The following is a 56,751-nucleotide window of genomic DNA, read 5'->3' as shown; positions in this document are numbered from 1 at the left end:
TGGCGCCAGAGCAGATTGGAAACATGCCAGTCGTTGTGCGCCCACAGGCGCGGCTCGGCCTGCAGGCGCGCGGCCAGGCCGGCGTGCCACGGCGCAACGGCCCGCCGCAGATCACCCTGCCAGTCCTGCCGCGCGAGATAGGCAGCCAACCCGGGACGACCCGGAAGATCGGCCTGGATGGCGGCGATGGGGTCGGCGGCACGGATCAGATCATCCCGTGCGACCAGCAGATGGGTGCTGCGCTGGGGCGCGTGATAGCAGGCCGACGCGCTGTGCAGCTCGGCCAGCATGCGCCCGGCTTCGCGCGCCTGCGCGGTATCGGTCAGCGGCGTCCAGGAAGGTGCGTCGCGGTACAGATCCTGGCCCTGGCCGACGCTATGCAGCTCGTAGGTCCAACCCTCGTGCTCCACTGCCGTGGCGCCATCGTGGTCACCCAACACCTCGACCACCGGCACGCCGTGATCGGCCAGATGCTGGATGAAGCGATGCTCCTCGGCCAGGCTGGCTGCCGTGCGGACGCTGCCATGGTGGCGCTTGACGAACACCCGCTTCCCGTCGGCCTCGACGATGGCGGCGGCGGACATCGGCCGCGGGCTGTGCCACACCAACCGGCCAGCGCCGGCCAGCGGTGCGAAGCGCTCGCGCAGCCAGCTGACCTCGCGTTCGGTGATGGCGGGCCAGTCGGCGGCCACCTCATCGTTGTTGAGGCCTTGGACGCGGTGGGTGCTGTTGCTCATGGAATGACGGGTCGATGACGGGCAAAGTGCGCGCTGTCGCCAGACAGTGGGCGCGGCGAGGATAGCAAGCCGGGCCCGGCAAGGGGGAGGCAGATGCCTGCCCTCAGCGCTTGCTGTCGCTCGCCTTTGCTGCGGCCGGCGTGGCCGGCAGCAGACGAGGCTGCTCGGCATACCAGTCACGCGCACCGGCGAGGTGCCACTTGCGCTGCTCGCCCTGCAGCTCGATGCCGGCGCCCAGCACGCCCCAGCGCAGATACAGGTCGCCCCGGCGCTTGCCATGACTCAGATCCAGCCGCGCCTGCAGGGACAGCCGCTCATTCTCGGCCTGCAGGTCCTCCACGATCAGCTCGCCACTGCGCCAGCGCAGCTGCCCACTGGCCTGCACCTCGCCGGAATCCAGCATCCCCAGCACCCAGCGCGGGTACTCGCTGCGCTGGGCGAATACCCCGAGCAACGGCCCGGCATCGCGCAGGCGCAGGTCGGCCAGCCCATCCACCTGGAATGGCGCCGCCGCATCGATGTGGCCGCTGCGGATCGCCACCTTGCCCCACCAGCGCCCGTCACTCTTTTCATCGCCTACATGGATGTTGCGCAGCTCCACCGTGGTGCCGCCCAGATCGAACTGGCGGCTGTCGAAATCCGCACGCTGCAGGCGCGCCTGGAGTTGCGCATCGCCGCGCATCGCAATACCGGCGACGCTCAGCCGGGCACCGGTGCCGCGCAGATCGGCACTGCCCTTGCCGACCCGCCCGGAGGCATCCAGTGAGACATCCCCACTGAGCAGGCCGGTCCCGCCGAGCAGGCGCACGTTGTCGTTGCCCAGGTAACGGTTGTAGGCGGTCAAATCCGGTACCCGCGCATCGGTGAAGCGGAGCTGGGCGCGCATGCCGTCGCTCAGCTGCTTCAGGCGCGCATCACCGCGCAGGTTCAGCGCAAGTTGCCGCCCATCGAACAACAGTGCCTTGGGTGCATTGGTCGGCGCGGCCTGGAAGCGCGGGATCTGTACCTTCAGTTCGGCCTGCGCAGGCGTGCCCTCGACAATCCGGCCCTGCGCCTGGGCATCGCCCCGCATGCGGACGCCGGCGACTTCGGCCACCGCCGCCACCTGCGGAATATCCACTGTGCTGCCCGGTGCGAGCTCGCCGTCGGCAAGAATGATGTCAGCCTTGAGCAGACCGCCACCGTCGAGATGGAACCACGGCTTTTTCACGAACAGATCGCTGATCCAGTTCAGCGACTGGAACTGCCATGCGCCCTGGACCTTGCCGGACAACCGCGGCAGCAGCTCGGCAGGCGCCTGGAACGGAATCTTCCGGCCGGTCACGCGGAGATCGGCGTTGAGCTCACTGCCCGTCTCCGGGTCACGCGGCAGCCGCGCCTGCACCCGCATGTCCTGCGCCACGTCCAGCTGCAGCGACAGCAGGCCGCGGTCATCTGCGTGTACGCCGGCGTGCAATGGCAGCCGCCAGACCAGACGGCTGCCGGGACGCAGCGCCCCCTGCTCCAACGTCACATCGGCAGTGAGGCGCGCATTGGAGACCGCGCTGCCGACCTTGACGTGCGGGCCGCCGGTGTCGATGCGCAGCCCCTGGCTGCGCGCGTCGATCTGCAGCTGCGCCCAGGTGATCCCGAGCTTCTGCAGGCCCGGCGCGTCGTCACGGTAATGCCGCGGGAAGTGGAACCGTGCGGCGATATGGGCATCGTCCAGCACGTTCACGCCATCGAAGCTGACCTGGGCGTCATCGAAGCCGGCGGTGGAGTCGAACAGCTCCGAAGGCCCACCTTTGAGCTGCTTGAGGAACCCGACATTCCCGTGCCCCTGGCCGACGATCAGGAGCTTGCCGAAGCGCCCACTGCGGATCGTGTCGCTGTGGATCGCATCGAAACGCAGGGTCCAGCCACGGTCGCCGCGCGGCGGCGGCGGAATGGCGTTCTCGACCCGTTCGACCTCCGCTTCCACGCCCGTCGCGTCGATCCGCGGAATACGCACTTCCTTGCGCAACAGCGCCGGCAGGTCGATCCACGCACTGGCCCGATCGGCACGGAACACGTACTGGGTACGATTGGCCTGGCCGCGCATGCGGATGTTCCAGACCACGGCCTGCCCCGGCATCAAGGTCACCGCCGGGCCGGTCTGCATCGTGAATTTTTCAGGTTTGCGGTTGGTCACCGCATCGAACAGCGGCGTGTTGAGGAATACGTTGCCCGCCAGCAGGTACAGCGCATACAGCGCCAGCAGCGAGAGCAACGCCACGCGCCACGGCCGGGGCCAGCGCTGGACGCGCTCGGGAATCAGGGGCATGTGGATCCGCGACAGGAAGCAGGATGACGGCCCACTATCGGCAACGCGCAGCCGTCACCGCGTGAAGGCGTGCTACGGCAGCTTCGCGATCACCTTGATCTCCACGTCGAATCCGTAAAGCCAGGTCACCCCGATGCCGGTCAGCGTCGGGTACGGCGCCTCGCCCCAGTAATCGGGCACGATCGCCCAGACCCGTTCGAAGATCTTTTCGGGATTGACCAGGAACACGGTGACGTCGACCACGTCCTCGAATGTGCAGCCTGCGGCGCCGAGCACGGCGTTGAGGTTCTCGAACGCGCGCCGCACCTGGGCCTCGAGGTCGGGTTCGGGCGAGCCATCCTCGCGGCTGCCGACCTGGCCGGACACGAACAGGAAGCCATTGGAGCGGACCGCCGGCGAATAGCGGTTGCGCTCGTACAGCGCCTGGCGACCCGGCGGGAAAACGACGTCACGAGTTGCCATGAACCACCTCTGCCTTGGGCCGATACCGGCCCATCAAGAATGAAAGGCCACGGTAGACCGACAGGGGGCACCGGATAAACGCGGTCTGCTGCCCAACATTGTTTGTAGAATCCAAACAATCATCCTCCCCGTGGAAAGCAGATGGACCGGTTCGATGCGATGCAGGCCTTTGCCCGGGTCGTGGAAACGGGCAGCTTCACCAAGGCGGCCGAGACACTGCACATGAGCCGCACCACGGTCACGCAACTGGTGCAGCAACTGGAAGCGCGGCTGCGGGTGCGCCTGCTGAACCGCACCACCCGGCAGGTGAATGTCACCGCCGATGGCGCAGCCTACTACGCGCGGGTGATCCGCCTGCTGGCCGACATCGACGACGCTGAAACCAGCCTGTCGACCGCGGCGGCGGCGCCTCGCGGGCGCCTGCGGGTGGACGTGCCCGCCCCATTCGCGCGGCTGGTGCTGGTGCCGGCCCTGCCCGACTTCCTTGCCCGCTATCCAGAGATCCAGCTCGATCTGGGCGTCAGCGATCGCCACGTGGACCTGATCGATGAGAACGTGGACTGCGTGATCCGGGGTGGACGGATCACGGATCAATCGCTGGTCGCGCGCCATATCGGCGATCTGCCAGCCGGCATCTACGCCTCGCCCGCCTACCTGCAGCAAGCGGGCATCCCCGCGCATCCGCGGGACCTGGAGCGGACCCCGCATCGCGTAATCGGCTACCTGCGCTCGCGCAGTGGCACGGTTCTGCCTTACACCCTCCAGCGCGGCGAAGAACAGGTCATCGTGAAGGGACACCACCTGCTCGCGCTCGATGATGGCAATGCGTATCTCGCTGCGGGCGTGGCGGGCCTGGGCGCGCTGTGGCTCCCCGACTACATGGCCGCCCGCCATGTGGCCGCGGGCGAGCTGGTACGGCTGTTCCCGGAGTGGCGCATCGAGGTGATGCCGCTGCACCTGGCGTTCCCCCCGAACCGGCATGTCAGTGCCAAGCTGCGGGTGTTCATCGACTGGGTCGCGACGCTGGTGGAGCAGCACATGCCGCGCATGCGTCCGTAAGCGCGGGTGGCTGATGGCACTCGCCGTGCCCCCTGCTATCGGCCACGCGTTGGCGTCCGTGGTTCCTGCGCGACCGCACGATCACCCGGTGTCTTCTTCAGCGGTGCGATGACCAGTGTGTCGCCCCTGCAGACATCCACATCGCGGTAGACCACCCGTCGACGGTTGCGGAACGCGACACGAAGATCGAACCGGCAGCCTTCGTCGGCGAGGCGGACCGTAGTGCCGGCGCCCCCACCCGGCAGGGCGTCGATCGACCGCGGAACGAAGGCCTCGGTCCCGGCAGGCGCGACGTCCAGGGCCACGACACTGTCATGGGCCCGGTTGAGCAGGCCGAGGTAGCGTACCTCCGCGCCGTGCGCGGTACCGGCGAGCATCAGCGAAACGGTCAGGAAGGGGCGGATCAACGTCATGGCAGCGTCTCCAGTCGGGTGATGGACCCTTGCATCACACGCTCGCGCGCTCTGGCCGCCAACCGATCCGGGACGAATCGTCGCCACGACCAGGCCAATCGTAATGGGCCGTCATGGCGCTTCCCGCGCTCCCGCCGCCTGCCTAAGATGAGCGTCGCCAGAAACGCCTGGCCCGGAATCGACCATGTACATTCGCCTCGGCAGCACCCGGATCCGCTTGTCCCGCTACCTCGCCCTGTGGACGGTGGTGGCCGTGGTGTTCGCCCTGCAGACCTCGATCAACGCCGGCCTGCCGAACAGCCAACGACCTCTCTGGGATCTCCTGCGCTGGTCGCTGATCCAGTGGTACACCTGGGCTGCCCTGTCGCCCACGGTCTTCCGCCTCGCCGAGCGCTTTCCGGTACGCGGCAGCGGGCGCCTGCACGGGCTCGGCGCACAGGGGGTGGCCAGCGTCGGCATGACCTTCATCGCAATGATCGTGGGCGCGCTGGTCTCTACCCTGTTCGAGCCCAGCGGTTTCTTCGAGCAGCTTGGCTACTTCCTGGAGCAGCACTTCGCCATCGGGCTGCTGACCTACTGGACCCTGTTCGCGATCCAGCAGGCCCTTCACTTCCACGCCGAGAAAGCGCGCCGTGAACTGGAAGCCAGCCAGTTGGCCACCGAACTGGCGCAGTCGCGGTTGCGCTCGCTGAAATCCCAGCTGCAGCCGCACTTCCTGTTCAACACGCTGCACGCGATCATTACCCTGCTGGACGAGGACAAGGTTTCGGCCGAGGACATGCTGCTGCGCCTGAGCGAGCTGCTGCGCGCGTTCCTGGAGGACTACGACGGCCAGGAAATCAGCCTGCGCCAGGAGCTGGACCTGATCGAGCTGTACCTGGGCATCCAGCGCACCCGATTCAAGGACCGGCTGACCACCCGCACCTACATCGGCCCGGAGACGCTGGACTGCGCGGTGCCCAGCCTGATCCTGCAGCCGTTGGTGGAGAATGCCCTGCGCCATGGCATCGGCCAGCGCGTGGGTAACGACACCATCGAGATCGAGGCCCGGCGCGACGGCGATGCGCTGTGCATCGAGGTGCGCAACCGCAACAGCACTCTGTCGGTCGAGCCGGCCGCATCGGCCGGGCATGGCATCGGCATGTCCAACACACGCCTGCGTCTGATGGAACTGTACGGCGATGCCGCCGAGGTGAGGCTGGACATGATGTGGCCGGAAGGTGTGGTGTGCCGCATCCGGGTTCCGTTCCGGGAACTGGAGAGCGCCGACGATGCACCGGAATTCTTCCCGGGCACTGCGCCGGCATGAGCCTCACCGTTCTCGTGGTCGATGATGAGCCGATCGCGCGGCATGCGGTCATCCGGTTGCTGCGCGATGATCCTGAGCTTGAGATCGTCGGTGAATGCGGCGATGGCGTATCGGCGGTCAACGCCATCCGCAACCAGTCCCCGGACCTGGTCTTCCTGGACATCCAGATGCCGGCGATCACCGGCCTGGACGTGGTTGCCACCATCGGTGCCGAGCGGATGCCGGCCACCGTGTTCGTCACCGCCTACGAGCAGTACGCCGTGAAGGCCTTCGAAGCCAATGCCGTGGACTATCTGGTCAAACCGTTCAGCCGGGAGCGCTTCGCCGCCACCCTGCAGCGGGCCAAGGCGCGGCTGTCGGCGGCACGCGGGGTGGGCGCGCAGGCCTCGACGCAGATCCTGCAGGCGCTGGACGCATTGCGGCAACGTGACGCGTATCTGCAGCGCATCCCGGTGCGCGTGGAGGAGCATGTGGTGCTGGTGGCAGTGGACGACATCGTCTGGATCAAGGCCGCGCGCAACACGGTCGAGATCCACCTGGTCGACGGCGTGCATGAGCTGCGCGAGACCATGGCCACCCTCGCTGCCCGGTTGGACCCGCGGCACTTCGCCCGCGTGCACCGCTCGGCGATCGTCAATGTGCGCCGGGTCAAGGCGATCCATCCGTGGTTCAACGGCCACCACGTCGTGACCATGGACACCGGCCAGCAGCTGCGCATGAGCCGCTATCAGAACGAGGCGTTTCTCAAGCTGGTGTCCACACGCAGCGAATGAAGCTGCCGGGCATGGCCCGGCGGCCCGCCTCAGTCGGGCATCCGCTCGCCCGTGCGCAAGGTCAGCACCTCCACCCCGTCGGCGGTCACCAGCACGGTGTGCTCGGCCTGCGCCGAGAGCTTGCCGTCACGGGTGGTCACGGTCCAGCCGTCGTCGCTCATGTCGATGGCGGCACGGCCCTGGTTGATCATCGGCTCGATGGTGAAGGTCATGCCCTCCTCCAGTTCCAGCCCATCGCCGCGACGGCCGTAGTGCAGCACCTGCGGCTCTTCGTGCATCTGCTGGCCGATGCCATGGCCGCAGAATTCGCGCACCACGCTGTAGCCGTGGGCCTTGGCATGCTGCTGGATCGCGAAACCGATGTCGCCCAGCGTCGCGCCCGGGCGCACCACCCCGATCCCCTTCCACATCGCCTCGCGGGTCACCCGCACCAGCCGCTTGGCCGCGTAATCGACCTCACCGATCAGATAGGTCTTGCTGGAATCGGCGATGTACCCCCCCTTTTCCAGCGTGATGTCGAGATTGACGATGCTCCCGCTGCGCAGGATGGCATCGGCCGAGGGCACTCCATGGCAGACCACGTTGTCGATGGACGAATTGAGCACGTAGCCGAAGCCATACTGGCCCTTGCTCGCCGGGCGCGCCTGCAGCTCATCGACGATGAAGCGCTCGACCCAGTCGTTCACCTGCAGCGTGCTCATGCCTTCCAGCGGCAGCGTGTCCAGCGCTTCGAACACCTGGGCCAGCAGGCGCCCCGATACCCGCATCAGCGCCTGTTCTTCAGCGGTCTTGATCATGCTTCGGCCACCCGCAGTGCGCCGGGTTCAACCCCTGCGGCTCGCAGTTCACGGTTGACGATCTCCTGATAGGTCGAGCCGGGATTCATTTCGCACAGCATGCCGATCTTGATCCAGAAACCGGCCTGGGCATTGATCGAGCGGCCCGAGACGCCGCTGGCGCGGCGCAGGTTGTCGTGCAGTTCGTCGTCGATGTTCACGATGCCCATGGGCAACCCCTCTCATACGGTATATACACATCATATACGTTTCGTATAGCACTGTGCAGGCCCGCCCAGGGGTCGTCACCTGCCGTCTTCGCGCCACTGCGATGCTGGACGGTCGTGATCGCGCGGTCAGGGATCGATCAGGTCCAGGCCGGATCGGCGGTGAAATCGATGGTCAGCCAGAACTCACTGCCGCGCGCATCCAGGCGCTCGGCGATCTCATCACGCAGCCGGTCCACATTGCCGATGTTGCCGATCACCGTCTCCGGGTGGGTGAGGATGTGGATCTCCACGAATCGCATGCGGCCCATCTTGGCCACGTGGCTGGTGAAATCCAGATAGCCGTGCTCGGCGACGAAGTCCTTCATCACCGCCTGCACGCGCGCATCCAGCGTATCAGGCGCCACCTGCAGCACTTCGCGCATGGCCTTCCATGCACTGCGCAACGGTACGGGTAGTACCGCCACGCTGATCGCGGCCAGCACCAGCGGATCCAGATAGGGTATCCAGTGCGCATGCTCGCCATCGCGCAGCAACAGCGCGATCGCAAACGCCAGCACCACCGCCAGGCTCATCATGCCGCTGAGCAGCCAGGCCCGCACGTCCAGCCACAGCAGCGCCGAGTGCAGCTGCATCGCGCGGGTGCGCACGAAGGCCGCCATCGCCAGGTTGCTCACGCACAGCAGGGCCGCCCACAGCAGCGCAGGCCCGGCCTTGACCTCATGCCCGCCCGTGGTCAGCCCGATCACCGAGTTGGCCAGCGCATAGATGCAGGCCAGCGACAGGATCGCCCCGCCAAGCGCCTCCACCATCGGCTCCAGGTGCCAGTAGCCATACTGGAAGCGCGGGCTTTCTTCCCGCGCCACCAGCCGCAGTACCGACAGCGCCACCAGGGTCAGCGCCACGTCCACCAGGCTGTAGACGCCATCGAACAGGATGGCCTGCGATCCCACCAGCAGGCCACCGATGAAGCCGATGGCGCTGACCGCCATCGTCACCCCGATGGAGAATTTGAGGACCCGCTGCTCGCGTGCTGTATCCATCGCTGGCCGAGGGTCCTGCGCGCAGGCGTCAGACCTTCAGCACCTCCACCTTGTAGCTCGGCGCATCGCCGTCGGTGTCGATGATAAGCCCGTGCACATCCGACTCGAAGCCCGGGAAGCGCGCGTTCTGCTCACGGGCGATCCGCAGCGACTGGATGATCGGCTCATCGCTGGCGCCGAATCGCTCGCCCGGCATGATGGTCGGGATGCCCGGCGGGTACGGCACCAGCATGGTGCCGGCGATGCGGCCGCTGATCTGTTCGATGTCGACCCGTTCGATCTGGCCGCGGACCAGATGGTCATAGGCTTCGGCGGGCGTCATCACCGGCTCGGGCAGATCCACGTACATGGCGCGCATCACTTCGGCCACGCCGAACTCGCCGTTGAAGGCATGCAGCGCATCGCAGAGGTCACGCAGGCCCCACCCGGCGTAGGCGATCGGGAACTCGGCCGCCAGCTGCGGCAGTGCGCGGGTCAGCGGCGCATTGCTGTCGTAGAGCTCCTTGAAGGCCATCAGCTCGGTGACCAGGGTGCTCCACTTGCCCTTGGTGATGCCCATCGAGAACAGGAACAGCACCGAGTACAGGTTGGTCTTCTCCACCGTGATGCCGCGGGTCCACAGGAACTTGCTCAGCACTGCGGCCGGAATGCCGCGCTGGCCCATCTCGCCGTCCATCGAGAGCCCCGGCGTGAGCAGGGTCACCTTGATCGGGTCGATCAGCACGTAGTCGTCCACCAGGCCATCGAAGCCATGCCAGTGCGCGTCCGGCTGCAGGTACCACTCGCTGCGCTTGGCCACCATCGGGGCCGGCGCATCGCCCTTGGCCAGCGAACGTTCCAGCTTGTCCGGCTGCCACACGCTGAACCACCAGTCGTCGCGGCCCAGATCCTCACGCACATGCAGCATCGCGCGGCGGAAGGCAATCGCCTCGTCGTGCATCTCCTGCACGAGCGACTCGCCAGCGGCGCCTTCCATCATCTTGGAGGCCACATCGCACGCGGCGATCACGCCGTAATGCGGGCTGGTGGTGGTGTGCATCATGAAGGCTTCGTTGAAGCGTTCGGCATCCAGCGCCTGGGTCGCGGCGTTGCGCACGTGGATCATCGAGGCCTGCGAGAACGCGGCCAGCAGCTTGTGCGTGGAGTGCGTGGTGAAGATGATCGCATCCTGCTCGCGCGGCTTGCCCTTGGCCATGCCGTAATGGTTCTCATAGAACGGATGGAACGCGGCATAGGCATACCAGGCTTCGTCGAAATGCAGGAAATCGACCGCGCTGCCGATTTCCTCGGCGATCTTTTCGGCGTTGTAGCACAGCCCGTCATAGGTCGAATTGGTGACCACCGCGATGCGCGGCTTGGAGCCGGCCTTGTAGGCCTTGCTGGCCAGCGGGTTGGCGGCGATGGCCTGCTGCAGCGACTCGGGCGTGAACTGGTCCAGGCTGATCGGGCCAATGATGCCGTGCGCGTTGCGGCTGGGGGTGAAGTACACCGGGACGCCGCCGGTCATGATCAGCGCGTGCAGCAGCGACTTGTGGCAGTTGCGGTCGACGAAGACCACGTCGCCCCGCCCCACGGTCCCGTGCCAGACGATCTTGTTGGCGGTCGAGGTGCCATTGGTGACGAAGAAGGTGTGGTCGGCGCCGAAGTTGCGCGCCGCCTCGTTCTCGGCCTCCTTGATCGGGCCGGTGTGGTCGAGCAGCGAGCCCAGCTCCGGCACCGAGATCGACAGGTCGCTGCGCAGCGTGTTCTCGCCGTAGAACTGGTGGAACGCACGGCCTACCGGTGATTTGGTAAACGCCACGCCGCCGGCATGGCCAGGCGTGTGCCAGGAGTAATTGGACTCGGCGGTGTGGTGGATCAGGGCCTTGAAGAACGGTGGCAGCAGATTGGCCATGTAGTCTTCGGCCGCCCGCATCACCTGCCGCGAGATGAAGCTCTTGGTGTCTTCGAACAGGAAGATGTAGCCGTGCACGAACTTGAGCAGCTTGCTCGGCACCTTCTCGATGGTGCGGCGCTCGCCGTACAGGAACACCGGCAGGTTCGCGCGGCGCGCGGTCTGCTCGCGCAGGAAGCCCAGCAGGCGCTGGAACTGCTCCGGGTTCTCCTCGGTGCCGTCGATGGAGATCAGCACCGCCGAGGCGGCCACGTAGGTGCGCGCGCCGGCCTGGGCATCGGCCAGGGTCAGGCCGCACAGCACGCGCTGGTCATTCTTGCGCAGCTCGTCCACCAGCGCACGGATCAGGATGCCGCCGATGCGCGGGGATTCGTAGTCGTCGTCGATGACGATGATCGGGTAATCAAGGGACTTGAAGTACACAGGGATTCTCCTGGGGCAATATCACGAAAGCGTCGTGCGGACGGCGGCGTCGAGCGCGGGCAGCTGGCCGCGCTGGCGGCGGCGCTCCTCGCTGAAGAACGGGTAGAACACCGTGATGAACAGCACGAACAGGAAGGCGTACTGCACGATGTTGCCGGCCGACCCGAAGATCGCCCACAGGCAGTACACAACGGTGACGCTGGTCAGCAGCCAGAACGCGCCGGTGTGCACCAGCGTGTGCGAGCGCTCGACCACGAAGTAGCAGGCCACGCAGGAGTAGATGTACGGCAGCAGGGTCAGCACCACCGCCGCCGAGGTGATCACATCGAACTGGGCCGAGGCGGTCTTGGAGGTGGAGGTGACCAGCACCGCCAGGGTCATCAGCACCGCCACGATCAGCACGCCCTTGACCGGTACGTCGTCCTTGTTGGTCTTGCTGAAGATGCTCGGGAACAGGCCGTCATCGGAGGCCGCCTTGGCACTCTGCGCGGTCAGCAGGATCCAGCCACCAAGCGAGCCGGCCGCGCCCACGAAGGCGCACAGGCTCACCAGCGCCCCGCCCCAGCCACCGACCGCATTGGCCGCGGCCAGCGCGAACGGCGCATCGGAGACCTGCAGGTCGCCATTGGGCACCATGCCCATGATCACCGAGGAGCTGGCGATGTAGGCGATCGCAGCCAGGAACACGCCGCCCAGCGTCGCGCGCGCCACGTTCTTCTCCGGGTTCTCGACCACGCCGGCAGTCACCGAGGCCGATTCCACGCCGATGAAGGCCCACAGGGTTAACGCGGCGGCACTGGAGATCGCGCCGAAGTTGGACTCCCCGGAAACGTTGTACGCCCCCTTGAAGATGGTCGGGTCGAAGAAGAACCAGCCGAAGATCGCGATGCCCAGGATCGGCACCAGCGCAAAGCTGGTGGTCACCGTCTGCAGCTTGCTCACGAACGAGGGGCCGATCACGTTGGCGAAGCTCAACGCCCAGACCAGCGCCAGCACCGCGATGCAGCGCGGCAACGGCTCGGACAGGATCGGGAAGAAGTAGCTGAAGTAGCCGACTGCCGCGATCGGGATGGCGACGTTGCCGATCCAGTTGGCGAACCAGTAGATGGTGTTGGTCTGGAAACCCATGTAGGGGCCGAACCAGTCCCTGGCGTAGGCATAGGGACCACCGGCCTTGGGCGCCAGCTTGCCGAGCTTGGCAAACACGAAGGCCAGCAGCAGCGCGCCGGCGGTGGTGATCAGCCAACCCCAGATCGAGGCCGTGCCGATCTTGGCCAGGCTGGAGGGCAACAGGAACACCCCCGACCCCATCATGTTGCCGGCCACCAGGAAGGTGGCACCGACCACCCCGATCTTCTTCGCTTTTGCCATGACGCTTGCTCCTTTGCCAGGCAGGGACCCGGTCATGCCGGGCGTTGGGAGTTACTTGATAAAGTTGTATTGCAGGCTGCCCTGCAGCCGCATCGTGTCGCCGCGTTGTCCACTCTGCTGTTCCAGCTGCCCGTAGAGCAGCTCCATGCCCATCGTCCAGGACGGGGCCGGGCTCCAGAGCAGGTTGAAGACGCCGTAGCGGCTCTGGCGGAACGCATCGGCGGCCAGCGCATCGTTGCGTCCACTGGTGAGCTGGCCGTAGATCAGGTTCGAGCGCCACAGCGGCGACCAGTAATGGGTGTAACCAACGAAGCCGCCATACAGCGACAACGCCTGCAGCCGCCCGTCTGTGGTCACCACCGCGTCCATGCCCGAACCGGTCAGGTCGGCCGTATAACGGGCCAGGCCCTTGCCGCCGAGCATGCCGAACAACAGCAGGTCCTGTTCGCCCACCGCGGCCGAGCCGCTGAGCTGCAGGCCACCCGCAAAGCGCCGGCCATCGCCGGCATTGCCGTCGTACCCCAGGCTGCGTGCGACCGCACCCAGCTGCAGATGGCCCCAGTCACGCTCCATGCGCGCGGTTACGGTGACGTCCGGCAGCTGGTCCACCGGCATGATCCCCTCGGCGGGGTTGCTCAACTGGGTATCCGGATCCTCGGCCGCCACGGTCAGGGTGTTCCCCTTGCCCATTGCGAAGCTGTGGTGGATGCCGGCCACGAGCAGGTACCCCGCCCCACCCGGCCCGGCGAAATCCAGGGTGTCGGGCAGGCTGTCGGCATCCATGAACGTGGAATAGCCATAACCGGCGTAGGTATTGCCCAGTTGCCCGTAGGCATGGCGCAGACGGAACTGATAACTGTCGCTGCTGCCGAAGAAGTCGTTTTCCAGATAGAAGCGCAGGTTGCCATGCGTGGTCGGGCGCCGCGCTTCGAAGCTGAAGCGGGTCTGCTTGGCATGCAGCGTGAAGTTGGAGACATCCCCGTGCGCACTGCCGACCGGAATCGACGAGGTGACGAACTGTTCCTGGTCACCGGCTGCGCGCGAATCGGCGATCGCGTCGAGCTTGGCGTAGCCGCCGATGCGGATCAGCGTATCGGTATTGGGGATCGCGAAGAAGCCTTTCAGTTCGGGATCGGTCGGCCCGGCGGCGCTGTCCGGGCGGGAGGCGGCGCTGGAGGGATCGGCAACGGAATCGCGTTGCGGCAGAATCGCCTGGCCCATGCCCGGCACCTGGGCCTGGGCCGTCAGGGGCGCTGGCAAGGGGGCGGGCGTGACGCCCGTACCGGAGGCAGTCGCCGTCGTGATGGCCGGCGAGGCAGGTGGAGGCTGCCCGGATTCAATCGCCTGCAGTCGTTTCTCCATCTGCTCCAGCGTCTGCCGCAGCGTCTGGATATCCTGCCGCAACGCGGCGGCCGAATCCTGCGCGTACACCGGCGCCGCAGCGAGTGCTGCCGCGCATGCGACCGTCAATACAGACAAACGCATCACGTCCTCCTTGAACCGTACACAGTTCCACGTGTCGATTCCGGCAGGCGTCCATGACGCTGCAGGCAACCGGCACGCAGCCCGGCACTGCAATGCGCGCGACCTCCGCCTGCGCGTGGTCCGGTGGCGGTCAAGCCGGCGGACGCATCGCGTGCGTGGGTACGCTCGCACGGGATCCCCTCATCCCTGATGACAGCCACGCATGTGCGTGTCAGCCAGCGCCCTGAGTAACAATCGCAAAGTGAGAATGCCGTGAATGTTGTCAGGCAGTTTTCTGACTGGGCAGTCGCACGTCCGCTGCGTGTGGGGCAATCCATGAAATAGCGCATCGGGGCAGCTTAGCGACCGCCCCGTTTTCAGCCTTGATCCAAATCAAGCCGAATGCGTCAACGCATCCGAGCCAGGCCGCACGACGCCCAAACCAAGCGCGCCGGGCAGAGCCCGGCGCGGTGTGCAGTGATACCCGGTTCGCCTCAGCGCGGGCCGAGCACCACGGTCATGTCATCGCCCTGGGGCATGCCGGAACGGCGCTGTACCATGCCTTGGGCATCCTTGAACAGAATACCCGGCGTACCCTGGAAGCCCAGTTCGATCATCAGTACCTGATTGGCATCGAGCTTGTTGGCGACCTCCGCGGTCAGCGAAGCCGCCGGCTTGATCCCGCCGCGATCAAACAGCCGTTCGTTCTCCAGCAGCGCGGCGCTGGGGTTGGGCGCGGTGAGGATCGCGGCCGCCTTGGCCGGACTGTCCTCACGGATCACGCCGACCATCACGTGGCGCAACTGCACCTTGCCGGCGTCAACCCACGGCCGCGCCGCTTCCCAGAAACGATGGCAATACGGGCAGTTCGCATCGCTGAAGGTGTAGACCACGCGCGGCGCATCGGCGCGGCCATCACGGACCCACGCGCTTTCATCCAGCTTCTTCCAGCTGCGCTCGGACATCGGCTTGGCCACCAGCTTTTCCAATGGTGCCGCCCCCACATCCTCGCCGTTGGCATCGAACAGGCTGCCGACCACGACGTGCTTTCCGTCCGCCGTGACGTAGGCCGCCGCGGGCTGCTGCCCACCGACCACGCCGGCAAAGCCGCGCAGGCCACCGGGCGCGTCGAACTCGCCGATCACCTCGAAGCCGTGCTTCTCGATGCCTTTCAGCACCGCCGGGCGATCGGCACCGCCCTTGGCCGGCGCGGCATCAGCGGCGCTGGGCGTCTGCGCCTGGCTGCACCCGGCCAGGGCCATCAACAGCGAGACCGCCAGCACGGTGCCCAATGGGCGCGAGGACTTCAACTTCATGGTGACTCCTGGATTCAAGGAACATGACAACGTGACCACCCTTACAGGCTGTCGAGCTTGGATTGCAGGCCGGCGGCACTGAGTTCGCCCAGATGGATCTGCTGCAGCCGGCCCTGGCCGTCGAAGAACAGGGTAGTCGGATAGGCGTGTACCTGCAGCCGCTCGGCGGTGAGCGCAGCCTCGTCAAGCAGCACGTTGTCCAGCGTCAGCTGCTCGGCGGCGATGAAACCCTCGACCTCTTCGCGGGTCTCACCCTGGTTGACGAACAGGAAGCGGATGTCCGGGTGGCGCTGCTGCGCGCGAGCCAGCACCGGCATCTCGCGCCGGCAGGGGCCACACCAGCTCGCCCAGAGATTGACCACCACAGGGGTGCCCTGCGTGTCGGCCAATGCGATCGTCTCACCCTGCAGCGAAGTCAGGCTGATCGCCGGCAGCGTTACCCGCGATTGCTGCAGCCAGCCAGCACCCGCCGACAGTACCGCCCAGCTCAGCACGCCGGCCAGAGCGGCGGCCACGACCGGCCGCCGCAGCGACGGCCAGCGGCGCAGGCGCCAGGCGCCCCATCCCAGCCCCGCCACCATCGCCGGCCACACCAGGAAGCCGCCATCGCCAATGCGCAGTACGCCCCAGGGATCCTGCGCATAGTCGCCCAGGTGCCAGATCACGAACGCCGCACGTCCGGCCAGCAGCCCCAGCAGCAGCATGTCCACCACCAGCGACCGCGGACGCGGCACGCCTTCGATGGCCGGAGCACGCACCACACTGGCCACCAGCATCGCGATGGCCAGACCCACCAACACCCACACGACCGCAAGCGGTACCGGGCCTACACTGCTGATCATTGTTTTTCTCCGCCGCCGCCCGTGATCTGCCACGTGGCGACGGCTGTTGCATCGGGCCCGCTGGCATGGTCCCAGCAAGCCGACAGGGGATCAAGCACGCGACAGTCGTGCGATTCAGGCAGCCGGACGAATCGACTCAAGCACCCGGGCGACCGGGCGTGAGTGCGCCCGCTCACGCTGCTGGGCAGCAAGCTGGCGGCGATAACGTGCGGGAGTCAGCCCGACAATACGCAGGAACAGCCGGCGGAACGCGCTCTGGTCCGAGTACCCCACTGCCCATGCAACCTGGTCCACGACGCCGCCGGCCTGCAGCAGCAGCTGCGCCTTGGCGATGCGCAGGCGCTGGCAATACTCGATCGGGCGCATCCCGGTGGCTTTCAGGAACCGACGCTGCAGCGTGCGCGGTTCCAGCCCGGCCTGCACGCAGATGTCGTCGAGCCCCACACCCCGGGCAGCGATGCCATGCAGCCAGCGCTGTGCTTTGAGGATGCTGCGATCGCCGTGGGCGAAGTTGGGGCTGAAGCGTTCCAGATCATCCAGTTCCGTGCGCGGAATCATCAGCTGCAACTGCTGGATGACGGTGTTCATCACACTCTGTCCATAGACCCGTGCGATCAGGCGCAGGCTCAGATACTTCCATGCGTCCGGTCCGGCGGCGGTGAGCAGATCGCCATCGTCGACCAGGGTCCGTTCGCACGGCTGCCAGCTGGGCACCATCGTGCGCAGCGCCTGGCAACGGGCCGGATCGGGCACGCTGACCGGGCGGCCGGCCAGGACGCCCGCCGCGGCCAGCAGCAGGCCACCCTCGTCGCAGGCCGCCAGCAGGCTGCAGCCATCGTGGCATTCGCGCAGCCACGCCAGCAGGCGTTCATCCGGCGGTGCCATGGACCAGCTCGATTCGCTGCCGGGGATGACGATGATCGCCGGCAGTGCATCGCCGAACAGTTCGGCGCCAGCAACGCGCTGCATGCCCCGGCTGGACATCGTCCATCGCGTCACCAGCATCCGTGCGCCGGTGCGGCGCCCCGCGGCCACTGTGCGGTTGCAGCGCTGGGCAAGTTCGGACAGCACCGGTGCGGCGGCGCGCAGGCTGCCGGGGAATTCAACGACCGCCACTTCCATCAGGGTCGGCGCGTCCGGCCGGCGGTCCTGCTGCAGCGTGTTGCGGGGTGCGTCCATGGCCATTCTCCTTGAACAATGCCTGCCGACACGGGGCCGGGCAGAACAGGTCTGTACATAAGATGGCCTGAGGCTACGGGCGTCCCGCGAGGACGACCATGCAACTAATTGCAAATTTCACGCGCGATGAATCTTCAGTTGGGTTCCAGCAAGGCTTGACCCTTGACCAGACTCCAGGGTCCACAATGACCGGGTCATCCACGAGGTGCTCATGAACATTGGACAGCTCGCGCGCCAGGCAGGCGTGCCCATCGATACGGTGCGCTACTACGAGCGGCAGCAGCTGCTGCCCACCGCTCGCCGCAGCGCCGGCGGCTACCGCGTCTTCAGCGAGGCCGACCTGACCCGGCTGCAGTTCATCCGCCGCGCCAAGGCGTTGGGTTTCAGTCTGGATGAAGTCGCCGACCTGCTCGGCTTCAGCGATCAGCGCGGCCAGGACATGGCACAGATCCGCGACAGCGCAGTGAACAAACTCGCCGATATCGAACAGCGCATCAACGAGCTGCAGCGCATGCACCGGGCGCTCAAGCACCTGGTCGAGGCCTGCCCCGGGCACGGCGACAACGCGCAGTGCCCGATCCTGTCGGCGTTGACGGACATCCGCCAATGACGCACGCCCACGATCACCCCGGCGCCACGGCGACCGATGCCGGCACCGTCAGGGATCCTGTCTGCGGGATGATGGTCGACCCGGCCACCACGCCCCACCTTGCCCGCCATGATGGCAACGACTACGTCTTCTGCAGCGATGGCTGCCGACGCAGGTTCATTGCCGACCCGCAGCGCTATCTGGCCGCACCTGCTGGCGTCGTCAAACCAGCCCCCGCCGGCACGCGGTACACCTGCCCGATGCACCCGGAGATCGTGCAGGACGGTCCCGGCAGCTGTCCTCTGTGCGGCATGGCGCTGGAACCGGCGATGCCCAGCCTTGAGGATGACGAAAACCCCGAGCTGACCGATTTCCGGCGGCGCTTCTGGTGGAGCCTGCCGCTGAGCGTGGCAACGATGGCCCTGGCGATGCTGGCGATGACGCCGGTACTGCACGGGCTCTCACCGGATCTGCGGGTGTGGATCGAGCTGGCACTGGCCACGCCGGTCGTGCTGTGGGCCGGCTTGCCCTTCCTGCAGCGCTGGGCGCAGTCGATCCGCAACCGCAGCCCGAACATGTGGACCCTGATCGGCACCGGCGTGCTGGCCGCCTTTGGCTACAGCGTGGTGGCCACCGTTGCGCCCGGGCTGTTCCCGCCGTCGTTCCAGCAGCACGGACATGTCGGCGTCTATTTCGAAGCGGCTGCGATGATCATCTCGCTTACGCTGCTCGGCCAGTTGATGGAGTTGCGTGCACGGGCGAAGACGTCGGCCGCGATCAAGTCCCTGCTCGGCCTGGCGCCGAAAACCGCGCGCGTGCTGCGCGAGGATGGCCACGAAGAGGACGTCGAGATCGCAGCGCTCCAGCCCGGCGACCGCGTGCGCGTGCGCCCGGGTGAGAAAGTGCCCGTGGATGGCACCGTGATGGAGGGCCGCTCCTCGATCGACGAATCGATGCTCACCGGCGAGCCCGTTCCGGTGGGCAAGACCGTCGGCGACAGCGTGATCGGCGCGACGCTCAACGGCACCGGCAGCCTGGTGGTGCGCGCCGACCGGCTCGGCGATGACAGCATGCTGGCGCAGATCGTGCAGCTGGTCGCGCAGGCGCAGCGCTCGCGGGCACCGATGCAACGCATGGCCGACACCGTGGCGTACTGGTTCGTGCTGGCGGTGTTGTCGGTCGCGGTACTGACATTCTTCGGCTGGGGCCTGTTCGGCCCGGCGCCTTCATGGACGCACGCAGTGCTGAGCGCGGTGGCGGTGCTGATCATCGCCTGCCCGTGTGCGCTGGGCCTGGCCACGCCGATGACGATCATGGTCGCCACCGGCCGTGCCGCGCAGCATGGTGTCCTGTTCCGTGATGCCGAAGCGATCGAAGCCCTGCGCAAGATCGATACGCTGGTAGTGGACAAGACCGGCACACTGACCGAAGGCCGTCCCGCATTCCGCGATGTGCAGGCCGTGCCCCCCTTCCATGTTGACCAGATCCTGCAGTGGGCGGCCAGCCTGGACCAGGGCAGCGAGCATCCGCTTGCCGCCGCGATCGTTGCCGAGGCGAAGGCGCGCAGGATGACGTTGACCGCCGTGGCGGACTTCGACTCACTGACCGGCATGGGTGTGCAGGGCGTGGTCGATGGCAAGGCGCTGCTTCTCGGCAATACCGCATTGATGGACGAACACGGCATCGCCCTGGAGGCGTTGCGCGAAGGTGCAGCGCAGCTGCGCAGTACCGCGGCAAGCGTGATGTACCTGGCCGTGGATGGACAGCTCGGCGGACTGCTCGCCGTCGCCGATCCGATCAAGGCCTCCACCGCCGAAGCGATCACGCACCTGCACCGCGATGGCCTGCGCATCGTGATGGCCACCGGCGATGGCACCGCCACCGCTGAAGCGGTCGCGCGGGAACTCGGCCTGGATGAGGTGCATGGCGAAATGCGCCCCGCCGACAAAGCCGCGCTGATCCGCACGCTGCAGGCGCAGGGTCGAACGGTCGCGATGGCCGGCGACGGCATCAACGATGCGCCTGCGCTGGCAAGCGCCGATGTCGGGATCGCGATGGGCAATGGCACCGACGTGGCGATGTCCAGTGCGCAGGTCACCCTCGTCAAAGGCGACCTGCGCGGCATCCTGCGTGCGCGCCAGCTCTCCACCGCCAGCGTGCGCAACATGCGGCAGAACCTGGGGTTTGCGTTTCTCTACAACGCACTTGGCATTCCGGTTGCGGCCGGTGTGCTGTATCCCCTGGGCATCGTGATGTCGCCCATGTTGGCGGCGCTGGCGATGAGTCTGAGTTCGGTGTCGGTGATCAGCAACGCGTTGCGCCTGCGCCATCAGCGGCTGCCAGGCGGATGAGTGGCAACGCATAGCGATATTTCTTCACTTTTCCCTTGCCAATCCAAAACGTCGTCGCTATGATTTCGCTCCTCACGACGTGGGGCCATAGCTCAGCTGGGAGAGCGCCTGCATGGCATGCAGGAGGTCGGCGGTTCGATCCCGCCTGGCTCCACCAATCCGATCATTAGGCCGATCAGATTGCAGTGACAAAATTTGAAGTTTTCGTGCGTCCCCATCGTCTAGAGGCCTAGGACATCACCCTTTCACGGTGGCGACCGGGGTTCGAATCCCCGTGGGGACGCCAGTTTCAAACAGACAGCCCTGACTTCGGTCGGGGCTTTTTGTTTTCAGTGGTGGATTTTTTCCGCATGCATTCTTTCTTCGGTATTTCAGAAAAAAGACTTGGCGAACGCTTCACGGCCGCGTAGAATTCCGCCTCCAGCATCGTGGGGCCATAGCTCAGCTGGGAGAGCGCCTGCATGGCATGCAGGAGGTCGGCGGTTCGATCCCGCCTGGCTCCACCACTCCGGACATTAGGCCGTTCGGGTGTGCTGAACAATTTGATGAGTTTCATGCGTCCCCATCGTCTAGAGGCCTAGGACATCACCCTTTCACGGTGGCGACCGGGGTTCGAATCCCCGTGGGGACGCCACTCATCAGAAGAACACCGAGGCCCGGCATGCCGGGTCTTTTTGTTCACCGCCATCTGCGGTTGCGTTGTCCGGAAGTGCTCAAAAAGACTTCCACAAACGTGAACAGGCAGATATACTAGGCGGCTTGCGGTACAACGTGGGGCCATAGCTCAGCTGGGAGAGCGCCTGCATGGCATGCAGGAGGTCGGCGGTTCGATCCCGCCTGGCTCCACCACTTCCCCGGACACAGGCCGTCCGATGGAAGCCAAAATTCGGTTTAACGCGTCCCCATCGTCTAGAGGCCTAGGACATCACCCTTTCACGGTGGCGACCGGGGTTCGAATCCCCGTGGGGACGCCAGCTTCAAACAGACAGCCCTGACTTCGGTCGGGGCTTTTTGTTTCATGAGCCTCTTCCCATCCGGCACATCCGCCGCTATGATAGGCGGCTCGCAGCACAACTGTGGGGCCATAGCTCAGCTGGGAGAGCGCCTGCATGGCATGCAGGAGGTCGGCGGTTCGATCCCGCCTGGCTCCACCACTTCTCCGGACACAGGCCGTCCGATGGAAGCCAAAATTCGGTTTAACGCGTCCCCATCGTCTAGAGGCCTAGGACATCACCCTTTCACGGTGGCGACCGGGGTTCGAATCCCCGTGGGGACGCCAGCTTCAAGCAAACAGCCCTGACTTCGGTCGGGGCTGTTTGTTTATGGGCCCTACGCTACGACCTTCGCCATCCCCACCGAGCGCGGCGCGGTCAAGGTAAAACCGAACTGCGCATACAGCCGATGCGCCTGCCCATCGGCGATCAGGCTCACATAGGCGCCGATGGCATTCGTGCGCAGCCAGGCATCGAGCTGGGCCATCACGGCCTTGCCCAGGCCCTGCCCCTGGCGATCCGGGACCACGGCGATATCCACCACCTGCAGGAAGCAGCCGCCATCACCGATGATCCGGCCCATCGCCAACAGGCGGTCTCCTTCGCGCAGGCTCACACCGAAGACGGTATTGGGCAGGCCACGCGCCGCCGCCTCGGCGGTTTTCGGGCTCAGCCCGGCCAGCACGCGCAGGGCACGGTATTCCTCCACGCTGGGTGGCAGGGGGATGCAATGAACACCAGCAGGCAGCGACATGACGCGGATCCGGCAATGAATGGACGCTCAGCATGCCCGAACGGATTCGCAGTATCTGCGACCCATCGGCCTATCCTGTCCCCTCCGCCCTCCCTGCGCGCTGCCGTCCCCGCCATGTGCTATTCCGCCCAGATCCGCGCCGACTACACCAAGCTGGTCCGTGAGTACGGCGCCATGATGTCGCTGGACGAGTTCGCCCAGCTTTACGCGCACGACGCCGGCAAGCAGCGCCCCAAAACGCCCAAGGCAATGGACGATGGCTTTGCCGGCGCCCGCACCGCGCAGGGCCAGGAGATCGTGGCCCGGATCCAGCAATGGCATGCCGAGGAAGTGCAGGCACTGGATGAGGAGGTGCGCGTACAGGGCGCGCGCCTGCGCGTGGCCGAGGAGCAGTTGGCCGCACGCCCCACGCAGAAGGCACGCAACGAGGTGCGCGTGGCCGGCAACCGGATCGACCGCGCGCAGACGCGCCTGGCCGATCTGCAGCGCGCCGGCCTGGTGCCGCGCGACAGCCGCATTTTCCCGGGGGTCTACGCCCCGGTGATCGTGTCCGAACAGGGCCAGCGCGTGATCAAACCGATGCGCTACCAGTGCCGGCTGCCGGACAAACCCGCGCGCAACGACGTGCTCTATCCCGGCACCTACAACGCTCGCCGTGACAGCCTGGAGGCCTACTGGAAATCCGCGTTCGGCCATCGGCATGGCGTGGTGGTGGTGCAGTCGTTCTACGAACACGTGCCGCGTCACGCACTGGAGCAGCGCCCGCTGTCGCCGGGCGAGAAAGCCGAGAACGTCGTGCTCCAATTCAGCCCGCAGCCGCCGCGCGATCTGCTGATCGCCTGCCTGTGGTCGGAATGGGAAGGCCCGGAAGGCCGGCTGTTGTCGTTCGCCGCGATCACCGACGAGCCGCCCATGGAGGTGGCGCGCACCGGCCATGACCGCTGTATCGTGCCGATCCGGCGCGAACATCTCGATGCCTGGTTGAACCCCGACCCGGCAGACCTGGCCGCGCTGTACCGGATCCTGGACGACCGCGAACCGGTATCACTGGCGCACGCCGAAGCGGCGTGACGCCCACTCAGCCGGTAACCGAGTCCCCTGCCCGTGCGCGCCCCAGCGCGGCGTTCAATTCGGCCGTCAGGTAGGGCTTGGTCAGGATGATGCCCGAGCGGAAGGCCTCGGGCAGATGCTCGGTGGCCATGCCGGTGGCCAGCACGAAGGGGATCTGGCGGACCGCCAGGGCCGCAGCCACCGCCTCACTGGTCTCGTTGTTGGCCAGCCGGTAATCCAGCAGCACCACCTGGGGCCGGGTCTCGCCGAGCAGGCGCAGTGCCTCCGGCACCGACGCGGCCAACCCCACCACCACGGCGCCGGACTGTGCCAGCTGCATCTGCAGCAGCGCCGCACTCATTTCGTCGTTCTCGACCACCAGCACCCGAAGATCCTGCAGCGCGCTCATGACGACTCCCTGTATGGTTCAGCGCGATGAGTATAGCGTCCTGTGTAGGTGAAACCCTGACGCCGACTTAAGCATTCAGGTCTGCACAAACCTCCACATCTTGTATACACTACGCGGCCAGCCAGCCGAAGTGGCGGAATCGGTAGACGCAGCGGACTCAAAATCCGCCGCCCTTAAAAGCGTGTGGGTTCGAGTCCCACCTTCGGCACCATGGCAATGTTTCAAGGCGTCCAAGGATGTCCAGAAACCTCAATCAAACCCGCAACTTAGCGGGTTTTTTTGTGCCCGTTTGTCCGGTTGTGTCCAATGTAATGCATTGCAATCCAGGGCCATTTGGGGGCAAATATGGGGGCAACAGCACCCACCTACCCCATGTTGCCCAGTGAGTTGCCCCCAATGCCGCTAACCGATCTCGCCATCCGCAACGCAAAACAGAATGGTCGAACCCAGCGACTGTATGCTGGCGACGGCCTTTATCTGGAAATCTCCCCCACCGGCGGCAAATGGTGGCGACTCAAGTACCGGCTAGCGGGAAAAGAGAAGCGGCTGTCCCTTGGCACCTATGAGGATGTAAAGCTGAAGGCTGCCCGCGCTTTGTGCGCGGAACTACGCAAATTGATCGCCGCTGGGATCGATCCAAGCGAACAGCGCAAGAAGGAGAAGCACGCGCAGGCAATTGTGAAGGCTGCCGCTGGGGAGTCGTTCGAGGCGATGGCCCGCGAGTGGATGGCCCGCCAGACCGTCGCGCCGGTCACCTCCAACAAGAACCGCTGGCTGTTGGAAACTTTCCTGTTCCCCGAGATCGGCCACCGCCCCATCGGTGAGATCACGCCCCGCGAACTGCTGGGCGCCCTGCGCAAGATCGAAGCCACTGGCAAGCTGGAAACCGCCAATCGCGCCAAGATCAAGGCAGGTCAGGTGTTCCGCTACGCCATGCTAGAAGGCAAGGCGGAGATTGACCCGACCGCCAGCCTGCGTGGCGCGCTCAAATCCACCAAGGCCCGCCACCATGCCGCCGTGACCGATCCGGCCAAGATCGGCCAGCTAATGCGAGCAATCGAGGGTTTCAACGGGCAGCCGGTCACCCACGCGGCGTTGAAGCTGGCGCCGCTGGTGTTCGTGCGCCCCGGTGAGCTGCGCGCGGCAGAATGGGAGGAAATCGACCTAGACGCCGCTATGTGGCGCATCCGGCCCGAGCGAATGAAGATGAAGGCAGCCCACTTGGTGCCGCTGTCCAGCCAGGCCGTGGCGATCCTGCGTGACCTGCATGCCCTGACCGGTAGTGGCCCGCATGTATTCCCTGGTCTGCGACCGAATCGCCCCATGTCGGAAAACACCATCAATGCCGCCCTGCGCGCGCTGGGCTATTCCGGCGATGAAATGACCGGCCACGGCTTCCGCAGCATGGCAGCCACCCGGCTTAACGAAATGGGCTGGAACGCGGATGCTATCGAACGCCAGCTTGCCCACGCCGAAACCAACAAGGTCCGCGAGGCATACACCCACGCGGCGCAATATCTGGCCGAACGCACCCAAATGATGCAGGCATGGGCAGACTATCTCGATGCCCTGCGAGACAATACCAATGTGCTGCCGTTCAAGGCGCGCGCGGGCTGAAAAATCACCACCAAGCACTACGGGGGAAAGAACACGATGACCACGCCATTGCAGGGACTGCTTGAAACGCTGCGCCAGTCTTCCAGGACCGAGCGCGAGAAAGGAACCTACTTTGAAGAGCTGATCGTGGCGTATCTGCGCCACGAAGCCAGCTACCGCGACCTGTATAGCAACGTCTGGCCTTGGGCGCAGTGGGCTTTGGCGAATGGCTTCACCGGCAAGGATGACGGCATTGACCTGGTGGCCGAAGTAGCTGGCACCGGCGAAATCCACGCCATCCAGTGCAAGTTCTACGCGCCAGACTATAAGCTGCAGAAGAAGGACATCGACAGCTTTTTCACCGCGTCCGGGCGCAAACCATTCGCCCGCCGCATCATCGTGGCCACCACCGACCACTGGAGCGACAACGCCGAAAACGCACTGGTGGACCAGCAGCCCCCGGTCAGCAAGATTACCCTGCACGACCTGGAAGCCAGCCAGATCGACTGGAGCCGGTTCCAACCCAGCGCGCCCGTTCCACTGAAACCCAAAAAATTACTGCGCCCGCACCAGCAGAATGCCTTGAGTGCGGCCGTGGCAGGCTTGGACGAGGCCGAGCGCGGCAAGCTGATCATGGCCTGCGGCACTGGCAAGACCTTTACCAGCCTGAAGATTGCCGAGACAATGGCCGGCAAGGGCAAGCGCGTGCTGTTCCTGGTGCCCAGTCTGTCGCTGCTCTCGCAGACCCTGACCGAATGGACGCAGGAAAGCGCCATCCCGCTGCACAGCTTCGCGGTTTGCTCTGACAGTGACGTGGGTAAAAAGAAGGGCCGCAAGGAGGACGATGCCGTCCAGACCTTTGCCCACGAACTTCGCTACCCCGCCACCACCGATGCCAAGCGGTTGGCGCACGGAATGGCCGCCCGGCATGACGCCGAACACATGACGGTCGTGTTCAGTACCTACCATTCCATCGAAGTACTGCACGACGCCCAGCACGCGCACGGCCTGGCCGATTTTGACCTGATCGTCTGCGACGAGGCCCACCGCACTACCGGTGCCACCTTCGAGGGGGACGATGAAAGCGCGTTCGTGAGTGTCCACGATGCTAACTACCTGCGGGCGGCCAAGCGCCTGTACATGACGGCCACCCCGCGCATCTACGGCAACGAGGCCAAGGCCATCGCCGAGCGCGACAACGCCACCCTGTATTCGATGGACAACGAGGCGTGGTACGGCAAACAGTTGTTTGTCATCACCTTCTCCGAAGCGGTCAAGCGTGGCCTGCTGGTGGACTACAAGGTGATCGTGCTTGCTGTGGAGGAATCGCACGTCAACCGCCGCCTGCAGACGCTGCTGAAGGACGAGAACAACACCCTCAAGGTGGACGATGCGGCCAAGATTGTCGGCTGCTGGAAAGCGCTGGCCAAGCTTGGCCTGCACGAGGACGGCAGCGATAACCCCGAGCCGATGAAGCGGGCTGTGGCGTTCTGCCAGGTCATCGAGCCGGGAAAGGGTGGCAAGGCCCACAAGGTCAGCTCCAAAGAGATCGCCGGCATGTTCCAGGCCGTGGTCGAGGCCTACCAGGATGCCGAGGACATTGAAGACGGTGCACGCTTGACCTGCCAGGCCGAGCATGTGGATGGCGGCATGAATGCCGGGCAGAAAGAAGCCAAACTAGACTGGCTCAAGGCACATCCACCAGAAGACACCTGCCGCATCCTCTCCAATGTGCGCTGCCTGTCCGAAGGCGTGGACGTGCCAGCCTTGGATGCGGTGCTGTTCCTCACTCCCCGCAACTCACAGGTGGATGTGGTGCAGTCGGTAGGCCGGGTGATGCGCAACGCGCCGGGCAAGAAGCGGGGCTATGTTGTGCTGCCGGTAGTCATCCCGGCGGGCGTGGAGCCGCACGAAGCACTGGCCGACAATAAGACCTACGCGGTGGTCTGGCAGGTATTGCAGGCGCTGCGCTCCCACGACGACCGGTTCGATGCGATGGTCAACAAACTGGACTTGGTTGGCCCGGACCACAGCAAGATGGAAGTGGTGGCCATTGCCGACACAGTGCAGCGCAAGACCGCGCGGCTGGTGGACAACAGCGCCAGACAGGCCGGCAAGGCTAAAGGCCACTACGCCATCGGTGAGAAGGCCGAGCGCTATGGTCCTGCCCCCGACCAGATCGGCTTCGAGTTTGAGGTGGGCCAGATCGAGCGCGCGCTGTACGCCAAAGTGGTGGACAAGTGCGGCAACCGTCACCACTGGGAGGACTGGGCCAACGATATCGCCAAGATCGCCCAGACTCATATCGACCGCATCAAGGCCGTGCTGGAAGACGACAGTCAGCCCAAGGCACGCGAAGCCTTCAATGCCTTTGCCCATGAGTTGCGCGACGATCTCAACGATAAGGTCACTGATGCCGACATCATCGAGATGCTGGCCCAGCACCTGATCACAAAGCCGGTGTTCGATGCGCTGTTCGCCGATTACAGCTTTGCCAGTCACAACCCCATGTCCAAGGCCATGCAGGCGGTACTGGATGTTCTGCAAGAACAGAATCTAGGCAAAGAAGCAGCCACGCTGCAGGCGTTCTACGACAGCGTGAAGCTGCGCGCGGAAGGAATAGACAGTGCCCAAGGCAAGCAAAAGATCATAGTCGAGCTGTACGACAAGTTCTTCAGGAACGCCTTCCCCAAGATGACCGAGCGGCTGGGCATCGTCTACACCCCGGTCGAGGTGGTGGACTTCATCCTGCACAGCGTCAACCACCTGCTGCAGAAAGAGTTCGGCCAGACCCTGGGCAGCAAGGGTGTGCATATCCTAGACCCGTTCACCGGCACGGGAACCTTTATCACCCGGCTGCTGCAATCCGGCCTGATCAAGCCGGAAGAGCTTGCACACAAGTACAAGCACGAGATCCACGCCAACGAACTGGTGTTGCTGGCCTACTACATTGCTGCGATCAATATCGAGGCGACGTATCACGGCCTGGTGGGCGGGGACTACGCGCCGTTCGAAGGCATCTGCCTGGCCGACACCTTCCAGATGTATGAGAAGGAGGATCTGGTCGATGCACTGCTGGTGGACAACAGTGAGCGTCGCAAGCGGCAGAAGAAGCTGGATATCCGAGTGATCGTGGGGAATCCGCCGTATTCGGTTGGTCAGGATAGCGAGAACGACGCGAATCAGAATGTTGACTATCCAATTCTAGACGAGAGGATTAGCTCAACTTATGTGACTCGTTCGTCCCAAAAGATTGGAAAAAAATCCGTTTACGACTCCTACATTCGCGCGATTCGATGGGCTAGTGATCGAGTTGGTGCTTCAGGAGTTGTGGGCTATGTGACCAATGCGGGATTCCTGGAGGCAAAGGCCACTGACGGCTTGCGCAAGTGCCTAGCCGAGGAATTCTCTAGCCTGTACGTGCTTCACCTGCGCGGCAACCAGCGCACCAACGGCGAAGTCTCACGTAAGGAGGGGGGTAAGATTTTCGGTAGCGGAAGCCGCGCACCCATCGCGATCTCGATCTTGGTTAAGAACCAGCACGCCAGCCAGAACGGCCAAATCTACTTCCATGACATCGGCGACTATTTGAGCCGCGAGGACAAGCTGAAAAAAATCAGCAGCTACGCCAGTGTGGTTGGTATCGGCGCTTGGCAGACCATTACTCCTGACGAGCACGGCGACTGGCTTAAACAGCGCGATGAAAGCTTTGGCCGTTTCATCGTACTTGGCGACAAAGAGGGAAAAAACGCCATCTCTGGTATGTATTCGTATGGAATAAATACGGCTCGCGATGCATGGTGCTACAACGGATCCGCACGCACTCTGAGTGAAAGTGTCTCCGGGATGATCAACTTTTACAATGGAGAAGTCGCCAGGTTCTTGGAGTTTGGTGGCGATCAGGTGGACGTCGATTCTTTCGTTTCGACGGACCATGGCAAGATCAGTTGGGGCGTTAATCTTAAGGCCGGCGTGAAAGCTGGCAGGCACTTGGCCTTTAGTCAAAAGAATATTGTGCAAAGCATCTATAGGCCATTTACAAAGCAGTGGGTTTATTTTGATAAATCTCTCAACCACTCTCTATATCGCATGCCTGCGATCTTTCCGCGATCGCAAAATGCCAATGTCGCAATTTGTGTCACGGGTAACGGCGAATCAAAGGGATTCAGCGCACTCATAGTAGGTCAGGCGCCTAACTATCACGCCTTAGCTAGCGCTCAGTGCTTCCCGCTATATCTCTATGACCAGGCCGCGCACTGCGCCGATGATGGATTGTTCGCAGGCCAAGCCAGCGACAGTCCGAGCCGCCGAGATGCAATCACCGACGATGGCTTGGCGCATTTCACCAGCGCTTATCCGAGCGAGGCGATCAGCAAGGAAGACCTGTTCTATTACGTCTACGGGATTCTGCATTCACCGGATTACCGCGAACGCTATGCCGACAATCTGAGCAAGGAGCTGCCGCGAATCCCGCGCGTGCGCACCGCCGCCGACTTCTGGCATTTCAGCAAGGCCGGCCGTGATCTGGCCGCACTGCACCTGGACTATGAAGCGGTGGAAAAGTACCCGCTGACCATCGAGGCGAAGGGACCAATGACCGACGCTGATTACCGCGTCGAGAAAATGAAGTTCGCCAAGAGGAGAGACGCGGAAACCGGCAAGTCGGTCAACGACCGCAGCACCGTGGTCTACAACAGCAAGATCACCGTGCGCGGCATCCCCGAAGCCGCGTGGGACTACGTGGTTAACGGCAAGGCTGCCCTGGACTGGGTGATGGAGCGCCAGGCCGTGCGCGTGGATAGGACCAGCGGCATCGTCAACGACGCTAACGACTGGGCCATCGAGACCATGGGCAATGCGAAGTACCCGCTGGAACTGTTCCAGCGCGTCGTCACAGTCAGCCTTGAAACCCAGAAGATCGTCAACGCACTTCCTGCGCTGGATATCCATCCGGAGGGATGACTGAGACACAGGCGTTTCACTGCACATTCCAACGCCATGGTGACGGAATGTGCGATGTCATGACGTGAGACGAGTTGGGTTCTTCGAAGGAATCAATATGACAGGAAGAAAGGATGACGCAGGCGCGCTCAAGATCGATTTCTACGTGACGCCCGAGAAATACGAGGAAATCGCCAAAAAACAAAAGACGCGCGCCAGAGCGATTGCAGACAAGGTTGTGAGTGACAGTCCATTGGATCTTTCTCCCAGTGATCGGCGATGCATTGCTGCGATTCTTAGATCTTGGGCTGATGAGCTACCAACGAAAAGGAAGGCAAAGCAGGGGCATCCCCCTCGCTTTTGCCATGGCAGTGCTGCGCTGGAATACGCCATGGAGCGCTGGGAGGGCCACCGACATGGCGAGGCATTGGCGCGAATGGCTGAACGATACGATGTGTCAACCGTTTCGATTGACAATGCGATAAAGCCCTATCGTGCAGCGGCCTTCGCTATGATTGGAGAAGCTGACCCCGGCAACCAATAAAAATTATTGGCTTTTGTGACGCCCGAGAAAAATGCATAACTTACGTATCGGCCCAGGGCATCCAGCCCGCTACAAAGGAGGCCGATATGACGATTACCAAATCCAGCCCTGTTTCCCTCCCCGCCACAGGCTACCTCCGCCTTCCTGACGTTCTACGCCTTTACCCAGTGTCGCGCTCAACATGGTGGGCAGGTTGCCGGAGCGGCCGTTATCCGCCACCGATCAAGCTGGGTGTGCGTTGCACCGCCTGGCGCGCGGAGGACATTCGCGCACTGATCGAACGCGCCGCCAACGCGGAGGCGATGGCATGATCCAGAAACAACGCGGCCCCGGCGGGAACCGGGGCCATGCACACGCTGGCAGGCTGGGTGCACGGCAAGTTTACGGCAAGATTTCACGGAACGGAGTGCGACTGCCGGATGACTGGCGTAATCGGCTGCCCGACCCCACAAGCTACTATCGGAAGCGAGTGGCCAAGTTGGGCAAGGCCCAAGTCAATGACTGGGCGCAAGGCCAATGCCCTTTCCACGAGGACCGTAATGCCTCACTGAGTGTAAATCTGTCACATGGCGGCTGGACGTGCTTTGCCGGTTGCGATTCGGGCGACCTGGTGAGCTTCCACATGCGCCTGGCCGGCCTGTCGTTCAAGGAAGCAGTGCGCGAACTGCTGGGGCTGCGGTCGTGAGTGCGGCTTCAGTGGAAACGCTCAAGGGAGCAGCCCGGCGATTGGCGGCTGATGCGATCCACAAGGGCATGCAGCCGGTCGGTCTGCACCCCTACACACGCGCCGACGGTGAGCCTATGTTCTGGCGCATCCGCTGCAAGCATCCGGAAACAGGTAAGAAATGGATTCGCCCGATGCATTGGGCTGGCCGTGGCTATGTCATCGGTGAGCCACCTGCACCGGCTGTCGGAAAGCCACTGTATCGCCTGCATGAGCTGGCGGACCCAACCGATGGCAGGATTGTGTCTGTGGTCGAGGGCGAAGCCTGCGCCGACGCCTTGGCTAGGCTTGGCCTGCTGGCCACTACCAGTGGCAGCGTATCGAGCGCCGAAGGTGCAGACTGGTCGCCGCTGATGGGGCGACGTGTACGCCTTTGGCCAGACAACGATGATGCCGGCAGGAAGTACGCCGACGAGGTAGCCGCTCGACTGCACACGCTGGGCTGCGCCGTGGAGCGCATCGACGTGGATGCCCTGGGGCTGCCAGAGAAAGGTGACTGCGTGGACTGGCTCGCCGCCAACCCGGTGGCCGATGCGGTCGCGGTGAACGCCTTACCGCTGGTAGAGGAATATCCGAAGACAGCGCGCGCGGCCTGCCCTGCACAGCCTGTATCGCCAGAGCCCCTACCCGATCCGCTGCCAGCAGTGCCGGCATTCAATCCTGCGCTACTGCCCGATTGCGTGCGCACCTGGTGCACGGACGCAGCCGACAGTTTGCAAGTGCCGCTGGACTTCACGGCGGTGCCAGCAATGGTTGGCTTGGCTGCTGCGCTAGGTGGTCGGCACCTTGCCGTGCGCCTCAAGACGCACGGCCATTGGTACGAGCGGCCGATCCTGTGGGGCTGCGTGGTCGGGCGCCCGAGTAGCGGCAAGAGCCCTGCCCTGTCGCCCGCACGCCGTATGTTGGAGAGCGTGATTGGCCCCGAGCGGGCCGGGTACGAGCATGCCCGGCACGTACACGAGGGTAAGGCGATATTGGCCGATGCACGTAGGGCGCATGCCAAAGATGAAGCCCGCAAGGCGATCAAGAAAGGTATGGCCATTGATCCCGAGGCCCTGGGCGAGTCGGCACGCTTTGATGATGAGGCACCGTCCGAACCCCGCCTGGTGGTCAACGACGCCACGGTGGAGAAGCTGGGCGAGCTGTTGAACGAAAACCCGCGCGGGCTGATCCAGTTCCGTGATGAGCTGGCCGGGTGGCTGGCATCCCTGGACCGGGAAGGCCGAGAGCAGGACCGGGCGTTCTGGCTGGAATGCTGGAACGGCACTGGCCCGTATACGTCCGATCGCATTGGCAGGGGAACTGTTCGCATCGAGGCGTGCGCCGTGTCGATCCTAGGCGGCATGCAGCCCGGCAAGCTGGCCGAGTACGTACGCGGCGCGGTGCGTGGTGGATTCTCCGACGATGGCTTGATGCAGCGCTTCCAGTTGGCCGTCTATCCCGACCTGCCCGCATCGTGGCGCTACACCGACCGACCGATGGACCGGGGAGCTGAAGACTGCGCACGCACTGCATTCATGCGGCTTCGGGCGCTGAACCCCGCCGACGTTGGGGCAGAAAGCGCCGAAGCCTGCGATGTTCCATTCCTGCGTCTATCCGAGGGCGCACAGGACCTATTCATCGAATGGCAAACTGAGCTGATGCAGCGGCTGCGCGGCGGAGGCGAACCGGCTTTCATGGAGTCGCACTTGGCCAAGTACCCAGCTCTGGCGGGCCGGCTAGCGCTGGTGCTGCATCTGGCCGACAACGGCACTGGGCCGGTATCGGCTGACGCAATGCTCAAAGCCTTGGGCTGGTGCGAGCATCTGGAAGGTCACGCGCGCCGCGTTTACGCCCCGGCGACCGACAATGGCCTGACCGCTGCACACCTGCTGCTGCGCAAGCGTGACAGCTTGCCCGATGGCTTCACTACCCGTGACGTGTATCGGAAGTGCTGGGCAGGCCTGGATGATCCAGGCACAGTGGCCGAGGCACTGAATGTGCTGACTGACCACCGCCAAGTGATCGAGGTTTCCGAGATGACAGGGGGACGTCCGTCCGTAGCTTACCGGTGGTCGGCATGAGCGTGTGGCGTGAACGGCTGGCCGAGCTGACCGGCGAAAAAATCCTGAAAGTGCCGTCCGATCAACTGACAAAACCGCCAAAAGCCCCTTTTGTCAGTTTTGGCAGTGAGCAAGAAGGGCATTGGAGAAGACTCACAGGGACAGATTACGTGCGTGCCCATCTGCTGAAGCTGGCCGAGCATGAAGGCGTGGACGGCGGACTGGTTCATGCGCTCCCGGATGAAGAAGTGGCCGCCTGTGCCGGGCACGATGACATGGCCTTGCGGGCTTACCTGCGCGCACTGGAGGCCCGCAGGTTCCTGGACTCCGGCGTTACCCCACCCGTATGGGCCGAGCCGGTGACGGTCACCTGCGAGGGCTGCGGGCCGGTCCTGCTCTGGTTGGGCTGCCCGCCCGTGGTGAAGGCATGCCCGTGGTGCATTCGCCGGAAGGCCGGCAGGCCCATTGCCTGGCCCAAGGAACCCCGGATTGTCCGCTGGGCGCGGAAGGATGCCGGGAATACGAGCGGACCACCCTATTTCCTGCCAAGAGAAAAGACACCATGACCGATGGCTACCTGAGCAAGAACAAGGCACATCTGGCTAAGCTGCAACGACAGCGGCGGTCGGGCCTTTGCCGTATCGACTACATGCCCGGCCTGCAGGCACTGCGCGTGTTCCAGGCGCGGCAGGAGGAAGAACAGCCCGGAAGCGCCGGTGCGACCAATAGCGCGGTGCTGGACGCCATCCTGATCGAGTGGGCAGAGCTGACCGGAATAAAGTACAAGGAAATGGAATTGTCCAGTCCTTCGCCGGCAGGGCAGGAATTTCCTAGAGCGCTGGCGCTCGCGCTTGGCAATGCAGCATCACCACCGGAATTACGTCCCGCCCAGCACGCATGCGCGCGCGCGTATGACTTCGGTACCGTTGACAGTCCTCTGATCACTTCGAAGCAGCGATGCGTGGAAGCCAGATGTGGGGCGACTCGCCACCGTGACGGCCAGCCATGCCAAGCTAGGCCGGAGCCAAGCAAGCGACGCTGTCGTTTTCACGGCGGGCGGTCAACAGGCCCCAGAACCGACGCTGGTAAAGCCAGAGCGGAGGCAAACTTACGCTTACCGAAGAACCTGACTTAGGGGCTAGTGCAGGGCAAGCAATGCCCTTCTGGGGGCAACTTTGGGGGCATTTTTCTTAATGGCTGCGCAAGATGCTCGAAATGGATGGGTTTTCGTTGCCCACCTTCGGCACCATGGAAAACCAGAACGCCCCGGATCGACGGATCCGGGGCGTTTTTCGTTGTGCGTCAGACCAGACGCAGTGCGGGCTGGCCAGCAGTGGGATTGAGGTGCGCCGCGCGAGGCGCACCTGCCCCCGCCACCCGGAACGCCGCCACCGTCTGCAGCAGCCGGGTGGACTGCTCTTCCATGCTGCGGGCGGCCGCCGACGCCTCCTCCACCAGCGCGGCGTTCTGCTGCGTGCTCTCGTCGATGTGCTCGACCACCTGATTGATCTGCTCGATGCCCTCGCTCTGCTGCTGGGCGGCGGCGCTGATATCGGCCATCAGATCGCTCACGCGCTTCACGCTGACCACGATCTCGTCCATGGTGCGTCCCGCGCTCTCGACCTGGCGCGTGCCCGCCCCGACTTTCTCGACCGAGTCGCCGATCAGCTGCTTGATCTCCTTGGCGGCCTCGGCCGAACGCTGCGACAGCGAGCGGATTTCCGAGGCGACCACGGCAAAACCGCGGCCATGTTCACCCGCGCGCGCCGCCTCCACTGCCGCATTGAGCGCCAGGATGTTGGTCTGGAACGCGATGCCGTCGATCACCCCGATGATGTCGACGATACGGCGCGAGGAGTCGTTGATCAGCGACATGGTCGAAACCACCTCGTGCACCACCTGCCCACCCTGCGCCGCCACCTCGACCGCGCCACCGGCCAGCTGATTGGCCTGGCGGGCATTGTCGGCGGTGCGGCGCACGGTGGTGGTCAGGCCCTTCATCGACACGGCGGTTTCCTCCAGCGAGGCCGCCTGTTGTTCAGTGCGCACGGACAGGTCGCTGTTGCCTTCGGCGATCTCGCTGGCGCCCACCGCGATGGTGTCCGCGGCCAGTTTGATCTGGGCGATGATGCCGGCCATCGTCTCGACCAGCGCATTGATGCCCTCGCACAGTTCGGCGATCGGGCCGGTCTTGTCCTGGGTGGCGATATGGCCGGTCAGATCCCCGGCCTGCGCTGCGGCCACCACTTCGCGTGTCTGCGCGACGGCCTGCTGCAGCGCCAGGGTGTCACGCACCTGCGCGGTGATATCGGTGGCGTACTTGACCACTTTGAACGGGCGTCCGTTCATGTCATAGATCGGGTTGTACGAGGCCTGGATCCAGACCTCGCGCCCGCCTTTGCCCAGGCGCTTGTACTGGCCGGCATCGTACTCGCCACGGCCCAGTTTCGCCCAGAACGCGCGATACTCCGCGCTCTGGCGATGCTCGGGTTCGGCGAACATCGAATGATGCTGCCCGCGCACCTCCTCCAATGCGTAGCCCATGGCAGCGAGGAAGTTCTCGTTGGCGGCCAGAATGCGACCTTCAAGGTCGAACTCGATCACCGCCTGTGATTTGTTGATGGCCGCCAGTTGCCCGGCGAAGTCGGCCGCCTGGAATTTCTGCGCGGTGATGTCGGTCGCGAACTTGACCACCTTGTACGGCCGCCCGTTGCTGTCGAACACCGGGTTGTAGGACGCCTGGATCCAGATCTCGCGGCCACCCTTGCCGATCCGCCGGTACTGGCCCGCATCGAACTCGCCGCGACCCAGGTTGGCCCAGAAGTCGCGGTACTCCCGGCTCTGCGCGTACTCGGCATCGACGAACATCGCGTGATGCTTGCCCTGGATCTCCTCCAGGGTGTAGCCCAGCGTCTGCAGGAAGTTGTCGTTGGCATGGACGATGGTGCCATCGAGATGGAACTCGATCACCGCCTGGACCCGATGCAGGGCCTTGACCTGGTCCTCCAGCTCGGCCTGCCGCTGCAGGGCGGCTGATGCCGCAGCGCCTTGGGCGGCGCGTCGGGAAACGAACAATGCCGTGAGCGAACGCCACAACGAGCCGGCGTCGGCGTCGTTGCCACGACCTGGCACATGCGTGTGCAAGCCTGAAGTAATCATCTCTAGACCTCGGTGTCCTGTTAGCGAATAGGTCAGCGCCGGGCGGTGGCCCGGTGGCGGTATTCCGTTGGCTGGGACTCACGAAGACCGCCAGTGGGGATGACGTTGCTTCGATGGACTTCAAACACCGGGCAAGCCGGTGAACATGAACCATGAAAAAGGTGTACGGCCAGATATCCACGTGAGCAGACAGGCAGCAACTGCGAGTCATATAACGGCGCGTGTTCTGAAAGCTTTAGGGCCAGCATCCCCGCCCTGTGATGCAGACTGGCCCGGCGCCTACTCGCCACTTTCGCTGGCATCGAGGGCGTCCAGCGGGTCGACCGCACCCAACGCCTGGGCTTCGACCTGCACGTTGTCGCGCCCCATCGCCTTGGCCCGGTAGCACTGGGCGTCGGCGGCGGCCACGGCATCATCCACGCTCATGCCCCCGAACAGCGGGGCGATCCCGATGCTGGCCCCCACGCTCAACCGGCGCTGATCCCAGGGGATGGACAACCCACGCATCGCCTCGAGCAGGTCGCTGGCGATGCGCCGGGCACGCTTGAGCGAACAGCCGGCCAGGATCACCGCGAACTCGTCGCCGCCCAGCCGCGCCACGATGTCCGAATCGCGCACGCCGTGCCGCAGCACGCTGGCCACCGCCCACAGCACGGCATCGCCGGCCAGATGGCCGTGGGTATCGTTGACCGGCTTGAAATGGTCCAGGTCGATGTACATCAACGAGGCCGACTGCCCGGTCCGCGCGACCCGGGTGATGGCCTGTTGCAGGTGCGCCTCGAAACCGCGCCGGTTGCTCAGTTCGGTCAGCGGGTCGATCTCGGCCAGATGCCGGGCTTCGCGCTGGCGGGCGCGCTGCTGGGTGACATCACGGATCACCCAGACCGCGCCGCTGACCTGCCCCTGCTCATCGCGCAGCCAGGCACGGGTAAGGTCGACCGGCAGCAGGTGAGCACCGGCCGACAGCAACAGGTCCGAATGCAGATCGACCGCGTTGCTGTCCGGGTCGAGCAGCACGGCCACATCCAGCGGTGAGCGCGGCGCGTACTCGGTGGTGAGTTCCATCACCTCCTGCAGCTGGCTGCCGGCCAGCGCCTCGGCGCCCTCCCCGGCCAGCGCGCGCGTGGCCGCGGCATTGGCGTACTGGATGCCCCCGTGCAGATCCAGGGTGAGCACCATGTCGGCCACCGCATCCAGGGTGACGCGGGTGCGCTGCTCGGATTCGCGCAACTGCTGGCCGCTGAGCCGCTGCGCGGTCACGTCCTGGATCTGCGAAACGAAATGCAGCGGCTCGCCATTCTCGGCGCGCACCAGTGAGACCGACAGCCGCCCCCAGACCAGGTTGCCGGCCTTGCCCAGATAGCGCTTCTCCATGTGGTAGTGCTCGCGACGGCCGGCCAGCAGGTCACCGAGCAGGGCCAGGTCGGTGTGCAGGTCATCCGGATGCGTCAGTGTCTGGAAGTCGATCTGCAGCAGTTCGGCACGGGTGTAACCGAGGATGCCGCACAGCGAATCGTTGACGTCCAGCCAACGCCCTTCCAGCGAGACCAGGGCCATGCCCAGCGCCGCCGAAGAGAACGCCCCGGCAAACTTCTCGGCCGCGACGAAGGCCTGCTCGCGTACCTGCAGCAGCGGGGTGAGATCGACCGCCATGCCGACATAGCCGATCCGGCTGCCCCCCGCGCCGTCCAGTGGGCTGATCGACAACCGCACCTGGCGCCGTTCGCCGTCCTTGCGCAGGAAGGTCCATTGGTGCGACCACGTGCCTTGGGCAGCGTGCGCGGTCAGTGCCTCGAAAATGGTCGGCATCCGCCCCTCCGCATCCACCTGGGGCTGCAGGTAGGCACGCATCTCGTCCGGATCATGGAACAGCCCGGGGTTGACCCGCCCGATCACCTCCTCGGGCCGGTAGCCCAGCAGCTTCTGGGCGCCGGTATTGAACAGGTTCACCACCCCATTGATGTCGGTGGCGATCACCGCAACCTCATCGGATGCATCCACCACCGCCTGCAGGCGCTGGCGCATGTTGGCCGCGTCCTGCCGGGCCTGCTGCAGATCGGTGACGTCGGCATGGGCACCGGCCATCCACAGCGGGCGGCCCTGCGCATCGCGCTCGTAGACGCGGCCACGGTCCTGCACCCAGATCCAGTGGCCCTGCTTGTGGCGCATCCGGCACAGGCTGTCGTAGTGCGGCGAGCGGCCCTCCAGATGCGCGCTGAGCAGCGCGTTGGATTGGGCCAGATCTTCGGGATGCACCAGCCGGAAGAAGGTCTCGGGCGTGATCGGGGCGAGTTCCTCGCGGGTGTAGCCCACGATCTCCGCCCAGCGCTCGTTGACCCGCATCTGCCCGCCCGGGATGTTCCATTCCCAGGTGCCGGCCGCGGTGCCGTCGATGATCATTTCAAGCCGATGGCGCTGCTCGGCCATCTCACGCAGCGCTTCGGCCGCTTCGGCAGCGTCGGAGGCGCCGGTCGGTGACTGGCTCATGGGCGCCCTCCGCGCCGGCAGGCCGCGCACAGCCCTGCCGCAGCGCGGTGATCGGCGCTGCGGCCCGCCCGGTTGCCCGGTCCTGCCTGGTCGTCTGTCATCTGGGCTCCCCGCCGTCCACCCACCCTACGGGCATTCAACGGGAAGTGTGCGTAAACATGCGTCAAACCAGAAGTGCCCACGGCCACCCAGACCCCCGAAAACGCCAAAGGCCGCCCGAAGGCGGCCCCTGGCAGGCAACGGCAGCAGGCTCAGCCGCCGCGCTTGGCCCGGGCGAAGGCATCGGCCAGCGCATTGTTGGCCGGCGGTGCCGCGCTGCCCGGACGGGGGCCGGACGGGCCGCCGCGGTTGCCGTTGCGCGGGCCATTGCCCGCCCCACCGTCGCGGCGGCCGCCACCGGCCGGGCGCGCGTCGCGCTCGCCCGGGGCCTTGGCCGGGGCCGGGGTGTCATCCAGGCGGCGGGTCAGCGCGATGCGCTTGCGCGCCACGTCGACCTCCAGCACCTTCACCTTGACGATGTCACCGGCCTTGACCACGTCACGCGGGTCCTTGACGTAGGTGTCCGACAGCGCGGAGATGTGGATCAGCCCATCCTGGTGCACGCCGATGTCCACGAAGGCACCGAACGCAGCCACGTTGCTGACCACGCCTTCCAGGACCATGCCGACCTTGAGGTCCTTCAGTTCCTCGACACCGTCGGCGAAGCGGGCCGCCTTGAACTCCGGACGTGGATCGCGGCCGGGCTTCTCCAGCTCTTTCAGGATGTCGCGCACGGTCGGCACACCGAAGGTCTCGTCGGTGAACTGTTCCGCCTTCAGGCCGCGCAGGAAGCTGCCGTCGCCGATCAGGGCCTTGATCGGGCGTGCGGTGGCCGCCACGATGCGCTCCACCACCGGGTAGGCTTCCGGGTGCACCGAAGACGCATCCAGTGGCTGGTCGCCATCGGCGATGCGCAGGAAGCCGGCGCACTGCTCGAAGGTCTTCTCGCCCAGGCGCGGCACTTTCAGCAGGTCCTTGCGGCGCTTGAACGGACCGTTGTCGTCGCGATGCCGCACGATGTTCTCGGCCACAGTGGATGACAGCCCGGACACGCGCGACAGCAGCGCGGCCGAGGCGGTATTGACGTGCACGCCGACCGCGTTGACGCAGTCCTCCACGCGCGCATCCAGCGCGCGCGCCAGGCGGTACTGGTCCACGTCGTGCTGGTACTGGCCCACGCCGATCGCCTTGGGTTCGATCTTCACCAGCTCGGCCAGCGGATCCTGCAGGCGGCGGGCGATCGACACCGCACCGCGGATGGACACGTCCAGGTTCGGGAATTCCCTGGCCGCGAACTCCGAGGCCGAGTACACCGAGGCACCGGCCTCGCTGACCACGATCTTCTGCAGTTTGGTATCGCCCAGCGCCTTGATCACCTCACCGGCCAGCTTGTCGGTCTCACGGCTGGCCGTGCCGTTGCCGATCGCGATCAGTTCCACGTTGTGCTGCACGCACAGCTGCTTGATCGTGTGCAGCGACTGGTCCCACTGGCGGCGCGGCTCGTGCGGGTAGATGGTGTCGGTGGCGACCAGCTTGCCGGTGGCATCGACCACGGCGATCTTGCAGCCGGTGCGGATGCCCGGGTCGAGGCCGAGCACGGCCTTCGGGCCGGCCGGGGCGGACAGCAGCAGGTCCTTGAGGTTGTCACCGAACACCGAGATCGCCTCGGCCTCGGCTTTTTCGCGGGCCTGGTTGAACAGGTCCAGCAGCAGGTGCATGTGCAGCTTGGCGCGCCAGGTCAGGCGGCAGGCGTCCAGCAGCCAACGGTCGCCCGGGCGGCCGGCATCGCGGATGCCCGCGTTGTGCGCGACGCGGCCCTCGGCGTACAGATTGCCGGCCTCGGCATCGCTGCCCGGGTCCAGCTCCAGGAACAGGATTTCCTCGCGGCGTGCGCGGAACAGCGCCAGCAGGCGGTGCGACGGGATCTTCGCCAGCGATTCGGAATGTTCGAAGTAGTCGCGGTACTTGGCGCCCTGCTCTTCCTTGCCCTCGGCGACACGCGCGCGGATCACGCCGTTCTCGCCCAGCCAGGTGCGCAGCTCGCCGACGAGTGCGGCATCCTCGCCCCAGCGCTCCATCAGGATCGCGCGGGCGCCTTCCAGCGCTGCCTTGACGTCGGCCACGCCCTTGTCGGTATCGACGAAGGTCGCGCCGAAGACCTGCGGATCCAGACCCGGATCCGCCAGCAGGCCATCGGCCAAGGGCTCCAGGCCGGCCTCACGCGCGATCTGGGCACGGGTGCGGCGCTTGGGCTTGTACGGCAGGTAGAGATCTTCCAGGCGCGACTTGGTGTCCGCGCCGAGGATCTCGTTGCGCAGCTCATCGCTGAGCTTGCCCTGTTCGTCGATGCTGGACAGCACCGCGGCGCGGCGGTCTTCCAGTTCACGCAGATAGGTCAGGCGCGTTTCGAGATTGCGCAGCTGGGTGTCGTCCAGGCCGCCGGTGACTTCCTTTCGGTAGCGGGCGATGAACGGAACGCTGGCGCCTTCGTCCAACAGGGCGATGGCGGCCAGGGCCTGGGCGGTCTGGGCACCGATCTCATCGGCGATGGTCTGGGCGATCTGCTGCGCGAGCTTGATGTCAGGCATTGCTTCCGGCCGGAGCCGCTTTGCGGAAAGAACCCATTCTGGCGATGCCGGGCGGCCGGGGAAAGCCGTTGACAGTCCGGTGCGAACCTGTCGCCCCGTGGCGGTGACCACACGAGGGGTCCTGCGTTCACGCCGGCATCCTTGCGTGGGGCCGGGATGCCGGCGCGGGCGCCCTTGATCAACGGGCGCCTTGGCGGTGCTGCGGGTTACCGGTAATGCACGGCAGCGCGTTGATGGACGATCTCATCGCGCATCGACTCCAGCGCCATCACCCGCACCTTGCCTACGCCCTGCAATTCCATGAACCGCTCGGTGTAGATCTCAGGGCCCTGCTCGGTATCGGCCTGGGATTTGCTGAAGCCATGCGGCACCAGGCCCTTGTCGCCATCCTTGCTACCACCGACATAAAGAACGATTGCCATGTGATGTGTTCCTCCAGAAAAACGGTTGCTCATACAACGCTGCAAGCTTACCCCGTCAAACCTGACTGATTCGTCATGCAGGCTAATAACGTTTTTTTGCATGCAGATGACGTCGCGTTGCCGACGTTTTTCTTACACGGATTTAACGCGGAAATAACGCCACCGTGGCCACCACCCGCGGCCCTGCAGCGCGTACACATCGGCCGCGCGCTCGAACGGGTTGCGTGCACTGACCCCGCCGCACAGCAGGTACACCGGCAGATACAGCGGCCCGAGCACCAGATACTGGTAGACGTGTGCGCGCTCGTGGTCGTGCAGGCCGATCACCGGCTCGGTGGCGTGACCGGCCTGGTGCGCGTAGGTCCGGCACGGCACGTCGAGCACCGGCCCGGTATGCAGGATCACGTTGCCCAGCGTGATCGCCCCGCCCGGCCCCCAGGGAAATTCACGGAACACGACCGCGCAGTCGCGCCCGTTCCAGGACGGACGTGCGCCAGCCAGCATCGCCGTGGCGCCCGCGGCGAGACCGATCAGGGTATTGGGCGAGGTCCACACCGCGCCCAGCATCTGCAGTGCCCGCAGCAGCACCGGCGACAGGCTCAATCGGCCTCGTTGGGGATCAGCAGCCACAGGATCAGATAGACCAGGATGCCCGGAAACGCGGCCGAACCGATCGAGATCAGCACGAACAGCACCCGGACCAGGGTGACGTTCCAGCCGAAACGATGTGCAATGCCGCCCATGACGCCGGCGATCATGCGGTCGTTGAGCGAGCGGGACAGCGGGCGCGGCGGTGTGTTCATGCACGGGGTCTCGAGCCGGTAGATGCCGACTCTAGCGCGAACCATGTCTACGGGGTGCGTTGGCGCAGGGCCGCCAACCGCGCGGTGAACCAGACCGCCGCGGTCTGCTCCGGCTGGCCCGGGCAGGCGATCCGGTACGGCTTGCCGCTCATGCTGCTCTGGCTGGCGGCGCGCTCGATGAACTGCTCGGCGGTGTCCACCTTGTCCTTCCTGAGCAGGTAGTCGTACTTGCGCTGCAGATGGGCGCGCGCCTCGGCGGCGTCGTGCCAGCTGCCGTTGCGCTGGAAGCGGCAGCTGGAGCCATCCAGTGCGCCGATCAGACCGGCGATCTCGCGGCGGGCGGCCTCGCCCGGCGCCGCCTGGGCCGTGCCGCCCAGCAGCAGGGCGACCAGCCCGATCAGGATGCCGGGGACCACGGACGTGCGTTTTCGCGATTGTTGCATGGTGCCTCCTGAGTGCAGGCCACTAATGTAGCGTCCTCGCCTTCGTGCACGGGAACCTTTCATGCCATACCCGGTCCTGCCCCGCCTGCTGCTCCTGCTCGCACCGGCGTCCACCGTGCCGGCCTGCCCGGGCGCCTCCGATCAGGCGAGGCAGTTGGCCGAGCGCACCTGGATCACCACTGCCGTGTATGAAGGCGATGATCGCAGCCGCAACCAGGTCGCACGCTACCCCGGCGTGGTCGGCATTTCGCTCTGGGACGCGTGCACTAATCGCTTCGAGTACTTCGATCCGGCCACCGGCCGCTCGCGCGCCGAACACGGCGGTGCAGGATGGTTTTTCTTTACCGGCGACCGTCGCCATCAGCACACCGTGCCCGATGCCGGCACGCCGCTACGCCGTCGTGTAGAGGTTCTGACCGCGTCGGAATTCACCTATTCCCGACAGGTGCCGCACGGCATGCGTGAGGGCGCGCCCTTGGTCACGGTACATGTCGTGCACACCCCTTACGCAGGCCCGTGGCAGGTCCAGGCCACTGCATCAGCCGCCTCACCATGAAGTTCAGCTGCGCTGCTGCAACCAGTCTGTAATCGTGCCGGGCACCTCGCGCTGGGCGCGGCCGGACACGTAGATGCCGATATGGCCGCCACGGAAACTGCTTTCGGTGTAGTCGGGGCTGCCGATCCGGCCGCGCAGCGCGCGTGATGCGTCCGGTGGCACCAGGTGGTCCTGTTCGGCGTAGATGTTCAGTACCGGCAACGTCACCTGCTGGAGGTCGACATGTTCCTCGCCGATGCGTACGCCATCGTGCATGAGCCCGTTGCCCTGGTAGAACTGCTTGATGAAATCGCGGAACGCTTCGCCCGCAAGATCCGGCGAATCGAAGATCCACTTTTCCATGCGCAGGAAATCCTCCAGCGCGTCCTTGTCATCGAGGATGTCGAGCAGGCCGACGTACTTCTGCACATTGAGCCGGAACGGCTTGAGCATCAGGTAACTGGCGTTCATCAGATCGGCCGGGATGTTGCCCAGCGTGTCCACCAGCAGATCCACGTCCACCTGCCGTGCCCAGTGCGAGAGCATGTTGTCCGGGGTGTGGAAATCGACCGGGGTGACCATCGTGATCAGGTTGGCCAGCTTGGCCTGGCGCAGCGCGGCGTAGCACAGCGCGAACACGCCGCCCTGGCAGATGCCGAGCATGTTGATCGGCTCACCGCCATTGTGGGCCTGCAGGTGGTCCACCGCGCCATCGACGAACCGCAGCAGGTAATCCTCCAGCGTCTGGTAGCGCTCGGAACGGTCCGGATAGCCCCAATCCAGTACATACACATCATGGCCGAGCGCCAGCAGTTTCTGCACCAGCGAGCGGTCTGTCTGCAGGTCGACCATGTACGGCCGGTTGACCAGCGCATAGACGATCAGCAGCGGCGTCCGCCGTACCGGCGCCTGGCCGCCGACAAACCGGTACAGGGCGACCTTGCCATCGCGCCACACTTCCTCGCGGGTGGTAACGCCGTACTCGACATCCTCCACCGAGGGCAGCAGCGTCAGGCCATCCATCAGCTTGCGCTGCATGGCCAGGGTTTCCTGCAGCAGGTCTTCGGCGTTGAAGCCCAGGGGACCTTTCATGCGCTGCGTTTCCGGGGTTTGGCGGCGGCCTTCACCGGTTGGGTGGCTGTAGCGGTTTTCGCGGCTTCAGCGGCTTTCGCCGTCTTCGCAGGTTTGGGTGCCTTGCTCTGTTCTGGTGCCGCCTTCTTCGGGGCTGCCTGCTTCGCGGCTGCCTTCTTCGCGGCTGCCTTCTTCGGAGCGGACTTCTTCGGAGCTGCTTTCTTCGGAGCTGACTTCGTCGGAGCTGTCTTCTTCGAGGCGGCCGGCCGGGTGGCCGGCCTGCCATCGCCTGCGCCGCCGGCCATGCGCCGCACCAACCGCTCCAACTCGGCGATGCGGCGGTGTGCCGCATCCATTTCCGTGCGTGTCGGCAGGCCGAAGCCCTCGGTCAGCCGTTCGATTTCCTGCTGGGTTGCCGCGCGCAGCCGCATCTGGGCGTTACCGAGCGCGGCGTAGACCGCCTGGAACGGTTCGGACAGCGCGACCTTCGCGTAGGCCTCTTCGGCCGCGTCGATCCACAGATCGAACATCGCCCGTGCACTGGTCAACTGATTGCCCGGCTGTTCGTGTTCGGCCAGGCGCTGCTCGAACAGGGTGAACGCATCGTCCAGCGCCTGCTTGATCTGCTCCACGTAATCGCGCGAGTGCGCCTGGTAGTCCTGCTGCGCCCGCAGCAGTGCCTGCCAGCGGGCCTGATGCTCGCGGCCGGGGCCGAACGCCGGGCTCTGCAGCCACGGGCCGAGCTGGCGCTGCAGGGTTTCCAGCAGCTGCAGCAGGTCCGGGCCTTCGGCCTGGGTATGACCACGGGCGCCCTGCAGCATCCACTGCAGCAGCCCGTCGCCCTGCCCCAGCACCGCCGTGCGCCACGCCTGCGCGACTTCGGCGCTGGTGGTGTCGCGGCCGGCGAACTGGGCCGCCACCTGCTGCATGGTGCCGTACCAGCCACCGGCCTGTTCACGGAAACGGTGCACCGCCTCGTCGGCCGGCCCACTGGCGGCGTTGGGCATCATCTGCGCCCACCAGTCGATCGCCTGCTGCCAGTTTCCCTGTCCCTCGGGGCCGGCCGCCTGGCCCGGCGGCGCTGCGGCGTGCCGCAGGGCATCGCCCCACGCACTGAAATACTGCCGCGCAAGGGCCTCTACGTCGCCTGCGCTGCTGCCGCTGCCCGCCGTGGTCATGACCGTCCTCCCGTCTCGGGAAACGATGATAGCAATGCCGCGTCGCCGCGCCTCACGGCTTGGGAATGCGCAGGGTCTTGCTGATCATCAGCGAACCGGACAGCGCGAACAGCAACACCAGCGGGTGCAGCTGCCACGGCCCGAGCTGCCACTGGCCCAGCCACAGGTCAGGCCCGGTCGCACCGACGCTGGCCGCCACCGCCAGCACCACCACCAGCGCCAGGCTGGTCGGAATCGGGGTGCCCTCGAAGTACGGCACCTTGTCGCCTTCGCCGGCCAGCGCCTCGGCGGTCACGTTGTAGCGTGCCAGGCGGCTGACACCGCAGCAGACGAAGTAGCTCAGCACCAGCCAATCCCAGCCGCCCTGCATGCCACAGGCGTAGGCCAGCGCGGCCGGCGCCACGCCGAAGGAGATGATGTCCGACAGTGAATCCAGCTCGCGGCCCAGCGTGGAGCTGGACTTGCGCCAGCGGGCGATGCGCCCGTCCAGGGCATCGAAAATGAAGGCCAGCGGGATCAGGGCCATCCCGAACAGCAGATAGCTGCGCTCGCCGTCCTGCAGGTAGCGCATGGCGGCAAAGACCGCCCCGGTGCCGCAGAACGCGTTGGCCAGGGTGAACCAGTCGGCCAGGTGGAACTCGCGCAACATCGAGAAGTGACGTTTCATGAAAGATCGGGTGGCGGCAATCGGAAGAGAGTACCGCGAGCGGCCCGCGCCCGGACAGCCCACCCTACGCTGCCGTACCCCGGCCTTGCCGCGCCGTTCACGCCAGCACGACCTGCGGTGAATTTTTGGCCACCCATCTTGACAGCGAGCACCGGCGGGGGCCGACGCGGCTTATCCACAAACTTGCCCACGAGTCATCCACACCCCCTGTGGACAACTCAGTCTCATTGGCCGCGACGCTGGTGATTTGTTGATCACCGATCCTCATCGCCAGATGGAAATCGGCCTTCACGCGGCCGCCCATCGAGCGTCCCGGTCGGCTAAGCTGGCCGATGGACTCCGCCGCCGCCAGGTCCTGCCGCCCACCGACAGGAGTCTTGCGCGTGCTTTCCCCCGATGATCTGGCGACCCAGTTGCGCCACCCGCATGGGATCCACGCGCTTGCGGTGGCCCAGTCGATGAACCGCAGCAACGGTGATCTCAACCGCGCCGCCCTGGCGCTGCTGTCGGTCACTGCCGGCGAGCAGGTGCTGGAGATCGGCCCCGGCAATGCCGCCTTTGCGCCCGAGCTGCTGCAGGCGCCGCACAGTCGTTACCTGGGCGTGGATGTCTCCGCGGCGATGGTGGCGGCCGGCAATGCACTGCTGGCCGGGCACGGTCTACAGGAGCGGGCCGAGCTCCACCTCGGCGACGCCCATGCCCTGCCGCTGGACGAGGCCTGCATCGATGCGGCGCTGGCGGTGAACACCCTGTATTTCTGGGACGAACTGAGACTCCCGTTCGCCGAGTTGGCGCGCGTGCTGCGCCCCGGTGGCCGGCTCTGCCTGGCCTTCGGCGATGCGGCGTTCATGCGCACCCTGCCGTTTGCCGCACATGGCTTCCACCTGCACGAACTGGCTGAGGTCGAGCAGGCCCTGCGCAGCGCCGGGCTGACCGTGCAGGCCTGGCGTGCCCATCACGAAACCGGGCGCAGCAACGACGGGCGCGAAGTAAACAAACACTTCCATCTGCTGCTCGCCCGCCGGTTGTAGTGCCGGCCGCTGGCCGGCAGCCACGCACCTCCGTCTCCGCTCATGACGTGCCGGCCGCTGGCCGGCAACCACCCTACAGGCGGGTGTAACTCCACGAATGCATGGCGCCGTCGCGGTACGGCATCACGCCGTGGAAGGCGCGCGGCTCGTCGTCGAAGACCAGCGGCAGGAAGCTGCGATCGCCTTCCCACAACGGCAGGCTGTCGATCTTGTCCACGTCCACCCACTCCAGCGTGCCCTCCGGGTTGGAGGTCAGCGGCGTGCCGGTGAAGTCATCGATGACGAACACGAAGCCGAACCAGTCCTCACCGTTCCTGCCGAAACCCGGCCAGCTGATCGTGCCGCGCAGGCGCATGGTCCCGCACTCGATGCCGGCCTCCTCGCGGATTTCGCGGCGCATGCAGGCCGCGGCGTCTTCATCGCGCTCCATCTTGCCGCCCAGCCCGTTGTACTTGCCCAGGTGCAGGTCACCAGGGCGGGCATTGCGGTGGATCATCAGCACTTGCTTGCCGTCGGCGGACAGCACGTAGCCCAAGGTGGCCACGATGGGGGTGTAGGGCATTTCGCACACGCTCGGGAACACAGACCCCGATTATGCGTGATCCGCCAGGCCGCGGCTCAGGGCACCAGGCTGGTGCGGCGTGCGTCGGCCGGTGCGGCCACCTCGCCATCGCGGCGCAGCGTGGCCACCCCGTGGCCGCGTTCGGCCAGGTATTCCAGCCATTTGCCGAGGAAGGTGTTCATCCGCATGCGGTGGCTGATCAGCTCGGCCGGCGGCGGGTACATCCCGACCACGTCCTGCCAGCGGCGGCCGACGTAGCAATGGGTGGTCTCGGCCTGCCGGGCATCACGGTACAGGCGCACATAGGCCGACGGGTCCGGCTGCCCGGTGACCGGGTCGGCGAAGTCGTAGGTCAGGCGCAGCTCGACCGTGTAGCGGTGGCACTCGATGACATCCAGGCGCACATCCAGCCCATCGCCGATCGAGGAGACGTAGCTGCCGGGCACCAGTTCGGAGGGTGCGAACAGGCGCACCAGGTGCTGGTAGTTTTCCGCATACAGGCCCATCAACCAGCTCAGGCGGCTGAGCCGGGGAATGCGTTCGATACGGGGCGATGCCTGGGCCATGGGTCGATCCTACACGTTGATCTCCCAACGTGGGGGCGGCACCACGCCGGCCAAAGGGGCGGCCCGCAACCGGTTCACGGACGCAGGGCAGCCCCGGCACGGGACGAAGGAAGCGCCCCCTTGCTGTTCAAGGGGGCGCGCCGATCAATACATCTCGCGCTGCAGCCCCAGCGTGCCCAGCACCTTGCTCGAGATCTCCTCGATCGAGGTATGGGTGGTGCTCAGGGTCGGGATCCGCTCCATCCGGAACATGGTCTCGGCGGCGGCGACCTCGCGGCGGCAGGTCTCCAGGTTGGCGTAGCGCGAGTTCGGGCGACGCTCCTGGCGGATCTGCTGCAGGCGGTCCGGATCGATGGTCAGCCCAAACAGCTTTTTCCGGTACGGGCGCAGGCGTGGCGGCAGGCGATCCTGCTCCAGGTCCTCGTCGGTCAGCGGGTAATTGGCCGCGCGAACCCCGTAATGCAGGGCCAGGTAGATGCAGGTCGGGGTCTTGCCGGCCCGGGAGACGGCCACCAGGATCACGTCGGCATCGTCGTAGTTGATGGCGATGCCGTCGTCATGGGTCAGCGCGAAATTCATCGCGTTGATGCGGCGGTGGTAGGTCTCGAAGTCCACCATGCCGTGCGCCTGGCCGACCCGGGAATGCCGGTTGACGGCCAGTTCCCGCTCCAGCGGCTCGATGAAGGGCGCGAACACATCCAGCATCAATCCGCCGCTTTCGGCCAGGATGATGCTCAGCCCGCTGTCCACGCAGGAACTGACCACGATGGGCCGGACCTGGTACCGCTCGCCCGCTGCACGGATCCTTTCACAGGCTTCGCGCGCTTTTTCCGGATCATCGATGAACGACATCCGGTCGGTGATGAAGCTGAACCCGGAGAACTGGGTCAGGAGGCTATGCCCAATGGTTTCAGCGGTGATACCGGTTCCATCGGACACGTAGAACACCGGTCGGATCGTCGACATACGGCTTTTACCCCCTCCGAAGCTTAAAAAGGCTGTCGATACAAGCTTGTGCCGACAGCGGTCTGCCCGGCATCATATCGGCTTCTTCCTACGGACGTGGCCATCCAGCCCGCCTCGGGCGATGGCCAAACGGAGCATCGCGCTTGAACGAGAACATCCTGTGGTTGCACGAACTGCGCCTGGCCGACCTGGCCCGCGTAGGCGGCAAGAATTCGTCGCTTGGCGAAATGATCGGCAACCTGGCCGGTCTGGGGGTGTCTGTCCCCGGCGGTTATGCAACCACCTCTGAAGCCTTCAAGGACTTCATCGCCCATAACGATCTGTCCAAGCGCATCTTCGACAAGCTGGCCACGCTGGACGTGGAAGATGTCGGTGCCCTGACCCTGGCCGGCAAGGAAATCCGCGGCTGGGTGATCGATGCCCCGCTCCACCCGGAACTGGACCAGGACATCCGCAGCGCCTACGCCAAGCTGTGCAGTGAAAACGGCGGCGGCGATGTCGCCGTCGCGGTGCGCTCCTCGGCCACCGCCGAAGATCTGCCCGATGCGTCCTTCGCCGGCCAGCAGGAGACCTTCCTCAACGTGACCGGCGCCGACGATGTCGTGCACAAGGTCAAGGAAGTGTTCGCCTCGCTGTACAACGACCGCGCGATCGCCTACCGCGTCCACCACGGCTTCAAGCACGAGGATGTGTTCCTGTCCGCCGGCGTGCAGCTGATGGTGCGCTCGGGCGTGGGTTCCTCCGGCGTGCTGTTCACCCTGGACACCGAGTCCGGCTTCCGCGACGTGGTGTTCGTCACCTCTTCGTTCGGCCTCGGCGAAATGGTCGTGCAGGGCGCGGTCAACCCCGACGAGTTCTACGTCTACAAGCCCACCCTGAGCGCCGGCAAGCCGGCGATCCTGCGCCGCTCGCTCGGCAGCAAGGCGATCCGCATGGTGTATTCGGACGTCCCCGGTGAGCGCGTGCGCATCGAAGACACCCCGGCCGAACTGCGCAGCACGTTCTCCATCAGCGACGAGGACGTGCAGGAACTGTCCAAGCAGGCGCTGGTCATCGAAAAGCATTACGGCCGCCCGATGGATATCGAGTGGGCCAAGGACGGTGTCAGCGGCAAGCTGTTCATCGTGCAGGCGCGCCCGGAGACGGTGAAGTCGCGTGGCCATGCCACCCAGATCGAACGCTTCGCGCTGAACCAGAAGGACGGCAAGGTGCTGGCCGAAGGCCGCGCCGTGGGTGCCAAGATCGGTGCCGGTACCGCCCGCGTGGTGCGCACCCTGGACGACATGGCGCGCGTGCAGCCGGGCGACGTGCTGATCGCCGACATGACCGATCCCGATTGGGAGCCGGTGATGAAGCGCGCCTCGGCCATCGTGACCAACCGTGGTGGCCGTACCTGCCACGCGGCGATCATCGCCCGTGAGCTGGGCGTGCCGGCCGTGGTCGGCTCGGGCAACGCCACCCAGGTGATCCAGGACGGCCAGGAAGTGACCGTCAGCTGCGCCGAGGGCGACACCGGCTTCATCTATGAGGGCAAGCTCGAGTTCGAGCGCACCACCACGGACCTGGGCAACATGCCGCCGGCGCCGCTGAAGATCATGATGAACGTGGCCAACCCGGAACGCGCCTTCGACTTCGGCCAGCTGCCGAACGCCGGCATCGGCCTGGCGCGTCTGGAAATGATCATCGCCAGCCACATCGGCATCCACCCCAACGCCCTGCTGGAGTACGACCGTCAGGACGCGGCGACCAAGAAGAAGATCGACGAGAAGATCGCCGGTTACGCGGATCCGGTCAGCTTCTACGTCGGCCGCCTGGCCGAAGGCATCGCCACCCTGACCGCTTCGGTGGCCCCGAACCCGGTGATCGTGCGCCTGTCGGACTTCAAGTCCAACGAGTACGCCAACCTGATCGGCGGCAGCAACTACGAGCCGCACGAAGAGAACCCGATGATCGGCTTCCGCGGCGCCAGCCGTTACGTCGATCCGAGCTTCTCGGCCGCCTTCGCACTGGAGTGCAAGGCCGTGCTGCGCGTGCGCAACGAGATGGGCCTGGACAACCTGTGGGTCATGATCCCGTTCGTGCGCACCCTGGAAGAAGGCCGCAAGGTCGTCGAGGTGCTGGAACAGAACGGCCTCAAGCAGGGCGAGAACGGCCTGAAGATCATCATGATGTGCGAAGTGCCGTCCAACGCACTGCTCGCCGATGAGTTCCTGGAAATCTTCGACGGCTTCTCGATCGGTTCCAACGACCTCACCCAGCTCACCCTGGGCCTGGATCGCGACTCCTCGATCGTGGCGCACCTGTTCGACGAGCGGAACCCGGCGGTGAAGAAGCTGCTGTCGATGGCGATCAAGTCGGCACGTGCCAAGGGCAAGTACGTCGGCATCTGCGGCCAGGGCCCGTCCGATCATCCGGACCTGGCCGAATGGCTGATGCAGGAAGGCATCGAGTCGGTGTCGCTGAACCCGGACACCGTGGTCGACACCTGGCTGCGCCTGGCCAAGCTCAAGGCCAAGGGCTGATCCTCCCGGCCTTGAGATGACGAACAAAACCCCGCGCAAGCGGGGTTTTGTTTTGTGCGACATCGGTAGAGCCGACCATTGGTCGGCTGCTCCGTTGGTCGGCTGCTCCGTTGGTCGGCTGCTCCGTTGGCCGGCTGCTCCATCGGCCGGCTGCTCCGTCGGCCGGCTACACCATCGGTCGGCTGCTCCGTCGGCCGGCTACACCATCGGTCGGCTGTACCCGCCCATCCCCCACACTCCAACGGCACATCGCCTGATGGGCGCCCCGCGCACCGATGGGCATCCTGACGGCATGCCCAGCCCACGCCTTCATCACGGCCGCCACTCCCGCATCGACACCGTGTACGCGCTGACGACCATCACGCATGCGCGTGTACCCCATTTCCACCAGCCCGACCTGGCCAGGCATGTCATGCAGGTGCTGCATGCCATGGAAGACGAGCATCGGGTCTGCAACCTTGCGTGGGTGGTCATGCCAGACCACGTGCATTGGCTGATGCAGCTCCGGCAGGGCTCCCTGGGCGCATGCCTGCAGCGCTTCAAATCGCGCAGCAGCCTGCTCATCAATCGCCAATCCGCCCGCAACGGCCCTGTCTGGCAAGCCGGTTATTACGACCACGCACTACGCAAGGACGAAGACCTGCGACGCCAAGCCACCTACATCCTCGCCAACCCGGTCCGTGCCGGCCTGGCGGAGGTGATCGGTGCGTATCCCTTCTCGTGGTGCAGATGGCCCACCGAAGACCATCCGCCCGGGTAGAGCCGATTGTTAGTCGCCTGCCGCGCATCGCGTGGCGGATCACGTGTGCATGGCGCCGGATGGGTGGGCAGCTGACCAACGGTCAGCTCTACCGACCATGGATCGTGGGCCTAAGCGCCGGTAGAGCCGACCGTTGGTCGGCTGCCGCGCATCGCGCGGCAGATCACGTTTGCGCGGCGTCGGATGGGAGAGCAGCCGACCAACGGTCGGCTCTACGGGGTGTGCGTTCAGGCCTCGGCGGTTTCCGCCACCGGGTAGTCGGTGAACCCTTCCGCGCCGCCGCCGAAGAACGTGGCCTTGTCCGGGGGATTCAGCGGCAGGCCCTGCTGCAGACGCTCCGGCAGATCCGGGTTGGCGATGAACGGCCGGCCGAAGGCGATCAGGTCGGCCCACCCCTTGGCCAGCGCCTCTTCGGCGCGTTCCACGGTGTACTTGCCGGCGTAGATCAGCGTGCCGCGATAGATCATGCGCAGTGCCTCCTTGAAGGCTACCGGCATGACCGGGGCGTCTTCCCAGTCGGCTTCGGCGATGTGCAGGTAGCCCACGCCGATCTCGTCCAGCAGATGCGCCGCGGCCAGGTAGGTCGCCTGCGGGGTGTCGTCCACCGCGCCCTGCAGCGTGGTCAGCGGCGCCAGGCGCACACCGACGCACTCGGCCCCGATCTCCGCGGCCACCGCCGCGGTCACCTCGCGCAGGAAGCGCAGGCGGTTCTGCAGCGAGCCGCCATAGCCGTCGGTACGCTGGTTGGCCTGGGAGTCGATGAACTGGTTGATCAGATAGCCGTTGGCACCATGCAGTTCGATGCCATCGAAGCCGGCGGCGATCGCATTGCGCGCGGCCGTCGCGTAATCGCGCACGATGCCGGCGATCTCTTCGGTGGTCAGGGCCCGCGGCATCGAGTGCTGGACCATCTCGCCGACGCCGCTCTGCGGGCCCCGGCCGTCCGGATCGACAAACACCTTGACCCCTTCGGCCAACAGCGCCGACGAGGACACCGGCGCGGCGCCGCCCGGTTGCAGGGCCACGTGCGAGACGCGGCCAACGTGCCAGAGCTGGGCGACGATGCGACCGCCAGCGGCATGTACCGCCTCCGTCACGCCGCGCCAGCCGGCAACCTGAGCCTCATCGTGGATGCCCGGGGTCCAGGCATAGCCCTGCCCCTGCTGGCTGATCTGGGTACCCTCGCTGACGATCAGGCCGGCCGAGGCACGCTGGGCGTAATAAGTGGCCATCAGCGGCGTGGCGACGTTGCCCTCACCGGCCCGCGAACGGGTCATCGGCGGCATCACGATACGGTTGGGCAGCGTCAGCGCGCCGCGGGTATAGGGAGAGAACAGCATGGCAATCCTTGATCGGGGGAGCCGCCGAAGCGGTGATGCCGACAAGGATGGGGACAGGGCCGCCGGCCCAACAGGCCTGCGGCGGCAAAACAGTTGTGCCGCCGATGCAACGATCGCTCAGTTGCGCTCGGCGGCCAGCAGGGAATAGGCAGCCCGCACGGTCTCGTAACCGTAGCTGCGCTCCAGCCGGCGCACGATGAAGTGCCCGCGCGCCACGTCCTGGTAGTAGTCGGTGAACATGGTATTGAGCGTGGCGCCGGCCACCGCCCCGACGATCGGGACCGCCTGCGCGGCAAACTTCTCGGTGACCACCACGCCGAAGCGCGCCGCCACTTTCTCCACGATCTTGGCCAGCCATTTGCCGGCTTCTTTCGGGGTCAGGCCGATCATCACCGGGCTGCCGCCGACCGCGCGCCCGGCCAGCTCGGCCGACAAGTGGCGCATCACCTCGGCAGTGAAGCCACGCGTGATGTAGTAGCCCGTCTCGCTGGCGTCATCCTTGCCGGAGTTGCCACCCAGCGCGAACACCTCCAGGCAGGCATGCCGCGTGCTCATCTCGCGCAGGTCGAAGCCCTCGCTGCGGGCGACATCGGCCACCGAGCGCATCATGATCGTGGTGGACACGGGCAGTTCGATGAACAGCGTGGTGAAGCCGAACGCACCGCCTACCGCGCCCGATGTTGCCGCCGCCAGTTTGTGCCAACGCGTGGAGGCGGCCTTGCCAGGCGTGTTGTCCATGCTCCACAACGCGGCCTGGGCGGATTTGAACAGCGCCGCCTCGACCGCGCCGTGGATGCGGCGCGAAACCGAATCAGGCAACCACTTGACCGCGAACTCCAGTGGCGAGCCGATCAGGTTGGCCATCTTGGCCGTCAGCGTGGGCGATTCCAGCAGCTCCACCGCACGTTGCAGATCACGCCAATCCTGCGAGGTCGGCAGGATCGAGGACGGCAGCGGCGGCGGTTGCGGCGAGGTGATGGCATTCATGGCCGCGATCATAGCGCCGCCGATGTTCATCGCTCGTCGCCTCGCCTGCCGTCAGCTGAACGATCCGGCACAGGCCGGCGTGCCGTGCCGATCCTGCTCGCTGGATCAGGCAGGCAGGCCCGACAGCGCCCCCATGAACTGGCGGTAATGGCGCAGCTCTTCGATGGAATCGTGGACGTCGCTCAGCGCGGTATGGCTGGCGGTCTTGCCGACGCCCGCCGCGACGCTCGGGGCCCAGCGCTTGGCCAGTTCCTTGATCGTGGACACGTCCAGATTGCGGTAGTGGAAGTACTTCTCCAGGCGCGGCATTTCACGGTGCAGGAAGCGACGGTCCTGGCAGATCGAGTTGCCGCACATCGGCGAGGCACCGGCCTTGATCCACTGCTGCAGGAACGCGATGGTCTGCGCTTCGGCCTGGCCCAGGGTCACCGTGCTGTCGACCACGCGCTGCCACAGGCCCGAGCGGCGGTGCTGGTTGCGGTTCCATTCGTCCATCGCCTCCAGCCGCTCCACCGGATGATGGATGGCGAACTCCGGACCTTCGGCCAGCACCTTCAACTGCGCATCGGTCACCACCGTGGCGATCTCGATGATCGCATCGTTATCGGTGTCCAGACCGGTCATTTCCAGATCGATCCAGATCAGTCGCTCGCCTTCTGCGCCGTTGTCGGCCATGTGTTCGCCTTGTGCTGGGCCGCCGCTTGCGCCGCGACCGGGATGGAGGAGGCGCCCATGATACCGCCAACGCGTCACGGCCCTGTCGCTGCAGCGGCGTTATTCCAGCAGCAGCGGCGGCTTGCCGCGCTTGGCGCGGAAGTAGTTGGTCAACCGGGTGCTGGCATCCTTGGCCAGCACCCCCCCGTGGATTTCCACGCGATGGTTGTGGCGCGGGTCGCCGATCAGGTCGAACACGCTGCCGCAGGCGCCAGTCTTGGGATCGGTGGCCGCGTACACCAGCCGCGCCACGCGTGCGTGCACGATCGCCATCGCACACATCGCGCATGGCTCCAGCGTGACGTAGAGCGTGCTGCCGATCAGCCGGT

The 56,751-nt window shown here is 65.4% G+C and carries 50 protein-coding genes and 9 tRNA genes (2 of these 59 cut by a window edge); 27 read left to right on the top strand and 32 right to left on the bottom strand.

What is annotated here, in order from left to right; translation table 11 throughout:
* The 3 genes from POS15_RS05700 to POS15_RS05690 form a co-directional block, all read right to left on the bottom strand.
* On the bottom strand, nt 1-737 hold the 5' portion of the coding sequence (locus tag POS15_RS05700) for a phosphotransferase (protein ID WP_284129178.1). Its footprint begins 400 nt before the window's first position; only the first 737 of its 1,137 coding nucleotides appear in the window; it begins with the start codon at nt 735-737; its stop codon lies beyond the left edge, outside the window.
* A gap of 103 nt (nt 738-840) precedes the next feature.
* On the bottom strand, nt 841-3,039 hold the full coding sequence (locus POS15_RS05695) for a hypothetical protein (RefSeq protein WP_046272553.1): 2,199 nt from the start codon (nt 3,037-3,039) through the stop codon (nt 841-843).
* A 72-nt stretch (nt 3,040-3,111) separates the two neighbouring features.
* Nucleotides 3,112-3,501 (bottom strand): RidA family protein, encoded by a 390-nt coding sequence (locus tag POS15_RS05690; RefSeq protein ID WP_019185037.1) that lies wholly within the window; start codon nt 3,499-3,501, stop codon nt 3,112-3,114.
* A gap of 141 nt (nt 3,502-3,642) precedes the next feature.
* Between POS15_RS05690 and POS15_RS05685 the strand changes: the two genes are divergently transcribed.
* On the top strand, nt 3,643-4,560 hold the full coding sequence (locus POS15_RS05685) for a LysR family transcriptional regulator (protein WP_019185036.1): 918 nt from the start codon (nt 3,643-3,645) through the stop codon (nt 4,558-4,560).
* A gap of 35 nt (nt 4,561-4,595) precedes the next feature.
* Here the strand turns inward: POS15_RS05685 and POS15_RS05680 are convergent, their stop codons facing one another.
* Nucleotides 4,596-4,973, bottom strand: coding sequence for a hypothetical protein (locus POS15_RS05680; RefSeq protein WP_019185035.1), 378 nt, complete (start codon nt 4,971-4,973; stop codon nt 4,596-4,598).
* A gap of 184 nt (nt 4,974-5,157) precedes the next feature.
* Here POS15_RS05680 and POS15_RS05675 point away from each other — a divergent pair, with 184 nt between their 5' ends.
* Together POS15_RS05675 and POS15_RS05670 are read left to right on the top strand one after the other, a co-directional pair.
* On the top strand, nt 5,158-6,282 hold the full coding sequence (locus POS15_RS05675; protein WP_046272551.1) for a histidine kinase: 1,125 nt from the start codon (nt 5,158-5,160) through the stop codon (nt 6,280-6,282).
* Nucleotides 6,279-7,055, top strand: a complete 777-nt coding sequence (locus POS15_RS05670) for a response regulator (protein WP_019185033.1) — start codon at nt 6,279-6,281, stop codon at nt 7,053-7,055. The genes POS15_RS05675 and POS15_RS05670 overlap by 4 nt, the downstream gene beginning before the upstream one ends.
* A gap of 29 nt (nt 7,056-7,084) precedes the next feature.
* On the opposite strand, the gene map is transcribed toward POS15_RS05670, so the two are convergent.
* The 9 genes from map to POS15_RS05625 all read right to left on the bottom strand — a co-directional run bounded on the left by map (nt 7,085) and on the right by POS15_RS05625 (nt 17,590).
* Complete coding sequence (gene map / locus POS15_RS05665; protein ID WP_019185032.1) at nt 7,085-7,852, bottom strand: type I methionyl aminopeptidase; 768 nt, start codon at nt 7,850-7,852, stop codon at nt 7,085-7,087.
* Nucleotides 7,849-8,061 carry a ParD-like family protein gene (locus POS15_RS05660; RefSeq protein WP_019185031.1) on the bottom strand — a complete coding sequence of 71 codons (213 nt, stop codon included), beginning with the start codon at nt 8,059-8,061 and terminating at the stop codon, nt 7,849-7,851. The genes map and POS15_RS05660 overlap by 4 nt, the downstream gene beginning before the upstream one ends.
* 137 nt (nt 8,062-8,198) lie before the next feature.
* Nucleotides 8,199-9,101 (bottom strand): cation diffusion facilitator family transporter, encoded by a 903-nt coding sequence (locus POS15_RS05655; protein WP_019185030.1) that lies wholly within the window; start codon nt 9,099-9,101, stop codon nt 8,199-8,201.
* Between the two features lie 28 nt (nt 9,102-9,129).
* Entirely contained in the window at nt 9,130-11,418 is a 2,289-nt protein-coding gene (locus POS15_RS05650) for an Orn/Lys/Arg decarboxylase N-terminal domain-containing protein (protein WP_046272549.1), read from the bottom strand.
* 21 nt (nt 11,419-11,439) lie between these two features.
* On the bottom strand, nt 11,440-12,789 hold the full coding sequence (gene adiC, locus POS15_RS05645) for an arginine/agmatine antiporter (protein WP_019185028.1): 1,350 nt from the start codon (nt 12,787-12,789) through the stop codon (nt 11,440-11,442).
* 51 nt (nt 12,790-12,840) lie between these two features.
* On the bottom strand, nt 12,841-14,274 hold the full coding sequence (locus POS15_RS05640; protein ID WP_019185027.1) for a DcaP family trimeric outer membrane transporter: 1,434 nt from the start codon (nt 14,272-14,274) through the stop codon (nt 12,841-12,843).
* A 473-nt stretch (nt 14,275-14,747) separates the two neighbouring features.
* Nucleotides 14,748-15,569, bottom strand: coding sequence for a thiol:disulfide interchange protein DsbG (dsbG, locus tag POS15_RS05635; RefSeq protein WP_019185026.1), 822 nt, complete (start codon nt 15,567-15,569; stop codon nt 14,748-14,750).
* Nucleotides 15,570-15,610: 41 nt separating this feature from the next.
* Nucleotides 15,611-16,408, bottom strand: a complete 798-nt coding sequence (locus tag POS15_RS05630; protein ID WP_026070073.1) for a TlpA disulfide reductase family protein — start codon at nt 16,406-16,408, stop codon at nt 15,611-15,613.
* Nucleotides 16,409-16,525: 117 nt separating this feature from the next.
* Nucleotides 16,526-17,590, bottom strand: coding sequence for a helix-turn-helix domain-containing protein (locus POS15_RS05625; protein WP_019185024.1), 1,065 nt, complete (start codon nt 17,588-17,590; stop codon nt 16,526-16,528).
* 211 nt (nt 17,591-17,801) lie between these two features.
* Here POS15_RS05625 and POS15_RS05620 point away from each other — a divergent pair, with 211 nt between their 5' ends.
* The 10 genes from POS15_RS05620 (at nt 17,802) to POS15_RS05575 (ending at nt 21,809) form a co-directional block, all read left to right on the top strand.
* Entirely contained in the window at nt 17,802-18,200 is a 399-nt protein-coding gene (locus POS15_RS05620; protein WP_019185023.1) for a heavy metal-responsive transcriptional regulator, read from the top strand.
* A complete protein-coding gene (locus POS15_RS05615) occupies nt 18,197-20,530 on the top strand; it encodes a heavy metal translocating P-type ATPase (RefSeq protein WP_019185022.1) in 2,334 nt (777 codons plus the stop codon). The genes POS15_RS05620 and POS15_RS05615 overlap by 4 nt, the downstream gene beginning before the upstream one ends.
* Nucleotides 20,531-20,611: 81 nt before the next feature.
* A tRNA-Ala gene (locus POS15_RS05610) sits at nt 20,612-20,687 on the top strand.
* A gap of 53 nt (nt 20,688-20,740) precedes the next feature.
* Nucleotides 20,741-20,816: transfer RNA gene (locus tag POS15_RS05605), tRNA-Glu, on the top strand.
* Between the two features lie 144 nt (nt 20,817-20,960).
* A tRNA-Ala gene (locus POS15_RS05600) sits at nt 20,961-21,036 on the top strand.
* A gap of 52 nt (nt 21,037-21,088) precedes the next feature.
* Nucleotides 21,089-21,164, top strand: a tRNA-Glu gene (locus POS15_RS05595).
* Between the two features lie 139 nt (nt 21,165-21,303).
* Nucleotides 21,304-21,379, top strand: a tRNA-Ala gene (locus POS15_RS05590).
* Between the two features lie 49 nt (nt 21,380-21,428).
* Nucleotides 21,429-21,504, top strand: a tRNA-Glu gene (locus POS15_RS05585).
* Between the two features lie 104 nt (nt 21,505-21,608).
* Nucleotides 21,609-21,684, top strand: a tRNA-Ala gene (locus POS15_RS05580).
* Nucleotides 21,685-21,733: 49 nt separating this feature from the next.
* Nucleotides 21,734-21,809, top strand: a tRNA-Glu gene (locus POS15_RS05575).
* A gap of 50 nt (nt 21,810-21,859) precedes the next feature.
* Here POS15_RS05575 and POS15_RS05570 read toward each other — a convergent pair.
* Nucleotides 21,860-22,276, bottom strand: a complete 417-nt coding sequence (locus POS15_RS05570) for a GNAT family N-acetyltransferase (RefSeq protein WP_019185021.1) — start codon at nt 22,274-22,276, stop codon at nt 21,860-21,862.
* A 114-nt stretch (nt 22,277-22,390) separates the two neighbouring features.
* Here POS15_RS05570 and POS15_RS05565 point away from each other — a divergent pair, with 114 nt between their 5' ends.
* The gene (locus tag POS15_RS05565) at nt 22,391-23,347 is read left to right on the top strand and encodes an SOS response-associated peptidase family protein (protein WP_284129177.1); all 957 of its coding nucleotides are present in this window, start codon (nt 22,391-22,393) and stop codon (nt 23,345-23,347) included.
* Between the two features lie 7 nt (nt 23,348-23,354).
* On the opposite strand, the gene POS15_RS05560 is transcribed toward POS15_RS05565, so the two are convergent.
* The gene (locus POS15_RS05560) at nt 23,355-23,735 is read right to left on the bottom strand and encodes a response regulator (RefSeq protein WP_019185019.1); all 381 of its coding nucleotides are present in this window, start codon (nt 23,733-23,735) and stop codon (nt 23,355-23,357) included.
* A gap of 124 nt (nt 23,736-23,859) precedes the next feature.
* On the opposite strand from POS15_RS05560, the gene POS15_RS05555 reads away from it, so the two are divergent.
* The 9 genes from POS15_RS05555 to POS15_RS05515 all read left to right on the top strand — a co-directional run bounded on the left by POS15_RS05555 (nt 23,860) and on the right by POS15_RS05515 (nt 34,717).
* Nucleotides 23,860-23,946, top strand: a tRNA-Leu gene (locus POS15_RS05555).
* Between the two features lie 185 nt (nt 23,947-24,131).
* Nucleotides 24,132-25,352: a tyrosine-type recombinase/integrase gene (locus POS15_RS05550; protein ID WP_284129176.1), complete on the top strand. Its 1,221-nt coding sequence runs from the start codon at nt 24,132-24,134 to the stop codon at nt 25,350-25,352.
* Between the two features lie 36 nt (nt 25,353-25,388).
* The gene (locus POS15_RS05545; RefSeq protein ID WP_284129175.1) at nt 25,389-30,293 is read left to right on the top strand and encodes a type ISP restriction/modification enzyme; all 4,905 of its coding nucleotides are present in this window, start codon (nt 25,389-25,391) and stop codon (nt 30,291-30,293) included.
* 97 nt (nt 30,294-30,390) lie between these two features.
* Complete coding sequence (locus POS15_RS05540) at nt 30,391-30,816, top strand: hypothetical protein (RefSeq protein ID WP_284129174.1); 426 nt, start codon at nt 30,391-30,393, stop codon at nt 30,814-30,816.
* An 86-nt stretch (nt 30,817-30,902) separates the two neighbouring features.
* Entirely contained in the window at nt 30,903-31,127 is a 225-nt protein-coding gene (locus tag POS15_RS05535) for an AlpA family phage regulatory protein (RefSeq protein ID WP_284129173.1), read from the top strand.
* On the top strand, nt 31,124-31,501 hold the full coding sequence (locus tag POS15_RS05530) for a CHC2 zinc finger domain-containing protein (protein ID WP_284129172.1): 378 nt from the start codon (nt 31,124-31,126) through the stop codon (nt 31,499-31,501). The genes POS15_RS05535 and POS15_RS05530 overlap by 4 nt, the downstream gene beginning before the upstream one ends.
* 11 nt (nt 31,502-31,512) lie before the next feature.
* Nucleotides 31,513-33,603, top strand: a complete 2,091-nt coding sequence (locus tag POS15_RS05525; protein ID WP_284129171.1) for a DUF3987 domain-containing protein — start codon at nt 31,513-31,515, stop codon at nt 33,601-33,603.
* A complete protein-coding gene (locus tag POS15_RS05520) occupies nt 33,600-34,148 on the top strand; it encodes a hypothetical protein (protein WP_284129170.1) in 549 nt (182 codons plus the stop codon). Before POS15_RS05525 ends, POS15_RS05520 begins: the two co-directional genes overlap by 4 nt.
* Nucleotides 34,145-34,717, top strand: a complete 573-nt coding sequence (locus POS15_RS05515; protein ID WP_284129169.1) for an HGGxSTG domain-containing protein — start codon at nt 34,145-34,147, stop codon at nt 34,715-34,717. The genes POS15_RS05520 and POS15_RS05515 overlap by 4 nt, the downstream gene beginning before the upstream one ends.
* 167 nt (nt 34,718-34,884) lie before the next feature.
* Here the strand turns inward: POS15_RS05515 and POS15_RS05510 are convergent, their stop codons facing one another.
* The 7 genes from POS15_RS05510 to POS15_RS05480 all read right to left on the bottom strand — a co-directional run bounded on the left by POS15_RS05510 (nt 34,885) and on the right by POS15_RS05480 (nt 43,523).
* Nucleotides 34,885-36,741, bottom strand: a complete 1,857-nt coding sequence (locus tag POS15_RS05510; protein ID WP_235319005.1) for a methyl-accepting chemotaxis protein — start codon at nt 36,739-36,741, stop codon at nt 34,885-34,887.
* Nucleotides 36,742-37,020: 279 nt separating this feature from the next.
* Nucleotides 37,021-39,228, bottom strand: coding sequence for a PAS domain S-box protein (locus tag POS15_RS05505; protein WP_046273929.1), 2,208 nt, complete (start codon nt 39,226-39,228; stop codon nt 37,021-37,023).
* Between the two features lie 251 nt (nt 39,229-39,479).
* Nucleotides 39,480-41,855 carry a Tex family protein gene (locus tag POS15_RS05500; RefSeq protein ID WP_284129168.1) on the bottom strand — a complete coding sequence of 792 codons (2,376 nt, stop codon included), beginning with the start codon at nt 41,853-41,855 and terminating at the stop codon, nt 39,480-39,482.
* Between the two features lie 206 nt (nt 41,856-42,061).
* Nucleotides 42,062-42,277 (bottom strand): hypothetical protein, encoded by a 216-nt coding sequence (locus tag POS15_RS05495; RefSeq protein WP_019184137.1) that lies wholly within the window; start codon nt 42,275-42,277, stop codon nt 42,062-42,064.
* Nucleotides 42,278-42,409: 132 nt separating this feature from the next.
* A complete protein-coding gene (locus POS15_RS05490) occupies nt 42,410-42,844 on the bottom strand; it encodes a hypothetical protein (protein ID WP_046273418.1) in 435 nt (144 codons plus the stop codon).
* A gap of 32 nt (nt 42,845-42,876) precedes the next feature.
* Nucleotides 42,877-43,080, bottom strand: coding sequence for a PspC domain-containing protein (locus POS15_RS05485; protein ID WP_019184139.1), 204 nt, complete (start codon nt 43,078-43,080; stop codon nt 42,877-42,879).
* A 47-nt stretch (nt 43,081-43,127) separates the two neighbouring features.
* On the bottom strand, nt 43,128-43,523 hold the full coding sequence (locus POS15_RS05480) for a YfeK family protein (RefSeq protein ID WP_046273405.1): 396 nt from the start codon (nt 43,521-43,523) through the stop codon (nt 43,128-43,130).
* 154 nt (nt 43,524-43,677) lie between these two features.
* Here POS15_RS05480 and POS15_RS05475 point away from each other — a divergent pair, with 154 nt between their 5' ends.
* Nucleotides 43,678-44,079, top strand: a complete 402-nt coding sequence (locus POS15_RS05475) for a DUF4822 domain-containing protein (RefSeq protein WP_284129167.1) — start codon at nt 43,678-43,680, stop codon at nt 44,077-44,079.
* A gap of 3 nt (nt 44,080-44,082) precedes the next feature.
* On the opposite strand, the gene phaC is transcribed toward POS15_RS05475, so the two are convergent.
* Genes phaC through POS15_RS05460 form a run of 3 tightly spaced genes read right to left on the bottom strand, consistent with a single transcriptional unit; the run spans nt 44,083 to nt 46,974 of the window.
* The gene (phaC, locus tag POS15_RS05470) at nt 44,083-45,150 is read right to left on the bottom strand and encodes a class III poly(R)-hydroxyalkanoic acid synthase subunit PhaC (protein ID WP_046273403.1); all 1,068 of its coding nucleotides are present in this window, start codon (nt 45,148-45,150) and stop codon (nt 44,083-44,085) included.
* Nucleotides 45,147-46,307 (bottom strand): class III poly(R)-hydroxyalkanoic acid synthase subunit PhaE, encoded by a 1,161-nt coding sequence (gene phaE, locus POS15_RS05465; RefSeq protein WP_046273402.1) that lies wholly within the window; start codon nt 46,305-46,307, stop codon nt 45,147-45,149. The genes phaC and phaE overlap by 4 nt, the downstream gene beginning before the upstream one ends.
* A gap of 52 nt (nt 46,308-46,359) precedes the next feature.
* On the bottom strand, nt 46,360-46,974 hold the full coding sequence (locus tag POS15_RS05460; RefSeq protein ID WP_019184144.1) for a CDP-alcohol phosphatidyltransferase family protein: 615 nt from the start codon (nt 46,972-46,974) through the stop codon (nt 46,360-46,362).
* Between the two features lie 383 nt (nt 46,975-47,357).
* Between POS15_RS05460 and POS15_RS05455 the strand changes: the two genes are divergently transcribed.
* Nucleotides 47,358-48,005, top strand: coding sequence for a class I SAM-dependent methyltransferase (locus POS15_RS05455; RefSeq protein WP_235318933.1), 648 nt, complete (start codon nt 47,358-47,360; stop codon nt 48,003-48,005).
* Between the two features lie 73 nt (nt 48,006-48,078).
* Here POS15_RS05455 and POS15_RS05450 read toward each other — a convergent pair whose 3' ends face one another.
* From POS15_RS05450 to POS15_RS05440, 3 genes are all read right to left on the bottom strand, one after another.
* Nucleotides 48,079-48,567 carry an 8-oxo-dGTP diphosphatase gene (locus tag POS15_RS05450; RefSeq protein WP_284129166.1) on the bottom strand — a complete coding sequence of 163 codons (489 nt, stop codon included), beginning with the start codon at nt 48,565-48,567 and terminating at the stop codon, nt 48,079-48,081.
* 56 nt (nt 48,568-48,623) lie between these two features.
* Nucleotides 48,624-49,133: a DUF1249 domain-containing protein gene (locus POS15_RS05445; protein ID WP_019184147.1), complete on the bottom strand. Its 510-nt coding sequence runs from the start codon at nt 49,131-49,133 to the stop codon at nt 48,624-48,626.
* Between the two features lie 144 nt (nt 49,134-49,277).
* Nucleotides 49,278-50,099 (bottom strand): pyruvate, water dikinase regulatory protein, encoded by an 822-nt coding sequence (locus tag POS15_RS05440; RefSeq protein WP_019184148.1) that lies wholly within the window; start codon nt 50,097-50,099, stop codon nt 49,278-49,280.
* A gap of 143 nt (nt 50,100-50,242) precedes the next feature.
* Here POS15_RS05440 and ppsA point away from each other — a divergent pair, with 143 nt between their 5' ends.
* Both ppsA and POS15_RS20415 read left to right on the top strand, forming a co-directional pair.
* Complete coding sequence (gene ppsA / locus POS15_RS05435) at nt 50,243-52,621, top strand: phosphoenolpyruvate synthase (protein WP_046273401.1); 2,379 nt, start codon at nt 50,243-50,245, stop codon at nt 52,619-52,621.
* 16 nt (nt 52,622-52,637) lie between these two features.
* Entirely contained in the window at nt 52,638-53,381 is a 744-nt protein-coding gene (locus tag POS15_RS20415; RefSeq protein WP_345782483.1) for a transposase, read from the top strand.
* Between the two features lie 227 nt (nt 53,382-53,608).
* On the opposite strand, the gene POS15_RS05425 is transcribed toward POS15_RS20415, so the two are convergent.
* The 4 genes from POS15_RS05425 to tadA all read right to left on the bottom strand — a co-directional run.
* A complete protein-coding gene (locus tag POS15_RS05425) occupies nt 53,609-54,721 on the bottom strand; it encodes an alkene reductase (RefSeq protein ID WP_019184151.1) in 1,113 nt (370 codons plus the stop codon).
* A gap of 117 nt (nt 54,722-54,838) precedes the next feature.
* Nucleotides 54,839-55,708, bottom strand: coding sequence for an EcsC family protein (locus POS15_RS05420; protein ID WP_037553437.1), 870 nt, complete (start codon nt 55,706-55,708; stop codon nt 54,839-54,841).
* Between the two features lie 105 nt (nt 55,709-55,813).
* Nucleotides 55,814-56,383 (bottom strand): oligoribonuclease, encoded by a 570-nt coding sequence (gene orn, locus POS15_RS05415; protein ID WP_019184153.1) that lies wholly within the window; start codon nt 56,381-56,383, stop codon nt 55,814-55,816.
* A 99-nt stretch (nt 56,384-56,482) separates the two neighbouring features.
* Nucleotides 56,483-56,751, bottom strand: partial view of a tRNA adenosine(34) deaminase TadA gene (gene tadA, locus POS15_RS05410; protein ID WP_070425351.1) — the 3' portion only. It continues 256 nt past the right edge of the window; the window shows 269 of its 525 coding nt (coding positions 257-525); the start codon falls outside the window, past its right edge; its stop codon occupies nt 56,483-56,485.

It is taken from the genome of Stenotrophomonas sp. BIO128-Bstrain (assembly GCF_030128875.1).
In the GTDB taxonomy this organism is placed as follows: domain Bacteria; phylum Pseudomonadota; class Gammaproteobacteria; order Xanthomonadales; family Xanthomonadaceae; genus Stenotrophomonas; species Stenotrophomonas bentonitica_A.
Note: the sequence above shows the minus strand (reverse complement) of the source record. Positions and strands in the feature narration are given on the sequence as shown.

Bases quoted from the DNA above. Each gene is read 5' to 3' on its own strand.
- POS15_RS05540 (WP_284129174.1), top strand. From the start codon at position 30,391: ATGACAGGAAGAAAGGATGACGCAGGCGCGCTCAAGATCGATTTCTAC.
- phaC (WP_046273403.1), bottom strand. From the start codon at position 45,150: ATGAAAGGTCCCCTGGGCTTCAACGCCGAAGACCTGCTGCAGGAAACC.
- POS15_RS05490 (WP_046273418.1), bottom strand. From the start codon at position 42,844: ATGCTGGGCGCGGTGTGGACCTCGCCCAATACCCTGATCGGTCTCGCC.
- POS15_RS05570 (WP_019185021.1), bottom strand. From the start codon at position 22,276: ATGTCGCTGCCTGCTGGTGTTCATTGCATCCCCCTGCCACCCAGCGTG.
- POS15_RS05445 (WP_019184147.1), bottom strand. From the start codon at position 49,133: ATGGCCCAGGCATCGCCCCGTATCGAACGCATTCCCCGGCTCAGCCGC.
- POS15_RS05500 (WP_284129168.1), bottom strand. From the start codon at position 41,855: ATGCCTGACATCAAGCTCGCGCAGCAGATCGCCCAGACCATCGCCGAT.
- POS15_RS05690 (WP_019185037.1), bottom strand. From the start codon at position 3,501: ATGGCAACTCGTGACGTCGTTTTCCCGCCGGGTCGCCAGGCGCTGTAC.
- POS15_RS05695 (WP_046272553.1), bottom strand. From the start codon at position 3,039: ATGCCCCTGATTCCCGAGCGCGTCCAGCGCTGGCCCCGGCCGTGGCGC.
- POS15_RS20415 (WP_345782483.1), top strand. From the start codon at position 52,638: ATGACGAACAAAACCCCGCGCAAGCGGGGTTTTGTTTTGTGCGACATC.
- POS15_RS05565 (WP_284129177.1), top strand. From the start codon at position 22,391: ATGTGCTATTCCGCCCAGATCCGCGCCGACTACACCAAGCTGGTCCGT.
- POS15_RS05480 (WP_046273405.1), bottom strand. From the start codon at position 43,523: ATGCAACAATCGCGAAAACGCACGTCCGTGGTCCCCGGCATCCTGATC.
- POS15_RS05535 (WP_284129173.1), top strand. From the start codon at position 30,903: ATGACGATTACCAAATCCAGCCCTGTTTCCCTCCCCGCCACAGGCTAC.
- map (WP_019185032.1), bottom strand. From the start codon at position 7,852: ATGATCAAGACCGCTGAAGAACAGGCGCTGATGCGGGTATCGGGGCGC.
- dsbG (WP_019185026.1), bottom strand. From the start codon at position 15,569: ATGAAGTTGAAGTCCTCGCGCCCATTGGGCACCGTGCTGGCGGTCTCG.
- POS15_RS05675 (WP_046272551.1), top strand. From the start codon at position 5,158: ATGTACATTCGCCTCGGCAGCACCCGGATCCGCTTGTCCCGCTACCTC.
- POS15_RS05420 (WP_037553437.1), bottom strand. From the start codon at position 55,708: ATGAATGCCATCACCTCGCCGCAACCGCCGCCGCTGCCGTCCTCGATC.
- POS15_RS05530 (WP_284129172.1), top strand. From the start codon at position 31,124: ATGATCCAGAAACAACGCGGCCCCGGCGGGAACCGGGGCCATGCACAC.
- POS15_RS05560 (WP_019185019.1), bottom strand. From the start codon at position 23,735: ATGAGCGCGCTGCAGGATCTTCGGGTGCTGGTGGTCGAGAACGACGAA.
- POS15_RS05440 (WP_019184148.1), bottom strand. From the start codon at position 50,099: ATGTCGACGATCCGACCGGTGTTCTACGTGTCCGATGGAACCGGTATC.
- POS15_RS05655 (WP_019185030.1), bottom strand. From the start codon at position 9,101: ATGGATACAGCACGCGAGCAGCGGGTCCTCAAATTCTCCATCGGGGTG.
- POS15_RS05460 (WP_019184144.1), bottom strand. From the start codon at position 46,974: ATGAAACGTCACTTCTCGATGTTGCGCGAGTTCCACCTGGCCGACTGG.
- POS15_RS05615 (WP_019185022.1), top strand. From the start codon at position 18,197: ATGACGCACGCCCACGATCACCCCGGCGCCACGGCGACCGATGCCGGC.
- POS15_RS05620 (WP_019185023.1), top strand. From the start codon at position 17,802: ATGAACATTGGACAGCTCGCGCGCCAGGCAGGCGTGCCCATCGATACG.
- phaE (WP_046273402.1), bottom strand. From the start codon at position 46,307: ATGACCACGGCGGGCAGCGGCAGCAGCGCAGGCGACGTAGAGGCCCTT.
- POS15_RS05495 (WP_019184137.1), bottom strand. From the start codon at position 42,277: ATGGCAATCGTTCTTTATGTCGGTGGTAGCAAGGATGGCGACAAGGGC.
- POS15_RS05625 (WP_019185024.1), bottom strand. From the start codon at position 17,590: ATGGACGCACCCCGCAACACGCTGCAGCAGGACCGCCGGCCGGACGCG.
- POS15_RS05425 (WP_019184151.1), bottom strand. From the start codon at position 54,721: ATGCTGTTCTCTCCCTATACCCGCGGCGCGCTGACGCTGCCCAACCGT.
- POS15_RS05670 (WP_019185033.1), top strand. From the start codon at position 6,279: ATGAGCCTCACCGTTCTCGTGGTCGATGATGAGCCGATCGCGCGGCAT.
- POS15_RS05450 (WP_284129166.1), bottom strand. From the start codon at position 48,567: ATGCCCTACACCCCCATCGTGGCCACCTTGGGCTACGTGCTGTCCGCC.
- adiC (WP_019185028.1), bottom strand. From the start codon at position 12,789: ATGGCAAAAGCGAAGAAGATCGGGGTGGTCGGTGCCACCTTCCTGGTG.
- POS15_RS05545 (WP_284129175.1), top strand. From the start codon at position 25,389: ATGACCACGCCATTGCAGGGACTGCTTGAAACGCTGCGCCAGTCTTCC.
- POS15_RS05685 (WP_019185036.1), top strand. From the start codon at position 3,643: ATGGACCGGTTCGATGCGATGCAGGCCTTTGCCCGGGTCGTGGAAACG.
- POS15_RS05640 (WP_019185027.1), bottom strand. From the start codon at position 14,274: ATGCGTTTGTCTGTATTGACGGTCGCATGCGCGGCAGCACTCGCTGCG.
- POS15_RS05515 (WP_284129169.1), top strand. From the start codon at position 34,145: ATGACCGATGGCTACCTGAGCAAGAACAAGGCACATCTGGCTAAGCTG.
- POS15_RS05520 (WP_284129170.1), top strand. From the start codon at position 33,600: ATGAGCGTGTGGCGTGAACGGCTGGCCGAGCTGACCGGCGAAAAAATC.
- orn (WP_019184153.1), bottom strand. From the start codon at position 56,383: ATGGCCGACAACGGCGCAGAAGGCGAGCGACTGATCTGGATCGATCTG.
- POS15_RS05505 (WP_046273929.1), bottom strand. From the start codon at position 39,228: ATGAGCCAGTCACCGACCGGCGCCTCCGACGCTGCCGAAGCGGCCGAA.
- POS15_RS05485 (WP_019184139.1), bottom strand. From the start codon at position 43,080: ATGAACACACCGCCGCGCCCGCTGTCCCGCTCGCTCAACGACCGCATG.
- POS15_RS05680 (WP_019185035.1), bottom strand. From the start codon at position 4,973: ATGACGTTGATCCGCCCCTTCCTGACCGTTTCGCTGATGCTCGCCGGT.
- POS15_RS05510 (WP_235319005.1), bottom strand. From the start codon at position 36,741: ATGATTACTTCAGGCTTGCACACGCATGTGCCAGGTCGTGGCAACGAC.
- POS15_RS05550 (WP_284129176.1), top strand. From the start codon at position 24,132: ATGCCGCTAACCGATCTCGCCATCCGCAACGCAAAACAGAATGGTCGA.
- POS15_RS05660 (WP_019185031.1), bottom strand. From the start codon at position 8,061: ATGGGCATCGTGAACATCGACGACGAACTGCACGACAACCTGCGCCGC.